Origin of the sequence: Acinetobacter sp. YH12043 (assembly GCF_013419915.1) — a bacterium.
In the GTDB taxonomy this organism is placed as follows: Bacteria; Pseudomonadota; Gammaproteobacteria; order Pseudomonadales; family Moraxellaceae; genus Acinetobacter.
The window spans coordinates 1-57,671 of record NZ_VOZD01000006.1 but is presented as its reverse complement, the minus strand read 5'-3'; the positions used below and the strand labels follow the sequence as shown (position 1 = coordinate 57,671).

The following is a 57,671-nucleotide window of genomic DNA, read 5'->3' as shown; positions in this document are numbered from 1 at the left end:
TACATCTTCGCGGCGGTGCATATAGCTCTTTACAAGGCTATGATGCAAACATGAAGAAAGATGGTGAATTAGGTTGGATTGCTGGTTTAGCATTCCAAATTCCTGATATTGCCCTAAAAGCTTCTTTAACTTATCGTTCAGAAGTTGAACATGAGCTTAGTACAACAGAAAATGCTAGTACCGTTGTACCAGGTTTCCCAGGAATTGCCCCAGTTGGTGTACCTCCTCAAGCATTTGCTTATGCGCCAGGTAAAACTAATGTTACCACCCCACAGTCTGTAAACTTAGATTTCCAATCAGGGATTATGGCTGATACAGTGGCTTTCCTAAATGTGCGCTGGGTTAATTGGGATGGTTTCGCAATTCGTCCTACTCAATTTGGACAAGCTCTAGACCAACTTGCAGATGTAGGTAATACAATTCCAGATGTTCCAGTTCCAGAAGTTGCTGCAACTAAAGCACTCTTAACTTCATTACAGGGTGGAAACCTAGTTGAATATAATAAAGATCAATGGTCAGCTACAGCAGGTGTTGGTCGTAAATTCAATGAAAAGTGGGCAGGTAATGTCTCTGTAGGTTGGGATTCTGGTGCAGGTAATCCTATAACAACTTTAGGCCCAACTGAAGGCTACTGGAATGTTGGCCTAGGTCTACAATTCTCACCTGCTCCAAATTACTTTATTGCCGGTGGTGTGAAGTACTTCTGGTTAGGCGATGCTCAAGCATTAACTGTTGCTAATCCAAATGTTGGTAACTTTGAAGATAACCATGCTCTAGGTTATGGCTTAAAAATGGGCTATCGCTTCTAATTCCTGATAGTTAATAAAGACCACCTTCGGGTGGTTTTTATTATCCCAATTATATTTTTATACACCTGTATACTATTCGATGCTTTTATCACCAATCAAATTTTGCCTAAATTTTGTTTTTAATATATTTTAATAAAAATTATTATTTGTTTATTTTCATTAAGTTAATCAAAAAAATATAGTATAAATACTCTAAGCAATCATTTTTTATAACCGCCATAGTTCATTTCTTGGACGAAGTGGAGCATTTACTCTTTTTAAATTTGTGTTACTTTTCCACAACTTTTATTAATATTTATGCAACATTATCAAGGATGAGCCATGAAGCTTAAGCCAATCTCTATCGCTATTCTTCTTTCTAGCCTGCCTACTTCTCTCGTGTTCGCTGCCGGTTTAGACCGTTCAGGCCAGTCTATTCAGGCTTTTTTACAACCTGGTAACTATGCGGAAGCGGGTATTTCTGTTTTAGATCCAGAAGTTCAAGGTAAAGACAATGCCGGCAATAAAGTCAGCGATATGGCTGAAGATTACTACTTCCCTACTGCTGCTATAAAAATTCAGGCAACTGATAAAATATCTATGGGTTTACTTTATGACCAGCCATTTGGAGCTGACGCTCAATATGCGCCTGAATCTAATGCTTTTGCTACAGTAAATACCAATACTGGTGTATTGGAGGGCACTTCTGTTGAAGTAAAAACCAATAGCATTACAGCACTTATAGGGTATCAGCCAAATGAGAACTGGAATGTTTATGCCGGACCTGTCTATCAAAGCGTAAAGGCGAAAGTCTCCCTACGTGGTACAGCTTATAGAGGCCCGCAAGTTCTTGGCGGTTATGATATTGACCTTAAAGAAAGTGAAGCTTACGGTTGGTTAGCTGGTTTTGCATATTCTATTCCTGAAATTGCCTTAAAAGCTGCTGTGACTTATCGCTCTGAAATTAAACATGAATTAGATACCACAGAAACCTTCGGTTTTGGTACAGATGGGGCTTTATATATTCCTGGATTAACTGGCACATTATTGGGTAAACCAGTAATTCCAACTTACCATAAAGCGGAAATTACTACACCACAATCAGTCAACATTGACTTACAGTCAGGCATTGCAAAAAATACCTTAGCCTTTGCTAATATTCGCTGGGTACATTGGGATCAGTTTGCAGTAAAACCTGCTTATTTATCTCAGCTAACTGGCGCACTCACCGGAAAACAGCAGAATCTTGTCGATTATTCAGATGATCAATGGTCTGCAAATGTGGGTTTAGGTCATAAATTTAACGTTAAATGGTCAGGCTCTGCTGCTGTAGGTTATGACTCTGGTGCAGGAAACCCGGTAACCACCTTGGGTCCAACTGAAGGTTATTGGAGTGTCGGTCTAGGCGGCCAATACAGCCCTGCAGAAAACTATTTTATCCAGGCTGGGGTTAAATACTTCTGGCTAGGAGATGCACAAGCACAAACAGGTGGTGAAGTAAAAGGTAGCTTTGAAGACAACCATGCAATCGGCTATGGTATGAAAATCGGTTACCGCTTCTGATTTTTTGATAGATTCAATAAAAAAGGCGCTTATAGCGCCTTTTTTATTTACTTAAATTCTTTAAGCTGGGATATCACGCACTGATGCATTACGAATTGCTTCTTTCAATGCGTCATAACCATGAATTGGCGGGAATTGCGGGAATTCTGCAATCACATTCTCTGGTGCGTCGAACAGGAAGCCATGATCTGCTTCACCCAGCATTGTGGTATCGTTATATGAATCACCGGCTGCAATCACACGGAAATTCAGACCGTGTAATGCTTTCACTGCCTGACGCTTCTGATCTGGCTGGCGAAGTTTATAAGCAGTGATCATGCCCTCTTCATCAGTTTCCAGCTTATGACAGAAAATCGTTGGCCAGCCTAGTTGCTTCATTAGAGGATGAGCAAATTCATAGAAAGTGTCAGACAGAATAATCAGCTGAAAATGAGTACTTACCCATTCTACAAATTCCTTGGCGCCTTCAAATGGCCCCATATCCGCAATCACAGCCTGGATATCATTTAGACCCAAACCATGCTGTTTTAAAATATTCAAACGCTGGGTCATCAACACATCATAGTCAGGAATATCACGTGTCGTTGCTTCGAGCTCTTTAATACCTGTTTTTTTAGCAAAATTGATCCAGATTTCTGGAACCAAAACGCCCTCTAGATCTAGACATACGACTTCCATGAAGCATCCCCTCAGTTGTATTGAAAAAATTTTGCCCTATCATAGCTGAAGAAAAAGATTTTGCACTGTTCTTTTTTAAATCTGTTTTTTTCATAAGTATTTATTTTTTAGTGATAAGTAGCTTTGGGCATTTCTATTAAAATAGAATAAATCTGAAATAAATTCATATAGGCCACGTCATTTCCAAGCCTATGCCGCCAGGACTCATATGACCAAAATCCCCACTATTGCTATGGTAGATGCGCTTGCATCTGAATATGCAGATAAATCACCAAGTGAAATTTTAGCGCTTGCTCTCGAGCAGGAAGGCGAAATTGCCATTTCATTTTCTGGTGCAGAAGATGTTGTACTGATTGATATGGCATCTAATTTAGGTAAACCTTTCCGGGTATTTAGCCTGGATACAGGGCGTCTGCATGCTGAGACTTATCAATTTATTGAAAAAGTTCGCCAGCACTATAATATTGATATCGAAATCTGTTTCCCGGAAACAGATGCGATTCAACAACTGACGACTGAAAAAGGTTTGTTCAGTTTCTACCGTGACGGCCATCAGGAATGTTGCGGAATCCGCAAGGTGCAACCTTTACGCAAAAAACTGGCAACTTTAGATGGCTGGATTACCGGTCAGCGTAAAGACCAAAGCCCGGGAACACGTAATGACATTCCAGTGGTTCAATCTGATGAAGGTTTTTCTGGTCCAGGCAAACAGCTGATTAAATATAATCCCCTTGCCAACTGGTCTAGTGCAGATGTGTGGAATTATATCCGAATGATGGAAATTCCATACAACCCACTACATGAAAAAGGTTTTATCTCCATTGGCTGTGAACCTTGTACCCGTCCTGTGCTGCCAAATCAGCATGAACGTGAAGGACGCTGGTGGTGGGAAGAAGCCACCCATAAAGAATGTGGCTTGCATGCCGGGAACTTGAAAAAATAATCTTAAAAAACCATCCGTTCGTCGGGTGGTTTTTTTGTGAACCAATCGGCTACAGAAAAATCAGTACCTTTATGCGACAAAATCGCTATACTTTGTAATGTGATACCAATAATTCTAACAAGGTTGCTTATACATGAGCAGCTGAAGAAAATGCAGTGAGGCAATCTACGCTATGCGTCCATTACATCCGATTGACTTTATTTTTTTGTCTTTAGAGAAACGGCAGCAGCCTATGCATGTAGGCGGGTTATTTTTGTTTCAAATTCCTGACAATGCACCAGCCTCTTTTATCCGGGATCTGGTGACTGATATTCGCAATTCCAAATCCTCACCGATTCCTCCATTTAATAACTATTTAAACGGTTTATTTTGGGATGAAGATGAAGAGTTTGATTTAGATCATCATTTTCGTCATATTGCCTTACCGAAACCTGGGCGTATCCGCGAGCTGCTGACTTATATTTCCCAAGAACACAGCGCACTGATTGACCGCGCTAAACCTTTATGGACCTGTCATATTATTGAAGGCATTGAAGGCAACCGTTTTGCCATGTACTTCAAGATTCACCATGCGATGGTAGATGGTATTGCAGGCATGCGTCTGGTAGAAAAATCACTTTCCCATGATCCACATGCGAAAAGTATTGTGCCACCTTGGTGTGTAGAAGGTCCACGAGCAAAACGTCTGAAAGCACCGAAAGTCAGCCGCATGAAGAATGTGTTACAGGCGATTAAAGGCCAGCTGGAATGTACGCCACGAGTGGCTTATGAATTATCACAAACCGTACTGAAAGATATGGGGCGTAATCCGGATTATGTGTCCAGCTTTCAAGCACCAAGTTCTATTTTAAATCAGCGTGTCAGTGCCTCACGTCGTTTCGCAGCCCAATCTTTTGAATTCTCACGTTTACGTCATATTTCTAAAGCTTTAGGTGTAACGATTAATGATATCGTGTTAGCGATCTGTTCAGGTGCCTTACGCGAATATTTACTCACACAAAATGCCTTGCCGAAAAAACCATTAATTGCAATGGTGCCCGCTTCTGTACGTAGCGATGACTCCGATGTTTCCAACCGTATTACCATGATTCTGGCGAATCTGGGCACGCATAAGGATGATCCTTTGGAGCGTCTTAAAACGGTACGTCGCAGTGTACTCAGTGCTAAAGAACGCTTTAAGCGCATGAATGCCAATCAGATTCTGAACTATAGTGCTTTTGTCTACGGTCTTGCAGGATTCAATATTGCATCTGGCTTAATGCCAAAACGTCAGGCATTTAACGTGATCATTTCCAATGTCCCTGGTCCTCAGGAACCTCTGTACTGGAATGGCGCACGTTTGGAAGCCTTATATCCGGCTTCGATTGTACTGGATGGACAGGCACTGAATATCACCATGACCAGTTATATGGACAAGCTTGAAGTAGGTCTTACTGCTTGCCGTAATGCTCTACCCAAAATGCAGAATCTGTTGACTCATCTTGAAGAAGAAATTCAACGCTTCGAACGGATTGTGGATGGTGAACCCGTCCCAAAGTTGAAAGCGGTCAGTTAGCCGCGGACGAATAAAATCTGGCAATGGACTGCTAAAAAGTGTGTGAGCACTTTTGCCAATCATTTAGTAAAAAATAAAGGGGCAATTTAAGCCCCTTTATTTTATTCTTTTTACAGTTTGAATGAAATTCATACAACCGCAATCTATTTTGATTTAATTAATTTTTAATAGTACGACACTGTTTTAATAACTGATGGCAGACAGAGCGAATCATAGAAGCTGTAATCTGAACTTCATTCCCGCGTTCATCCACAATATATCCTGCATGCACAGCCTTTGGTTCTAATACGTGTTTCAAGCTTTTATTGATTACAACTTTACTCATACTCATCATAGACTCCTTTTGCTAAGCCTAGAACTGGGAGAAAGGCTTTGGCTAATTTGATGTTTCTAGTATTGTAAATATCAGTAGAGTTGTAAAATTTCAGATGTAACAAGTGTTTAACGATATTCTGTTACAATTTCAGCTGAGAATGATATCGTATTGCTCTTGCGTGTATAAATTTTCGACCTGGAATTTAATTACACGATTAATAAAGTGTTCCAGATCCGCTACAGCTGGGGCTTCTGCAGTCAACAGCCGATCAATCACTGCCGGATGGGCAACAACAGTAAAGCCACTTTGTGATTCATAAGCGCGAGCATAGCGCAGGATTTCCCGAAAGATTTCGTAACACACTGATTCTGCTGTTTTCACATATCCACGTCCCTGACAGGTCGGACAGGACTCGCATAACAAGTGTTCCAAAGACTCACGGGTACGCTTACGCGTCATCTCCACCAGGCCCAGTTCTGACACCTGAGTAATCTTGGTTTTGGCATGATCACGTTCCAGCATTTTCACAAACTGGTTCATCACCTCTTCACGGTGCTGGGCTTCCTGCATGTCAATGAAGTCGATGATGATAATACCGCCCAGATTACGCAGACGCAGCTGACGTGCAATGACCTGTGTGGCTTCCATATTGGTTTTAAACACCGTATCTTCTAGCGAGCGACCACCGACATAGGAACCGGTATTGACGTCAATCGTAGTCATGGCTTCGGTCTGATCAATCATCAGATAACCACCGGACTTCAGTGCGACACGGGTTTGTAAAGCCTTTTGCAGATCTTCTTCGACATTGTACAAATCGAAAATTGGTCGCTCGCCCGGATAATGCAGTAAACGGTCTTTCATATTCGGCACGAACTCATCCACAAACTCTTTCAACTTGCCGTGAATTTCGCGTGAATCGATATAGATCTTTTCGGTTTCTTCATTAGCCAGGTCACGAATGACACGCTGTGGCAAAGGCAGTTCTTCAAAGATCAATGAAGGCACTGCGATTACTTTTTGTTTGCGCTGGATGTATTCCCACAGTTTGGCTAAGTAAGCCATATCCTGTGCAATCGCCTCTTCTTCAATGCCATCCGCAGCAGTACGGACAATCACGGAGCCAGGCAACTTGTGTTCTGCCTGAATACGCTCAATGATCGAGCGTAAACGATTGCGTTCATCTTCGGATTCAATCCGCTGCGATACGCCAATATGATTGCCATATGGCATCAGGACCAAATAACGTGAAGGAATAGAAAGATCAGTAGATAGACGAGCGCCCTTGGTGCCAAGCATATCTTTCATCACCTGAACGGTAAGAATCAGACCCGGCTGCAGCAGTTCGAATACATTCGGCGTTGGCTGGTTACGTGGCCAGACCATGTCATTGATATGCAAAAATGCCGTTCTGGACAGGCCAATATCAACAAAAGCGGCCTGCATGCCCGGCAAGACCCGGACCACTTTTCCTTTATAGATATTCCCGACCAATCCGCGCTTGGCCGTACGCTCGACAAACAGTTCATTCACCGTGCCGTTTTCAATCAACGCCACCCGACATTCCATCGGTGTGACGTTAATCAACAACTCGTCAGACATAACAACACTCAAAACATTATAAGAATTCTTTTTCAGCAGTTAATTTAGTGCCTTAACCGTCTGCAATAACTGTACTGTTTCATATAGTGGCAATCCCACTACATTAGAATAACTACCTTCTATTCTTGGAATATAACGCGCTGCAATTCCCTGTATTGCATAGGCGCCTGCTTTCCCAAGCGGCTCACCTGTTGCCCAGTAACTTTCCATATCATGGCTATTTAGTGGCTGAAATTCAACCTGTGTACGGACTACTATACTGTATTTTTCTTCTTTTGTGCGGACGCACACTCCAGTATACACATCATGCCATCTCCCTGAAATTTTTTCCCACATTTCAAAGGCATGCTGTTTGGATTCAGGTTTCCCCAAAATCTCATTATTCACACCTAAACTGGTATCCGCAGCAATAATAATGGCATCCGGAAACAGCTTGGCCACCGCTTCCGCTTTGACTTGCGCCAAACGTTCGACATAGGCTGCAATGGACTCATTTTCCAGTACAGATTCGTCTACATCTGGGCTACAGATCTCAAAGTTCAGCCCGAGTTGCTGCAAAAGTTCACGGCGTCGGGGTGAGCTGGAAGCGAGGATTAAATGCGCCATTTTCTCAAAAAGTAATAAAGCACTGGCCATATGATGACACTAGTCAGCATGGGAATCCAATGTCGTGCAAATGAGAATTGTACGCCGGTCGAAATCTGGGCAAAGAAGATAATCATCAAATGTGCCAGAATCGCAATTGCCGTAATGACCCATAAATTAGCAAAGGTCAGAATACGGCGCTCACGGGTCAGGAAACGTGCCACAAAAGCAATGATGATAAAGCTAAGTGCATTGAGACCTAAAGGCGCATCAAGCAGTAAATCAATGAAGATCCCGGTAGCAAATGCAAACCAGATTCCACACCAGGTCGGCTGACACAATACCCAGAACAGCATGACCATTAACATAAATAATGGACGCCATCCCGAGGTCTCGTAAGACAGTGGATAGACTGAGAGAACAGAAGCCACAATCACTGAAATAACAATGGCAAATAAAGGATCACGATGTGTTTTAGGTCGCATCTTAGCGATTGACATGCGGTTGCTCCATCGCTAATGAGTCAGAGAACAGCACGACGACATGATGACCACCGGCCAACTGTGCTGCTGGAGTGACATCAATCTGAGCAAATTCCCCTGAATTATGCCGTTTTACGTTAGATACCGTTCCCACCAGATAACCTGCCGGAAAATGCTGTCCCAGACCTGAACTGTAAACTTTTTCACCAACTTTGATATTGGCGCTGGTCGGTACATATTCCATTTTCAGGCGTCCCAGATCTCCGGTTCCTGACACAATGGCACGCATGCCAGTATGTTCCAGACGTACTGAAAGTGAATGTTCCTTGTCTGACAGCAGCATGACCCGGCTACTATGCGGATAGACATCAATAATCTGTCCCATAATCCCCATATCATCCAGTACGGTCTGACCGACTTTCAGCTTGTTATTGGAACCACGGTTGATCACGATGATATGGCGTAGCGGATCAGCATCGGTACCAATGACCTCAGCAATTTCCATACGTCCATCAAGAATCAGAGGGGTATCTAAAAGACCGCGCAAACGGGTATTTTCCGCAGAAAGCTCTGCAATTTTTTGTAAGCGAACTTGCGCCTGCAATAGCTCAGCCCGCATCGCGGTGTTCTCACGACGCAGTTGTGCTTCAGATTTGGTTTGTTGATTCAGCCATTCTCGCGACAGTACCGGATAGCTAGCCACGGCATAAATGGGATTATAGGCCGCGTACAAGACATCCCTTGCAGGTTGAACAACATGTGGCATGCGCCAGTCAAAGAATAGCACCACCAGACATGTTATCAGTGCAATGATAAAAGAGCGAAAAGATGGCGGTTGTCGAGAAAACAGATGTGCTTGCACCCGCCGAATCCTTGTCTTAGCCTACAAATAACATGTCATGATTTGGATTGTCGAAGAATTCGAGTACCTTACCACCACCACGAGTCACGCAAGACAGTGGATCTTCAGCAACCACAACAGGCAGACCTGTTTCTTTTGCAAGAAGCTTGTCCAGGTTACGCAGCAATGCACCACCACCGGTCAACACGATCCCGCGTTCAGCGATGTCAGAAGACAGTTCAGGAGGTGTTTGTTCCAATGCAGATTTCACCGCAGACACGATGTTTTGTAGTGGATCAGAGATCGCTTGAGTGACTTCATCCGAGTTCACCACAATCGCGCGAGGCACACCTTCAGCCAAGTTACGGCCACGAACTTCAATTTCCAGCGGTTTTGCACCTTCATCTGGAAGTGCCATGCCAACTTCTTTTTTGATCACTTCAGCTGTGGTTTCACCGATCACGCAACCATGTGCCTTACGTACGTAGTTGATGATCTGTTCATCAAATACATCACCGCCAATACGCAGCGAGTCTGCATATACACAGCCCTGTAATGAAATTACGGCAATCTCAGTTGTACCGCCGCCCACATCAACAACCATCGAACCACACGCCTGCTCAACCGGCATGCCTGCACCAATTGCAGCAGCCATCGGTTCTTCAATCAGACGTACTTCACGTGCACCCGCATTATAAACTGCTTCACGGATCGCACGGCGTTCAACCAGTGTCGATTTACATGGCACGCAAACCACCACGCGTGGCGCTGGCGGGAATAAACGTTTTTCGTGTACCTTACCAATGAACTGATTTAACATGGTTTCGGTCACTTCGAAATCCGCAATCACGCCGTCTTTCATCGGACGGATTGCAGAAATATTTGCTGGGGTACGACCAAGCATTTGTTTCGCGTCAAGACCTACGGCAGCAACAATTTTATGTGAACCACTGTGACGGATGGCTACAACCGTCGGTTCATTTAATATAATGCCTCGTCCTGGCGCATAAATAAGTGTATTTGCAGTACCTAAATCAATAGCGAGATCTGGCGAAAACAAGCCTATTAGTCGTTTTAGAATCACGGGGACGTTCTCAGTTAAACTTTATATGGACGCAAGGTGGCCACTTTAACTAAATGTGATGATTTGGACAAGTCAATCGCTTATCATAACGCATGATAATTTGAATTTTTTTAATACTGATTAGGTAATATTATGTCTACATCGGATGCACAGTCTTCTGCAGATTTAAATGCAGAAACAGTTTCAGCTATTGCCAACCTCGCAAGGTTATCTCTTAATGATACGCAATCTGCTGAATATGCTCAAAGTTTAAATAAAATTTTAGGCATGATGGAAACCCTGAAAGGCATCGATACTGACGGTGTTGAACCACTGAAAAGCCCTTTCGACCACCCACAGCCTTTACGTGAAGATGTCGTGTCGGAAAGCAATCATCGTGAGGAATACCAAGCAGTTGCACCTGCTGTACAGGACGGTTTGTATCTCGTCCCACGCGTGATTGAGTAATTACTACCCAGTTCATTCTTTTTATTAAATTAAACGTAAAGAATTATTTCTCATGACAGATTTACACCGCTTATCCATTCGTGAACTGACTGAAGGTTTGGCAAATGCTCAATTTTCATCCCGCGAATTGACTCAACACTATTTAAAACGCATCGAAAAAATTGATGCACAGGTCAAAGCTTATGTGACCGTGACTGCTGAACAGGCATTGGCTCAAGCTGATGCTGCTGATGCTGCAATCAAAGCCGGCAATGCGACTGCCCTGACTGGTGTGCCCATTGCACATAAAGATATTTTCTGTACCCAAGGCATTAAAACCACAGCTGGTTCTAAAATGCTGGACAATTTTATCTCTCCTTACGACGCGACCGTTGTAGCGAAAGGTAAAGCTGCGGGCTTAGTCACACTTGGTAAAGTGAACATGGACGAATTCGCCATGGGTTCTACTTCCGAGTCTTCTTACTTTGGTGCGACCAAAAACCCTTGGGCACTAGATCACGTTCCGGGCGGTTCTTCAGGTGGTTCTGCTGCGGTTGTCGCTGCGGATCTGGCACCATTTGCAACCGGTACGGATACTGGTGGTTCAATCCGTCAGCCAGCATCTTTCTGTGGTCTGACTGGTCTGAAACCGACTTATGGCCGTGTATCACGTTTCGGTATGATCGCTTACGCATCATCTTTGGATCAAGGTGGTCCAATGGCACGTTCAGCTGAAGACTGTGCTTACCTCATGAATGTCATGGCCGGTCATGATGCCAAAGATTCAACATCAATGGACAAAGATGTTGATGACTACGTTGCCAACCTGAACGGTACTTCTGTGAAAGGTCTGCGCATTGGTATTCCAAAACAGTACTTCAATGTTGAAGGTCTGGATGCAGACGTGAAAGCACGTGTTGAAGAATCACTGAAAAAACTGGAAGAAATGGGTGCAACTCTGGTTGAGATTGATCTCAACATGACAGAAGCTTATGTTCCAACTTACTATCTGATCGCACCGGCTGAAGCATCTTCTAACCTGTCTCGTTATGACGGCGTACGTTATGGCTACCGTTGTGAAGAGCCAAAAGATCTTCTCGACCTTTACAAACGTTCCCGTTCAGAAGGGTTCGGTGCTGAAGTTCAGCGTCGTATCCTGATCGGTACTTATGCTCTGTCTGCTGGTTATTACGATGCTTATTATGTGAAAGCACAAAAAGTACGTCGTTTAATCCAGCAAGATTTCTTAAAAGCATTTGAATCTGTAGATGTCATCGCTGCGCCTTCTGCACCGACTACTGCATACCGTATCGGTGCAAACCTGTCTCCGGTTGAAATGTACCTAGGTGACATCTATACCATCGCGGTAAACCTTGCAGGTCTTCCTGCGATTAACGCGCCTGTTGGTTTTGACAAAGACAACTTACCAGTTGGCTTACAGTTGATTGGTAATTACTGGTCAGAATCTCAATTGTTGTCTGTGGTACATCAGTATCAACAAGCAACGGATTGGCATACTAAACGCGCTGCAATTGCTGAGGAGAATGCATAATGGCTAAAAACGCTGCTAAACCAAAATCTAACCTGATTGACGGTTGGGAAGTCGTTATTGGTATCGAGATTCACACTCAGCTTGCGACTAAATCTAAAATCTTCTCTGGTTCATCCACTGAATTTGGTAATGATCCAAATACTCAGGCGAGCCTTGTAGACCTTGCGATGCCGGGTGTATTGCCAGTGCTGAACAAAGAAGTCGTTGATCTTGCGATTCGTTTTGGTCTGGGGATCGATGCATATATCGATCAGGCTTCTGTATTTGCACGTAAAAACTACTTCTATCCGGATTCTCCTAAAGGCTATCAGATCAGCCAGATGGACAATCCGATTGTGGGATTGGGTCATATCGACATCCAGCTTGAAGATGGCACGGTAAAACGCATTGGCGTGACTCGTGCGCACCTTGAGGAAGATGCAGGTAAATCAATCCATGACCAGTTTGAAGGCATGTCAGGCATCGACTTGAACCGTGCCGGTACGCCGCTTCTTGAAATTGTATCTGAACCAGATATGCGTTCTGTTGAAGAAGCTGTTGCTTATATTAAAGCGATTCACACGCTGGTACGCTGGTTAGGCATTTCTGACGGTAACATGGCAGAAGGTTCGTTCCGTGCGGACTGTAACGTGTCTTTACGTCGTCCGGGTCAACCGTTCGGTACACGTTGTGAATTGAAAAACTTGAACTCATTCCGTTTCATTGAACAGGCGATCAATGTTGAAATTGAACGTCAAATGGAAATTCTGGAATGGGACGGCACCATCGACCAAGAAACTCGTCTGTTTGACCCTGTGAAGATGGAAACCCGTTCAATGCGTTCTAAGGAAGAAGCGAACGATTACCGCTACTTCCCTGATCCAGACTTATTGCCTGTGGTGATTCCAGATGCGCAAATCGAAGCGATTAAAGCGCAAATGCCTGAGCTGCCTGCTGCACGTCGTGCGCGTTTCGTGGCTGACTTCGGTGTGACTGAGTATGATGCTCACGTACTGACACTGACTCGTGAAATGTCAGAGTTTTACGAAGATGTGGTGAAAGCTGCTGGCGGTGCTGCACAAGGTAAGATTGCGGCAAACTGGGTAATGGGTGAATTCTCAGGTGCTTTAAACAAAGCTGGCCTAGACCTTGCGGATTCCCCCGTTTCTGCTGAAAAACTGGGTGGCATGATCGCACGTATTGTGGACAATACCATCAGCGGTAAGATCGCGAAACAAGTGTTCGGCTTTATGTGGGAAGAAGACAAAACTGCGGACGAGATTATTGCGGAAAAAGGCTTGAAACAGGAAACTGATACAGGCGCGATTGAAGCGATTATTAAGGAAGTTCTTGCTGCCAACGAGAAGATGGTTGAAGAGTATAAATCTGGTAAAGAGAAAGCTTTCAACGGTCTGGTTGGTCAAGTGATGAAAGCGTCACGTGGTAAAGCCAACCCTGCTCAAGTAAATGAATTGATGAAAAAATTGATTGGTTGATTTGATTAGTTTTGGAATAAAAAAACCCGCTTTAGAGCGGGTTTTTTCTTAGCTCATTAGGTCTTAAATCTGGTATCTCAACTTTAATCTCAGTTGGTTTCATATCTATTAATTTCTGAGTTTTGATAAATTCTTTATTTATTAAAATTTCAATAGTGCGGAATGATAACTGCATGATAGATTCTAACAGCTCAGGTAATATTAAATTAATTTTAATATCCCTAGAATAAAATAGTGTTCTACCCTTATATTTATCTAATTGTCCATCACTGTAATCAGGCATAAGAATAAATCGTTCTTTTAATTTACCTTTTTCTTTATTCTCATAAATACTAGCTTCCATATCCAAAAAACCATTATGTACAATATGATTACGTAATTTTTTAATTAGTAAAATATCTGATTGTTTATCTTCAAATACTGTTCCCGCTCTTTCTCCAACAGACCATTTTAATTTTTTATCCGCTTTAGTTTGACTAATCAAAGAATCACCATGTGAATAATTTACTGACTTCCTAGTAGGATAATCATCAAAACCTATTGGTAAATTTTCAACTTCAAAAGCCAATTTACTAAAATAATCTAACAGTGAAGAAGCCTTTATTATGATAGCTTCCAACAAAGAACTTATCACTACGCCTTCTCGTGAAAATATAGTTGTTAAGCCTTCTTTAGTTTTACGTCCTTCAAAGATATTTTCTTTGTTAAATTGATCATAAAAGAAGTACAAAGTATCCTGTATTTGTCGGCAAAGATTTTGAATGTTTTTTGTTAGATATAAAATTTCAAAAACATAGAAAAATTTGTAGATATCTTTTTTCATTTCCGATTTAACAACTATTTCTTCAATATATTTTTTAAATTCATCTCTTGATAATAAACTTTCTCCGCTCAAACCCGCATATATAAAAATTTTATTTTTAGCTAATTTTTCAAAATATTCTTTCTGAAGGTGAATATAAACATCTAATTCGTTCTTATATAAATTTTGAATAAGAAGTTCATAATAAAAAACACAGGCATTATCAATCTGCTCCATTAGAAGCTTTATGTCAGACGAATAGCTACCGTCACTTTTTTTTATAATGTAATATTTTTTCTTTGTGTCAATTTTTTTTGTTGATATACCATCTAAATTAAGTATTTTCTGTTTCATCATTAATTACAATTAAAAGAGTATAGTAATTTGATTATATTGGTTTTTAATGCGGGATAGGAAATTAAAATCTTCTAGAGAATCTTTAACAGTGAAATCTATTTACTTGATCAATTCAATAGACATGGTTTCCTCTCCTTGAGTAAGGAAGAAGGCTAGGTAAAAGAGTATTATTTAAATTTTATAATTTTAAACATACAATAAATCCAAATACTTCCTCTCCAAAAACAACATGACCATCAAAAAAGTATCCTCTATCGCCAAACTCGAAGACTTAGGGCGTATCCAACTTTCAAAGTCTTTCTTTATGCGTGACTAGAGCCCTCACCCCGACCCTCTCCCACAGGGAGAGGGAGAAATCATTACTGATTAAATGACACTATAAATTTAATATTGGAAGTTCCCTCACCTTCTAGGAGAGGGCTAGGGAGAGGATTTAAAACATGCTATAAAATCAAAAACAAACCGAAGAAAAATAAAAACATGTCAAATCACATTATCTTACTCAGCATTATCCTGATCATTCTTGTGTTCATCATTGGCGCATATCAGTCAAGAAGACGTAAATCTATCAAACCACGTACACTCACAGCCAGACAAAGCAAAATTGCCAACCTTGCCGATGGTATCGAGCTAATTTTCATGCCCATTTTCTGGATCATTAAACTCATGATCGGGATATTCAAATCATAAAGCGGTTGTTAACGATTTTTTTGAATTTGATCATAAAATCGTGTCTGTCCCATATTGAAAATCACTCAACAGGAATACAATCTGCACATTCTCCCATCCCGCCCTTACCATGTCGAAAAACCTCGCTACGCTGATTGGCTTAAGTGCCATTTTACAGTGGTCATCTATCGTGGGATTACTCAAAAAAATCAGTTTTAGTATTGGACCTGATCTGGCTGTACTTATGATGTATAGCTTAAGCACCCTGCTCTTACTGGCTGTTTTTGGCGTTCCCAAACTCAAAACCATACCCAAGTTCTATCTGCTCAGTGCAGCTGCATTATTTCTGGTATATGAAATCTGCTTTGCCTATGCCGTAGCACTCGCACAAACTGCACAGCAAGCCATTGAAATTAGTCTGGTGAATTATCTGTGGCCCAGTATGACCATCGCCATGCTCATTCTATTTCATGAACTAAAATTTCACAGCTTGGTGGTGGTAGGGCTCAGTATTAGTCTGGCAGGTATTTTTTATATCCAGACGGGCAACGGCGATATTCATTTAGCAACCGTCATTCACAACATGCAGGCCAATCCAACCAGTTACATATTGGCATTCATTGGGGCGAGTTTATGGTCGTTATATTGTGTATTTACCAAAAAATACAGCCAAGGACATAACCCAATCGTGTTCTTTTTCGCGATGGTAAGTGTGGTTCTCTGGAGCAAGACGCTGCTGTTAGATCACGAACAACTGCCGCAACTTCTTAATATTGACTTGAATATTATGCTGTATATGTTGCTGGTTTCGGTCGTAACTGGATTGGGCTATGCAGCCTGGAATATCGGGATTAATCAGGGTAATATCGCAATGCTGGTCGCGTTATCTTATTTTAGCCCGATCTTTTCGTCTATCATTTCGATGTGGGTACTGAATACCAGTCTATCGCATACCTTTTGGATCGGTACGATGATGGTCACCTTAGGTTCATTTATTTGCTGGCTATCGACCAACTGGAATGAAATTCGAGACCGCCTGTTTCCAGGCAAGCTCTATAAAACTTAAACTACATTTTTGCGGTTTAAGTTTACTGCATCTGCAATTCATTAACGGGTGATGCCTAATTTATTCCACACCTCAGGGGTCAAAAAAGTTGTAACCAGTTTGCTCATATCGATATATTTAAGTACGCCACTTAGCTGACTTTTAATTTCCGGATTTTTCAGTATTTCCTGACCTGTGACCTGCCCAAGCTCCTGGAAACTTTCGCCCACTGCTTGTACTCCTTCAGCCTGAATCACCGCTTTGGTTTGGGTTGGACATTGCTCAACCAGAATCCGCTGTAAAACCGTCACTAAATTTCTGTCGAGTGTTTCCTTTTGAGTTGCAGTTACATTGCTAAAAGCTTTCAGATCGGGATGATTACCCAATGCCACAAAGGTCCATTGCAAGACTGTGGTTTTATCAGTGGCCGTCGTGGATTTCATTAAACAGTCACTAAGCTGATCAACTGTTGGACCGGCTGTCGCAATCTGAGTTGCACCCAGCAATGCTGTAGTCATAAAGACTGCCCGAAGACCCGATAAAGCTTTGAATCCCATATTCCTTTCCTTTTTCACCCGTTCAAACTGCTTGAACAATGCAGTTTCTTTGTAGCATGTAAAAGATTAGAAAACCTGTAGAACTCTGTAACCTGAGAGATAAAAAAAAGTCCCGACATCAGTCAGGACTTTTGGAATCGAATGAGGAAATCAGACTTACCAGATTTTTACCCGTTTATCTTCTTCCAGATACATTGGATCTTCTTGCTTGACGCTAAAGGCTTCATAGAAAGGTTTCTGGTTAAGTAAGGTCGCACGACCACGAATGGCTGCTGGTGAATGCGGATCTGTTTTTAACAGCTGTAATGCCAGTTCTGGACGAACTTTGGCACGCCATGCCTGCGTCCAGCCAATATAGAAACGCTGATCTCCGGTATATCCATCAATCACCGGAGCAGGCTTGCCATTTAGTGACAATTTATAAGCTTCATAGGCAATCGCCAGACCTGAGTTATCGGCAATATTTTCACCTAAGGTCAGCTCACCGTTGACGTGATAGCCCGGTATCGCTTCATAAGCATTATATTGCTCGACCAGAGCTTTGGTTTTTTCCTTGAACTTTTTATCGTCTTCTTCGGTCCACCAGTTTTTCATGTTGCCATCTGCATCAAAGCGGCTACCCTGATCATCAAAACCATGACTGATTTCATGCCCGATCACTGCCCCGATTGCGCCATAGTTCACGGCATCATCAGCATTCATATCGAAGAATGGCGGCTGTAAAATAGCAGCAGGGAAAACAATTTCATTGCCCATTGGGTTGTAGTAAGCATTTACCGTTTGCGGCAGCATATGCCATTCTTCACGATCAACCGGTTTCCCCAACTTATCCAGCGCAATGTCATAATTGAAACTGTTGGTACGACGCAGATTACCAATCAGGTCGCCATCTTTAATTTCCAGCTTGCTATAGTCACGCCATTTATTTGGATAGCCAATTTTTACTCTAAAGCTTTTCAGCTTACGGTGTGCCTGTGCTTTGGTTTCTGCACCCATCCAGTCCAGTTTTTCTAGATTCTGTTCAAATGCCAGCAACAGGTTTTCTACCAGTTTTTCCATACGCTGTTTCTGTTCAGGCTGGAAATGTTTTGCGACATAGACTTGTGCCAGACTTTCACCGAGTACGGCATTGGTCATATCAACCCCACGTTTCCAGCGTGCCCGTTGCTCGGTCACACCGCGTAAGGTTTTGCTGTACATTTCAAAGTTTGCATCAGCAAATTCCTGGCTTAAGTAAGGTGCAGCGCCATCAATCAGATGGAATTTGAAATAGGTTTGCCATACATCGAGGGGTGTGCTGCTTAAAATCTTGTTTAAATCTTCAAAATAACTTTTTTGCGCCACAATCACGGTTTTGGTTTTTTTATCTAAACCCGTCGCTTTAAAATAGGTTTTCCAGTCAAATTCTGGCACCAGGCTTTTGACGTCTTTTAATGTATAGACGTTATACATTTTTTCGAGATTACGGTTCTGCACATTATCCCACTGAATTTTGGCAATTTCAGTTTCTAAGTTCAGAATAGATTGTGCATGCGCAGCCGCATCTGCTTCTGTTTCACCCGATAGCGTCAACAGCTTAGCAATATGTTTAACATAAGTTTCACGGGCACTTTTCAGCTTTTCATCATCTTTCAAATAGTAATCGCGATCCGGTAAACCCAAACCACTTTGACCCAAAAACACCGCCATTTGGTCAGACTTTTTCAAGTCAGGAATCACGCCAAATTCAAAAGGTGTACTGACACGGTTTTTTGCATAGTCTGCAAGCAACAAAGTGAAATCTTTTTTGCTTTTCATGGCCTCAATTTTGGCGATATCTGCTTTTAACGGCTGGATACCTTTTGCATTTAAAGTTTCCGTGTCCATAAAGCTGGCATATAAGCTCCCCACTTTCTGCTCATTGCTGCCATAATCCGATTTGGTTTTCGCCAGCTCTTCTACAATGTCATGTAATTGCTGGGTCGAGTTTTCACGCAAAATCGTGAATGCGCCCCAGTTTGGCATATCAGCCGGGATTTCCTCATGCTCTAACCAGTGCCCATTTACATGCTGATAGAAGTCCTGTTGTGGTGCGATTTTTTTATCAAAATGTTGAAGATGAATCCCCGAGCCAAGTGCTGCAATAGCGGTTTGATCTGAAGCATAATTTGCAGAGGAAACGGCTAATAAAGCACTTACCAATGCGGTTTTTAGAAAAATTTTCAAAGCTTGCTATCCTCGCGCTTCACTGCGCAGTTGAATTTATCAATACGTGTTGACCTGATAATCAAACACTTAAATCTTTATAAGCAGCATATATGCCAATTTTTAAACTGGTCTTGGCTCTGCCTGCTGGTCGTTTAGATAAAAAAATAGGCCTGTCTCTTTTCAGATAAACAGACCTGTTTTTTAAAACCTGTTACCAGATGGAGATTCGTTTTTTAGGTGATAAATACATCTTGTCCCCTTCTTTAATCTCAAAAGCTTCATAGAAACTTTGCTGATTACGGACAGCGCCATTGCCACGTACATGACCTGGTGCATGGCTGGCAAGGTTTAGGCTATTTAACAGATATTCAGGATTACTTTTGCTACGCCAGACTTGTGCCCAACCCATATAAAAACGCTGATCTCCACTAAAGCCATCAATGACGGGTGCTGACTGACCCTTGAGTGATAACTTGTAGGCCATATGAGCGATCCCTAAGCCCAGGTTGTCAGAGATATTTTCACTTTTATTTAATTCCGCATTCACCTTATGCCCTGGCAGAGCTTCATATTGTTTATATTGCTCGACTAAGGCTTTGGTGCGTTCATTGAACTTCTTACGGTCGCGCTCGTTCCAGGTTTCTTCACCCTTGCCTTTGGCATCAAAGCGGCTTCCTCTATCGTCAAAACCGTGGCTAATTTCATGTGCGATAACAGCCCCGATGGCACCATAATTCACTGCAGGATCATGACTATCATCATAATAAAATGGTGCCTGCCAGATGGCCGCAGGTAATACGATTTCATTCAGCTTGACATTATAGTAAGCATTGGCTGTTTGTGGCGACATGTGCCAGGCTTCTGGATCGATCGGTTCTCCCACCTTGTCCAGTTCACGCTGGTAATTGAATAGCCGGGTCCGCTGGATATTCCCAATCAGATCATCCTTACGAATCTCTAGGGCTGAATAATCCCGCCATGCTTTCGGATAGCCGATTTTGATATTGATGCTATCTAGCTTATGCCGTACTTGTTTTTTAGTGTCCGAACCCATCCAGTCAGCTTGGTCCAGTTTCAGATGAAAGGCTTTACGGACGTTTTCTACCATTTCCAGCATCGCTGGGCGCTGGCTTTCATTAAAGTGCTTTTCTACATAGAGCTTGCCAAGCACATTGCCTAAAATACCGTTAGTTAGCTTCAAGGCAGACTCATTCCGTGGAGAACGTGCTTGTACACCCTCTAGCGTTTTGTCATAAAATTCAAAATGATGATTTTGAAAAACTTCTGTTAAAAATGGCGAATAACTATTGATCAAATTGAATTTCAAATAGGTTTGCCAGGTTTCAATTGGAACAACCTTCCATAACTGATCCAGCTGACGCAAATAATTAATCTGCGAGATCGCAACCTCTTTTCTTGCACCTTTTAAGCCCAGTTCTGAGAAATAATTCATCCAGTCAAAAGAAGGCATATAGTTAATAATATTTTTAGTTTCAACGAGATAGGTTCTCACCTCATCATTGCGCAGCTCCACAGCGGACCAGCTAATTTTTGCCAGTGCCTTTTCCAAAGCCAGGATAGTGCGAGCATCTTCAATCGGCTTAGGCTGACCGGCAAAATTCAGGGTATTGGCGATATAAAGCATATAAGTATTGCGAATTTCCTGTTGTCGAGGCTGCTCACTCAGGTAAAAATCACGATCAGGCATTCCCAAACCACCTTGCCCTACATACATCATCGCCTTGGAAGAAGCTTTACGGTCCTGATAAAAACGGGTAGAGAATGGCAAATTCAGATTGATTTTTTCCGCATAGGCAAAAAATTCTGCCAGATCTTTTTTGGTCTTGATACTTTCAATCCGCTGCAGGTCTTGTTGCAATGCCTCAAGTCCGAGCTGTTCTAGCCGATCGGTATCCATATAACTGGCATAAAGATCCGCGACCTTTTGTTCATTGCTACCTTGCGGATGCTGTTTTTTGGCCAGCTCATTAAAAATGCCAAATAACTGCTGGGTTGATCTCATACTCACTTCAGCAAATGCACCCGACAATGCCTGATCTTCTGGAATCTTTGCGGTTTTCAGCCAGTTTCCATTCACGAATTGATAAAAGTCCTGCTTTGGATCAACCGTCCGATCAATCGCATTCAGATCAATTGCCGATTTTAATGAAGTTGTACTCACTGCATAACTCACAGGTGAATGTAGAAATGCACCCACAAGAATCAAATGACTTAAAATATGTTTTCTCAAGCGATAAATCTCATTATTGTGTATGTTAAAAATCAATTAGTTTTTCTTGCTCTGTCCATAAGCACAAAACTGATAATTTTTAAGCAAGAGATATACCAATAATTTTTAGAATATGCCGTTGAATGGGCTTACATTTAATAAGAGAGATAGAGAAGAAAATCTGAGATGGCGGCGGGAAATTTACTCTGAAATGAGGTTTGATTTGCGACCCAATAATAATTAATTTTTATTCCTATCAACAGAATAACTATTTATCTTTTATCATTGATCTTCAAAAGAAAAATATTATTTTTAAGTTCTGCTATGCTTAAGAAATACTTTTTTAAATATCACCAATACTTAAAGTAGATGACTTTTCATGTGCATCTACTTTGCCAAATAAATGATCAAACTGAATGTGAAAATAATAGACTTATTTTAACTGTCTCAACTGATTCTTTGCCCCAGTATGGTTATAGTTGGTGGCCAGATTCTGCAGTACTCGTTTGGCTTGAACCTTGGAATTTGGAATACGGTTGGCATAGGCTGGAATACTGCTTAAACAGCGTGCCACTAGCATGCCGGATTCGGTATAGACACGTGTTCCTTCTGTACCCTGTAATTTGCCATAGTTATAGGCACGCTGGGCATTATTGCAGGCATTGTTCAGGTTTTTACCGCTATTGATATCACGGCGTGCAGCTACATACAGTTTCATCTGCTGCTGTTGTGGTGTTTCGATACTAATTGAACGAGCAGCAGGAACAGCAACCACTGCCGGTTCAACAGCAGGTATTTTTATCTCTTTCTTATCGGCGTCTTTTTTATCTAATTCCTTTTTCTCATCTTTGACTGAGGTTTTGGCTGCATTCTTCTCGGCAATTTTATTAGACTTAGCCGTAGCTTTATGGCCCTGATAGAAATGACGCGCTTCAGCTGAGCTTTGAAGTTTACTCAAGATCCGGACTACACGGGTAGTATTATTCTTATCTAGCTGACGTTCAGAAATTGGTTCAATAGAAACAATCCAGTTTTGCCCTTGAGGCATCGTACATTGATAGGCACCAATGCCTTGGGTGACATAACGGTTTTTACTTAAACGGTTCTTCTGGGCAGAATCTTTTACTGAAGCCAACTGGCTTTTGTATAACAGAGAAAACTTGCCGCCCCGTTCATGACAGTACTGGCTTAAAGTAGTTCGTGGATAGAGGGATTGTGGCTCTAAATGCTGTTTGGATTTTTCCCATGAATAAACATATTCTTTTGCCGAACCGTCAGCCTGATTCAGGTTTCTTTTAATGATCAGTTCTTGAGGACTTGCATAAGGATGCTGCATATCTGATTTCATTTGCTGAATACTGTTACATCCAGCCAGACTTGCTACACATATTGTTGGAATTATTAATTTTAGCTTCACTGCTTATCTCCCCCAGGCCTCTATAACATATAGCAAATGTGCTAAAACAACAATCTCAACGGATTGATAAATATAAAAATATAGCGAGACCTATCACTAAAAATGAGGAATAAAATGCCTAATTCATCCGGCTTTAATCCAGATAAATTGATCAAATTAACATTCTTCAAGTCAACAAATACGCTGGATTATTCGCCAATTAGAAGATAGAGCAGTAGAAAAAAAGATATAAAAAAACCGAAGAAACAGATCAGTTCTCCGGTTACTCATTCAACAAAAATTAGAGATATTATTATCATGGATGATAACGGCAATTATGCTCTCTATCGCTGTCTGAATGAGATTATAATTTGAATAATTTCCTTTACGTACACTAATTATTTTTATACGTCATATTATTGGAAATTAAACAGCACCCTGGCTGGCCTTTAAAATTCTAGACAAGAAAAAATAGCTTGAATACCCTAATATTGGGATGTTTTAGTGCCATTCATCCTAATTTTTTAGCACCTCTCTAGATCGTAATTTTCAATTAGATTTTGAATAAAAATTAATCAATAAAAAAGCCAAACCTATGATGGTCTGGCTTTTAAAATTGTCTATGAATATAAGAAAAATTAATCGAGATGGGATTCAAATGCTTTCAAACGTTTATAGATGGAGAGCAATTCAATAATCGTAGGCCAGGATAAAATCAGATATTGGAAGGATTCACGAACTTTACCGAACACATTCAGGATCTGCATCATCAAACCGAGTGTAATCGCACCCGCGGCAATACTTGGAAACAAAATAAATAATCCGTAAATATTGTCCAGTTGTAGATACCAGATACGAACCATATTGAAATAGGCATAGTGGAAATACAAACGGAAATAATTCTTACGTACCCGGCTAAACAGTTCTTGCAAGGTAAGCGGGTGAGCACGATCAGCATAATCTTCACCATAAACCAGCTCTTTACGATAAGCCGCTTCAACTTTCTGATTATTGAATTCCAGTCCAGGGAGTTTCATTCCGACAATCATTAAAATCACAGTTCCCAGAACTGCCCATCCGATCGACGCCCACATTAATGCATGCGGTATTTCACCGACAATGGGCAGTACTTTTACATGACTCGATAACTCATACAGGATTGGCAGGAAAGCCATTAATAGCATCAGAGATTCAATGAGTGAGACACTCAGCTGTTCCGTAGTTTTGGCAAAACGCATGGTATCTTCCTGAATACGCTGTGACGCCCCTTCAATATGACGTAACTTTTCCCAATGTGCCGTATAATAGTCATTCATTGCCGTCCGCCAGCGGAATACATAATGACTGACAAAGAACAGGTTAAACACTGCCAGCGTGACATAGACCATGGCAATATAAATAAAGGTCAATGCACCTTGATATAGTAGGCTGACATCTCCGCCCCCTTGGGTGAGCATATTCTGGATCTGGTCATAGAACGGACTATACCATTCATTTAAGACCACATTAACCTGCACCCCAAACCAGATATTGAACAGGATAAAGGCCGAGCCCCACACGGACCAGCGCTGCCAGGGATGTTTCGCTTTAAAATACCAGAAGGTAGCAAATATCGCGGTACTCACAAAAAACCAGAGATAGAACCAGAGAAATTTTGGCGCCCAGAAACGGCTGATTCCTATCGGCATTTTAAGATCATGATAAACTTCAGTCATACCTAAATAGACACCCCAGCCTGATCCACCACTATGCCAAAGGCCAAGATTGATCAGAAACCACAGTACCAGACTACTAAAAAACCACACTGGTTGTGGAAAAAATGACTTAAACATTGGGGCTTAATTCTCCTTATAGATGTAGGGGTCATCCAAATGACGCACAGTTTATTCTTATTTTCAGACTTTCAACGAACTGCAGCATAAATTTGCAATTCAATGTAAAAAATTACATACAAACACAAAATCGCTAAAGCCAAATTAATATCAGATTATATGATTCTTGCTTTAATACTAGCGCATAACATACGCAATATAATGGAGGAGATCATGACTGGCCTGTCAAAAAGTGACAAGCAGATTTTGCGCTAGATTGACTATTTGGTACCGTTTGTCTTTTTCTCTTCTTTTCGTCGGTAAATAAACTGAAAATATTCGAGTTTAAGAAACACAAATCGTTTGAAAATTAAATCTTAATCTCTATCCCTTTAATTTACTGACTTAAGCGCTTTTTAAGAAAAATTGACCGACTTGTTGACTTATGTCTCGGTTTTTCAAAAATTAGTTAAATGTGCAAAAATCATGTTAAGATTAAAAAACAGCGAAGTATCAATATTTGGGAATAAAAATATGGAAAGTTCTGTGATTGAATTACTTAAGCCAGTGACCTTGGAAAAGGAAAACTGTCACCCGATTATTTTTGAAGCTGGTACTGTTTTAAAAGTTTTGATGCAAACCCCTACCAGTCTTTTAGTCAGTAATGATGATGACTTTAACTTTACTATTCCATTGAAAGATGAGAACGATGTCTGGAGAGAGCTATAAGCACTCTGCTCTCCTCTTTATGGGGTTATGTCTACCTAGTCTCTTCAATGATATAACCCTAACTCTTCTTTGTAGCACCAAGATTTTATAATTTATCCTTCCTTTCAAAACTGGCTTTAATAAAAAATTAATAGGCTGCACTATATTCTTATTTTATATTAAATGTGTTTTTTAATATTTCCAATTTAATACCTATTATTTAATAGAAAGCCAATGAATTAATTTTTAGAAATATAAATCAAAACCATTTTTTACATTAAATAATCAAAAGAATCTTATTTATAGCACTCAAACTTACTCAATCACTTAATATGCAATACCTTAAATATCATTATTAATATATTAAAAATCACTGAAAAATTATTTTACAAATATACAAAGAATATCAACTTTTTCTGCTGAATATTTCCAAATTTTACAAAGTAACTTTACATGTCAAAAGTGTTTCTTTTCTGCGCCTAAAGCCATTTTGAAAAATAGAATATGTTATAAAACTAATTAGATTAAAAATCACACAGTTTAACTCTAAATTTTAATCTATTTTATATCAAGTACTTAGGTGGATTTATGTCAGGCATATATAGGGAACAAGATTTAGAAGATTCATCTAGCTCATCTTTTTATATATCGCCAAAGATGATTTTAAATGATTGCAACCTGAATATGGACTCAGACCAGGTTGTTTTATTTCTTGATATTGACGGAACAATCTCTGAATTTCACCCAGATCCAGATAAAAGTATAATTCAACCTGAAATTATAAATATATTGGAAAATTTACAACAATATATTCAGCTGATATTAGTTACTGGTCGTTCTATTTTACAAGCACAAAAACTTATTCACCCTCTGCAATGGAATATCGCTGGATCACATGGTCTGGAATTAATCTATCAAGCTAATTTAAAGACATTAATCTCTTTAAATAAGTCGCAGCTACAAGCCCTAAAACAATATATTCAGGAACAGGCAGTTCAAATCCCTGATTTGCGGATCGAGGTTAAAGATTATTCTGTTGCACTACATTTTCGTGAACATCCTCAACTAGAAGATCGCGTACATGCTTTTGCGCTGGAATGTCTCAACCAGTTTTCCGACTTTGAGTTAAAAGCTGGCAAGTATGTTTTTGAACTGGTGCCCAAAGGCGCCAATAAAGGTTCAGCGATTCAACAGATTATTCAGCAATACCATCTCAATGATCATTATCCCATGTTTATTGGTGATGACCTGACCGATGAAGCCGGATTCAAAGTCATCAATGCCCTTCACGGCTGCTCAATCAAAGTAGGCCCTGGCCAGACCCTAGCACGGTACAGACTGGAAAACGTCTCTCAAGTTCAGGCCTTCCTGAAAGAATTTTTAAAGGTAATTGAAGTACAAGAACAACAACGATTGGAGAAATCACATGTCTAAACTCATTGTGTTATCAAACCGTGTGAATCTACCTAACCCAGAAAGTATGAAGGCTGGTGGATTGGCTGTTGCATTGCAGGATGCATTGCTAGATATAGGCGGTATCTGGGTTGGATGGAATGGCTCCAGAGTTGACCAGAACAAGGAACAGAAATTTCAGATTCTGAAACATCAGAATGTGGAATATCATACCAGTGCACTGAGCGAAGCCCAGTACCAGGGTTATTATTGTGGTTTTTCTAATAATGCCTTATGGCCGTTAATGCATGACCAGCATCAACGTGTTGAATATCAGCCGCAGGATTTTAAAACCTATAAAGATGTCAATTTGCGTTTTGCCAAACACCTGAAACAGGTGGCTTCACCACATGACATCATCTGGATTCATGATTATCATTTTCTGAGTGTTGCGCATTACTGTCGTAAATTAGGTATGCGCAACCGGATTGGGTTCTTCCTGCATATTCCTTTCCCCGAACTAAAACTTTGGCAAACGCTGCCTCCTTATCAGGAACTGGCCCGACATCTGGGAGATTTTGATGTCATCGGTCTGCAAACTCCACGCGATCAGGCCAACTGTATTGATTTCCTGGAACAGGTATTAAATATCCAGCATTGCAATGATGAAATCCTGAGTTATCAGTCTAAACGGATTTATGTGAAAGCTTATCCAATCGGTGTACACCCGGCGCAGATTCAGAAGCAGGCTGCTGAAAGCCAAGTCACTGACCTGCCCTTTGATCTGGATAAAGCACATGCCCATAAGACCATTATTTCGGTTGACCGGATTGATTACAGTAAAGGGCTGCTGGAGAAAATTCATGCATTCCAGGAGTTGCTGGATGAACAGCCTGAATTTAAAAATCAGTTCCAGCAATTACAGATTGCCTGCCCATGTCGACTAGATGTGAACAGCTATAAAAAACTTTATGAACAGTTCCAGGCTGCGGTGCAGAATTTAAACCATCAGCATGGCAATGCAGACTGGCTGCCTTTTGACTGTAGCTATGACACTTTGGGTCATGAAGCCCTGATGCAGCTCTATCGTAAGGCGGATATTTGCTGGGTGAATTCAATCCGTGACGGGATGAATCTGGTCGCCAAAGAATATATTGCTGCGCAAGATCCATTAGATCCAGGCGTATTGATTCTGTCTAAATATGCCGGGGCTGCCGAGCAAATGAAGGAAGCCTTACTGGTCGATCCTTATGATCAGGACAGTATGGCCAAAGCCTTGAAAAGAGCCTTGCGTATGCCTAAGTCAGAACGTTTGGAACGTTACCGCTATTTACAGCAAGGCTTAAAGAATTTCGATATCATTCGCTGGCGTGATCAGTTCCTGTCGGACCTGAAAAAATCACAAAGCTTGCGAATTTATCGACCAGTGGCCAAAGGCATCTCGACCCAGTTCAATATGCATGCATAAGTCTGAAAAGCCCATAAAAAACAATAGCTTTATGCTGGTGTTTTATGGTCTAGGCCGGCAATAAGACCTTCTGCTTTTTCTGATTCTTTGTGACCGGCAGTCAGATGGTTCAGGATTACAATGCTCATTAAAGCAACTGCGATGACCGTAAATACTAAACGCAAGCCAATAATTTCACTACCGAAACCTACCAGCGCTGGTCCGATCAATGAACCGGTATAAGCAAATACCGATACATAAGATAATGCTACATGAGAAGCCATAGTTTTTTGACGGCCTGCACGAGAGAACATCAATGGAACAATGTTAGCACTACCTAGACCCAAGATCGCATAACCGGTTAAAACGACTTGCCATACTGGTGCAAAGATCACCATGAATAAGCCTGCTGCAGCCAGTAAAGCACTTAGTAAAATAGTGATTTTTTCACCCAAGCTTTGAATGATGAGATGACCGCTAAAACGTCCAAGAACCATTAAGCCAGCAAAGAAACTATAAGCCAAACCGGTATGCGCTGCAGGTACATTAAACTGGGTTGCCAGATAAATACCGCTCCAGTCCATTGCTGCACCTTCAGACAGGAAAGATACAAAACAGATCAGGCCAATACCTAAAATTGCGAATGTTGGTAGCGCTTTTTTCGCAGGTTTTGCTGTAGCTGTATTAGTTTCTTCTGTAGTTGATGACTGACCACCTAAGCAGAATGGAATTGCCAGCATCGCAATCGCAAGCAACATCACACTTACGACCAGTGTGCCAGTTAAAGGTGCCAGACCAAATCCCATTAACGTGGTCATGCCCAATACACCGACCAGACCACCCAAGCTACATACGCCATGGAAACCAGACATCAAGCTTTTATCCATGAGTTTTTCAATCTGGGCAGCCTGAATATTTACGGTTACCCCCAAGGCACCAGCACTGGCACCAAAGAAAAACAAGGTAATTGCCATCATCAAGCTGGTAGGACTAATCGCTAGCGCTGGCAAGATGAACAGAAATGCAGCCAGAATAACAGCCAGTACTGTACGGCAACCAAACTTACTTGCCATACGACCTGCCAATGGCATTGCCAGCATTGAGCCAACTCCGGCACATAGCAAAAGCAAACCAAAGTCAGCATGATTCAGTAATAAGCGCTGCTGCGCATAAGGAATTAATGGCGCCCAGGCAGCTGTACTAAAACCTAGACTAAAAAAACACAGTGCAGTGGCGATTTTCTGCCAGAGATACGGTGATGGAGACTGAAGACGAGAAATTAACTGTGAATTTAACATTGTCATTCCAAAAGAAAGAGCTCAGGCATCCATTACCGATCATCCATAGAAAAACCCCGCGGACTTATAGCTGAAAAATATAAGTAGCAGGGCTTAATTTGTGTGAATTATAAACAGAATTTTTCTAAATGAAATAGCTTTTAGAGATGAATTTTTAAATTTTTTACAAGTAATTGATTGTATAAAATTTATAATTTTATAGTTTTATTTGTATACGCTGATCGGTTTTTTCATTGCTTCCTGTAACTCAAGCTTTTGTAAAAAACAGGCGAAACCTTCAGCAACTTTTGACCGTAGACGGCTACTGGTTGTTACCCTTAATTGATTGGACCAGGTAATGTTGACTCCTGCCTGTTGTAAACGGCGAACAAAGTCGACATCTTCATGACAATCTAGCTGGCTAAATCCGTTAGAATTATTATATACACTTGTTTTAAAACATAAATTTGCACCATGAATATTCCGATGATCCATTTTGTCCTGATAGTGGCCTAAATATTTTAGTCGGGCTTCCAAGCTTAAATTTTTCCATTCGTCCACTTCAACGACCCCACAAATTGCGTCAGTGGGTTGGTGCTTCCACATGGCTTTGAACCAGTCTTCCTGTACACTTGAATCCGCATCAGTACAACAGATCCAGTCGCATCCTTGTTCAATTACTTTTTGAATTCCTAAATGACGGGTCTTACCCACCGAACGAAAATTACAACTAATGACTTCTATGCCCAGTTGCACCGCTTTGATCGCGGTTTGATCGGTACAACTGTCTAAGACAACTAAAATCTTAATCTCGGGAATATTTTCTGATGAACCAAGGTATTGATAAAATTCAAATTGTGCTTTTTTTAAGGCCAGCAGGCAGCGTTCTATATAGGCTTCTTCATTACAGGCAGGAATAACCACGCCAATTTTATTCATTTAAGGCCCTCTTGCTCTGCCACAGACTGTGGGCTATTCATCCAGACATCAATCAGAAAATCAGGTTCCTGTAGTTGTGAACACTTTCTATAAGGTAAGTGTGCATTTAGATGGTCATGAATATCATCACCAGTAAAGCTAAAACCTGAAATTGATGCCCGCCAGTGACAAGCCAGAATACAGCCTTCTGCATCAAGGGCGTGCTGCAGCCAGTGGGTCAATTTCTCTAAAGCGGCCTGATCCAGATAATATAAAACCTCACTCAGTACAATTAGCTGGAACTTACGCTCTGGCAAGTCTTCCGGAACAACGCCTTGGACAAAACTGACATGAGAATAATCTTGCAGACGTTGTTGCGCCAGCCGGATCGCTGTCGTATTGGCATCCAGACAGATGAGTTCTCCGGTATGAGGAGCTAGTTCCTGACTTAACATGCCATTACTACAACCGATTTCTATGGCAGATTCAAAATGCAGTTTGGGCAAGAGTGCTTTACAAATTTGACGTTTACGCTGTTCATACCAGCGCTGTTCATAATGCCATGGATCTCCCTGATTCAACGCATATAAAGCATCAAAATAGGCATGATCATAAGTTGATTTACTGTTCATACAGATAAACCTCCCATGGCTGTAAAACACGCTCTAATGCATGCTCAGGGACAATCGGTGCCTGTTCTGTCGTCGGATCATTCTCAATCTGACTTTTGAAACATCGTGCAGCTCGGGCTTTACATTTTAATTCTTCATCTGTCAGCCTGAGTTTGTGCGCAACCGTCCAAGGAATTCGGGTATCTCCTGGTGTGGCCCAGTGCCACGCCCAGATTAAAACTTGAATATATGGTAACTGTAGCTCAGTGGCGAGTTGCTGGACGACCTGCCCAGTTATTTCATGATCTGGATGTCCATCATGAACAAAAGTCGTGACCAATACATCATTAGGCTGTAAATATGAATACAATTGCTGTTTGAGCAAGTCTCGCTGCTCAGCCACTTTTCCATCCTGAATATCCAAAGCAATCCGAAGAACTGGCTGTTCTAAGGACAATTCTTCGAGAGCCTGACGCGTTTCTGCTGGACGAATCTGGTTCAGTTCTTCTGGCGTATACAGACTCGAACCGGGATGGCTGGCCGTTCCATTAGTCACTGCAAACAGTACAATCTTATAGCCGAGTTTATCCAGACGTTGCATCAGTCCGCCACATCCCAGAATTTCATCATCCGGATGCGGTGCCACAATACAGACTCTGGCATCTGCAGGAATTACACTGGAAATATCAAATTCTGACATCTGTTGCAGTATTTCGCAGTTACGCCATTCTTCCACCCGTGTCCCCTCCCCATGGATCACACGATCTTCGACAACCTCATGTTTTAAAGTGCCCATAGTTCTTCCTCCTGTGCGCTTAGTTCTCCAATACGCTCAAGATCAAAAGCAGCATGGCTTTGACGGATAAATACCGGCAGATCTGCTGCGAGCTGGGCAAAATAAGAATTGGTACAATAAGGCGCTGCGCCAAGCGCTTTTCCAACCTGGTTGAGTACATTTAATGCAGTAGCTTCAACCTGCGCGCGCAAAGCCTGAATCTGAAGTTGATGAGGAAATTTAGGTTGCTGGTCTATCAATTCTGCAACCCGATAGAACAAAGCCTGGGTAGCTAAAAGATCACGGCTGATTTCACCCAGATACATAGCTTTATACATATGTGGTTTTCTTAACTGTTCTTGCTGCAGATATTCAGCAAGAGCTACTGTCGCACCATACCAGCAAGTGGCAACGCCTGCTGCTCCATGCCAGAATCCTACCCGATCCAGATAAGCATGTGGATCGGCAACTTTTTTGACAGGGACCTGATTAAATTCAAGCTGAGCCGTGGACGTATGCTGCATTCCCACAGCTTGCCAGACAGTATGGTCATGCTGAATACCGGGCTGCCGCATATCTACAATTAATAACTGAGAGCGATTTTTTTCATCCCGATACGTCAGTAAGCCTGACTCTACCCAGCTAGAAGCGGAACACCAGGTCTTGATGCCAGTCAGCTTGCCTTCATCCAGCTGCAATGGCTGAGGCCCACCTTCTGCTGCCCAGACTGCCCAGAGCTGATGAGGATTTGCCGGAATATTTAATTCATGCAGAATTGCGAGTGCATCCAGATGCGACTCAAATATTTTACCCAGACTTAAATTGGTTGCCGAGATCTGGCTTAAAATTTGCCAGCGTTTTAAAGTTTCCCCTGATGCAGGAAAAGGAACCTGATCCGAAAGTTGCACCAGTTCCTTCAAAGTCATTTGAATATTTTCTTTAGGTTCTAATGATGAATTTTTAAATCTTTCTAATATTGAACTGAGGTCCATAAAAGTGCTTCCTCAAAAATATCGATATTGTGGTCATTTGATGAAAGCCAGCTAAGGAAAAAGTCTTTTCATCTGTTTTAAACGGGTCATTAGTCCTAGTACCTTACGGCGCGCCATAATTTCTTCTTCACTAAAAGGCAACTCTTCTCTGAGTTGACTCATAGGTAGATGGTTATGTTCGATCAGATAAATATCCTGCTCCCTGCTCCATTGCGCATTTTGCATCTGTGCCAGTAATTTTTTAGGATCTGGTCTCGCCATAAAAGTTTTATCCCTTGAAATAGAGAATAGAAGCCGAAGCTTCTATTCTCATGGTATTTATGCAGGAATAGTTTCTGCAATCAATTCACGCGCCCAAACACGGTGATTCATGATCAAGGTCTTGAAGCTATCTTGCACAGTATCGAATTGAGAATTTGCTAAAGTACCTTCATCACTAATCAGTTTTAGATCTTCAATCAGCTGACCTTTATCTCCCAAGAAGACAATCGGTTTCAGATGCTTATAAGCCTCAAGCAGATAGTGAGTCGCGATACCATCTTTCAGCACCATGTCATAGTTATCGCCATCGACAATAACCACAGCATCATAGGCAATTGACGGTTCAGCTTTCTGCATACCATCAGATGGGATCACTGTACCTTGCTGGCTCAGAACTGGTCCTGGACGAGGTGTTAACACATCAGCCACAGCACTCTCTGATTCAGCCCAAGCCTGTACAGCTTTAATACTGGCTTCATTGGCTTTGTCATGTGCCAGAATTGCGATTTTACGTGCCTTAATATCGGCAGGTTTAAACGCTTCAAAAGACAGGCGCTTAGAAATCAGAACATCAGGCAGTTTTGCGGCTTTTTTCTCAGCTGGGATTTCAATACCTAATTGATCCGCGACCTGTTGAGCCAGCGTCAAGTCAATATTGCACAGCACTTCGAGAACTTCACGTTCACGGATATTTTGGCGTTGCACTTTACTCAGTTCGAAGACATAGGCATCAATAATATGCTTCTGCTCATGCGGTGCCTGGCTTTGATAGAATAAACGAGCATGAGTGAAGTGATCGTTAAAGGACTCACTACGCTGGCGGATTTTATGACCGTCAATACGCTCCTGATAGCTTTCAAAACCACCTGCCTGAGTCGCACCTGGCGCTTCAGCTGGCCAGTTATCATCAATCGAGTTTGGTTCGTAGTTGGCCTGTCCGGTGTGAATAAGACGTTGATGCAGACCATCACGCTGATTGTTATGGAATGGGCACACCGGCTTATTAATTGGAATCTGATGGAAGTTTGGACCACCCAAGCGGCTCAGCTGAGTATCAGTATAAGAGAACAGTCGGGCCTGTAGTAGCGGGTCGTTGGTAAAGTCAATACCAGGAACCACGTGACCTGGACAGAAAGCAACCTGCTCAGTTTCACCGAAGAAATAATCAACATTACGGTTCAACACCATACGGCCAATTGGAGTCACTGGAACCAGTTCTTCCGGAATGATTTTGGTTGCATCCAGCAAGTCAAAATCAAATTTCATCTCATCTTCTTCAGGAACGATCTGTACGCCTAATTCCCATTCCGGGTAATTACCGGAAGCAATCGCTTCATACAGGTCACGACGATGGAAATCCGGATCCTTACCTGCCAGTTTTTGCGCTTCATCCCATACCAGCTGTGTCAAACCTTGTTTAGGCGTCCAGTGGAACTTCACAAAGACAGCTTTATTTTCGGCATTGATGAAACGGAAGGTATGCACCCCAAAACCTTGAATCGAGCGTAAATTACGTGGAATAGCACGATCCGACATTGCCCACATCACCGCATGTGCAGATTCAGGTACAAGAGAGACAAAGTCCCAGAAAGTATCATGTGCTGACGCACCTGATGGAATCTCGGTTTGTGGTTCAGGTTTCAGCGCATGGACAAAATCAGGGAACTTGATGCCATCCTGAATAAAGAATACTGGCGCATCGTTGGCCACCAGGTCAAAGTTACCTTCATCCGTATAAAACTTAGTCGCAAAACCACGAATATCACGTACCGTATCTGCTGAACCGCGAGGACCTTGTACTGTAGAGAATCGAACAAAGACTGGAGTCTGGGCACCGGTATTGGTTAGAAACCCGGCTTTAGTCCATTTTTCATTGCCTGGATAAGCTTCAAAAAAACCATGTGCCCCAACACCACGTGCATGCACAATTCGCTCTGGAATACGCTCATGATCAAAATGGGTAATCTTTTCACGGAGAATAAAATCCTCCATTAAAGTTGCCCCACGAACACCCGCTTTTAGACTGTTCTGGTTATCCGAAATTTTGACACCTTGGTTAGTAGTCAGTGTCTGTTCGGTGGAGTCACTACGATATGCATCAAGCTGCTCACTTTTTTTATTGGTATTCTGCTTATCTAAACCATTTTTACCTGCGGCTGGACTGTTCGCCTTAATTTTCATGACATTTTCCTTGCTGATCTTGAGTTTAGTGAAGTCTTTTTTTGCCTATCTCAAATTCGCTTGAGTTTTATTCAACATCTTGGCGTTTTTACAGAAAAATAAAGTTCCACTTTTATCTGCATGCGGTGAGCTGTTGCTGAGTATGAAAATCTTTTTATTGATTTCGTCTGTATCCCTAACATAACGAGATTTGACGAATACATTGCTGAGTCTTTGTAGTGGCTTGTTTAATAAAGGCACAGTTCTGTTATTTTTCTTAACCACACAGTTTTCTTGCCGAGTAACGATCACAAAGTTCGAAAAATTTAAAGCTGATAGTTTTTACTAAAAGATAAAATCATGAAATAAAGGCTTAATCATCTAAAAATGAAAACAAGTTTTTAAAAAACTGATCCAGACATTTGAGTTTTATAAGGCAAAATTAATTTCTTTATACAGTTACAATCCTGTCACCAGGCTATACAGAACGCCTATACTTATATCTTTGCCCGTCCTATAAACTATATAACTCAGAAGTACTTAAAATTATTTCCACATATAAATAGTGGCAAAAATCTATTTCATATAAAAGGTCATGCTGCCAAGATTTCCTATCTTTTCAGCCATGACTGGCAAACTTCTATTTTAAAAGATATCTCTCTACAAAATTGTTAAGGAGTAAAACATGGGCTCTTCAGAAAAAAATGCTAAAGCTATGAAAATTGATATTGGTATTTCTTACGAAGACCGTGCCAAAATCGTCGAAGGTCTATCTAAATTATTGGCAGACAGCTATACCCTCTATTTAATGACCCACAACTTTCACTGGAATGTCACCGGACCACAGTTCAATAGTCTGCACAGCATGTTTATGACCCAATATACCGAACAGTGGAATGCTCTTGATCTGATTGCAGAACGTATCCGGGCCTTAGGCTTTGCCGCACCCGGCACTTACCAGCAATTTGTTAAGCTGACTGCTATTAAAGAAGTAGAAGGTGTACCAGATGCCCAAGAAATGTTGCGTTTATTGGTAAATGCTCATGAAACGGTAGCTCGTACCGCACGCAATCTTTTTGAAGTTGTTGATGAAGTCAACGATCAACCGACTGCAGATTTAATCACGCAACGTCTTGATGTGCATGAAAAAACAGCCTGGATGTTAAGAAGTACTTTAGAGTAATTAACTTTTCTCATTGAGAAAATAACTGTAAAATCAGAAAATTAGCTTTTTCTAGAACAAATAAGTGCTCAAATTTAAGTCATATCCTTTTGAGCACTTATTTATCTCACCTTCCACCCTATAGTGAAGGCTTTGAAAAATAAATATTTACCTTTTAAGAAATTATTTTTTAATCAATAAATCTTTATTTATTATCTATTTAATTATATTAGCTTAGATAGGGAATTTGGCTTTTAAATAAAAATTTCTTATATTATAAAAATATAATTTTTACTAAATCAGCATTTAATCACTTTTTTTGATCTCAGTCTTTTTCCATATCTTTTAAATATATTGAACAAATGGACCAAACCATTTCTGCTTACAAAATAAGCAACAGATTAAGCTTCAAAAATGCTTACAAACTGAATATTATTCATCTAAAATAGAGAACCACATCACATAATATAATTATTGAAATATATTGTATACATTTTGTATTTCTGAAAGATTCAGGGGATTAAGTTATGAGTGTTCAAAAGCTGCTCATTTCACTCAAACTTAATTTACGTAAATTGATTTTAATCCTTTTACTTGTGAGTCTGGTGATTCTTTTTTCAATTACATTGATTGTGAGCAATGTAATTCACCGACAGCAACTGATTAATAATTCTCTTGCAACTAATTATGAGTATGCAGCTAAAGTTGCTTCTATTTCTGATTTATATTTTAAAAATATATTTAATGATTTAAGCCTCAGTGCCAATATTATTAAGAATGGCTTTCATAATGAGCAGTTATTAAAAACTGAATTAAACAGATTGATTCAACAATCTAATTCTTTTAGCAGTGTTTTGATCAGCGATGCAGATGGTCATGTCATCGAATATGCGCCTGAAATCTTGAAATTAGATAAAGTTGCGATTATCCGGTCTTTGGGCTTTAGCAAATCACTCGAATCAAAGAAGCCTTATATTTCCTCACCCTATTATTCATTAAAAGGTAATCTGGTCGTCCTGGTTAGTTTTCCCATCTTTGATCAGAATAATAAATACCAAGGCTTTATTGCAGGGTTTATCTATTTACATGAAGAATCCTTATTAAAGACACTTTTAAGCGAAAATTATGGTTATAAAAATAGCTACTTATATGTTTTTGATAAAGAACATAAAATTATTTATCATCCAGAAAGAGAGAGAATTGGAAAAACATTCCAACACAATACCGGTTTAGCTTATATGGAGTCTCATAGCTCAGGTAAAATAAAATTAAACAACGATATGGGAGTTAGCGAACTAGCAAGTTTTGCAAAAATTCCTACGACTAACTGGACCGTGGTGTTTCAGCAGCCTACAGAAGATTTATTCGCCCAAGCCCGTCTTCTTGCCTACAAAGTAATTGGCACAATTTTTGTTATCTATATTATTATCTTTTTAATCATCTGGCGTATTTCAAAATCTATTACCTCTCCATTAAATGATCTTGCCAAAATGGCAAGTCATTTGAATGATCCAGGTATCACTGAAAAGATTAATCATATTACGCCTTGGTATTTTGAAGTTTTTAAATTCAAGAGATCCCTATTATCTAGTGTAAACGTTTTTAATCAGGAGATTGAAGAACTTAAACAGGATACTTTAACCGATCCTTTAACCGGCTTTTATAATCGTCGTGGCTTTGAACTATTTTTAAATGATTTAATTAGCAATAAAACTTATTTTGCTGTGGTGGTTTTGGATATTGACTATTTCAAGAAAATTAATGATCGTCATGGGCATGATATGGGTGATGTGGTATTAACCAAAGTTGCCGGATTTATTCGGGAAAGTTTTCGTGAACAGGATATTTGCTGTCGCGTTGGTGGTGAAGAATTTATTATTCTTGCGCCAGTCAAAGAGATTTCACATGCAACTAAAATCGCTGAAAGATTAAGACATAAACTGGCATCGACTTATTTACTTGAAGTAGGAATAGTCACTGCTTCACTCGGTATTGCACACTGGCCTTTAACTTCGTCTGATATCAAAGAAGTTTTAAAACAAGCAGATACGAATTTATATCAAGCCAAACATTTAGGGAGAAATCGTGTGGTGACAGGTGAAAAAAGTGCTCAGTTATAATATTTTTATACAGTTATTAAGTAGATAATTTAAATATATTATTTTGTTATTGTGTTATGGGGTTTAGATCTTTTATTCAAAAAAACAGTATAATTTCTCTAATACTTCTAGGTTTATATAGAGGTTTATACTTAAGGATACAATATGACTTCTTTTTATAATGGAGGCACCAGCCAAGAGATTTTTAATCTGATTGGTCAAGCTGCTGCCTTAGAGGATATCATAGATGCGATTACCGCATGGTTAGGGGACAAAATCCCGGATGCACTGGTATCTGTCATGTTGTATTCGGAACAGGAACAAACGCTTAATTTAATAAAAGAACCAGCCTATTTTTCCAGAGAATATGTAGAAGCTTCAAAAGATCTAAAAATCGGCCCGAATGTTGGCGCTTGTGGTGCAGCTGCATATCATCGTCGTTTAGTGGTCTGTGAGGATTTACTCAATGATCCGAACTGGGTCGCATATAAAGATCTGGTTAAACAAAATGGTTTAAGAGCCTGCTGGTCGGTACCAATTGCCAACGGGAGTGGCAAACTTTTTGGCTCTTTTGGTACTTATTATCGTTCGATCAAGTCTCCTACTCCCAATGAAATTGACCTGCTGCAATATGCAGCTTCGCTGATCGCCTTAACCTTTGAGCTGTATGAAGAACGCAAAAAACGAAATCAGCTCAAAGATAAATATCAGTCATTTTTCTCTTTTCATCCCGATGCAATTTTTGAGCACAATCTGGATGGCAATATTGTAGATGCCAATCTGGCCACCAAATTTTTTAACGAAGTTGGTGTTAAATCGCATATCGGAACTAAAATTGATCATTTTATTGAACCTGAACATCGCCCTCTTGCCTTAGAAGCCTTTGAGCAGGCCAAGCATGGCTTGACTGGACATCTTGAAGTTCAGGCACATAACTCGGCAGGACAGAAATACTGGCTCGATTTAACTTTTTTGCCAATTAAAGTGAATGAGGAAATTGTCGGTATTTTTAGCGTGGCACGCGACATTACTGAACGTTATCAAAACAATGAAATGCTGCGCTTAATGAAACGTAGTGTCGATGCAAATCCGCATGGCATTATTTTAACCTCGGCAGAAAATGACCAGCCTATTGAATATGTTAATCCGGCCTTTGAGCAGATTACCGGTTATAGCCTGGAAGAACTCAAAGGAAAAAATTGCCGCATCTTGCAGGGACCTGATACTTCCGCGGAAAGCGTCCAGCAAATCAGCGAAGCCATTCAGAATAAATCTGAAATCAAGATTGTCCTGAAAAATTATCGTAAGGATGGACACTGGTTCTGGAACAAGCTGAATCTCGGCCCGGTCTTTGATGATAATCATAAATGCACTCATTTTATTGCCATTCAACAGGATGTGAGTCAGCATGTTGCCCAGCAAGAACTAATCGCTTATCAGGAATCACATGACCATTTAACCGGCTTTATCAACAATAAGCTGTTTGAAGAAGTGGTTCAGGAAAAACTGCATCTAGCGCAGAGTGGTTCTGCAAATCTAGTGCTTTTATATCTGGATCTGGATGATTTTGAACCTTTGAATCAAAGCCTCGGTCATGATATTGGCGATAAAATTTTAAAACTAGTGGGCAATCGTCTGAGCCAAAACCTGGAGCCGGAAGATGTAATTTCCAGATTTTCAGGAGATGAGTTTGCAATTTTATTAACTCAAATGAATGATCTCAAGCAAGTTGCTGTACGTGCCGAAGAAATCATCGCCGGATTATCTCAGCCTTTCCATGTGGATGGCTATGATATTCACCTGAGTGCAAGTATCGGTGTCGCTGATGCTGATCCCGACATCAAATGCGTTAAGCAGTTTATCAATGCAGCCAAGGATGCCATGCGTGATGCTAATGCCGAAGGGGGTAATACTTGGCACTGGTATAATTTCACGAAAGAGCCTTTACCGAAGGTAGATTATGTACAGCTTCGTCATGAACTGATGGTCGCTCTGCATGAACAGCAGTTTAAACTGTTTTATCAGCCGATTCTGGACAGTGAAACGGGCAAGGTCAAATGTCTGGAAGCTTTGATCCGCTGGCAACATCCAGAAAAAGGCTTTATTTCTCCTGCCGATTTCATTCCTTTTGCAGAAAGGACCGGGCAAATCGTCTCAATTGGCGAATGGGTACTTAGACAGGCCTGTGAGGAAGTTAAAGCCTGGAATATGCAGCATGAGACTCAAATTTCGGTTGCCGTCAATCTATCTCCTTTACAGTTTAAAAGAAGTGGATTCCTGAGTGATCTCCAGCAATTATTAGCGGAAATTGAATTCCCGCATGAGTTACTAAAACTCGAAGTGACTGAAAGCATGCTGATTGCCAGCGGTGATAAGTCCATTGAGATCTTAAAAAATGTCCGGGCTTTGGGCATTAAAGTTTCGGTGGATGACTTTGGCACTGGTTATTCGAGTTTAAGTTATTTACGTAGTCTTCCGATCGATGAAATCAAACTGGATCGTAGCTTTGTTCAGCATTTACCTGGCAATCCACGAGATGAGGCCATTATTGAAGCCATAATTACCCTAGCGCATAAGCTGGATCTGGAAGTCGTTGCGGAAGGAATTGAGAATCCTGAACAGGCTGAGTGTTTAAAATCACATCATTGTGATTATCTGCAAGGTTTTTACTATGCAAAACCTGCCCGGCTCAATCAGCTAGAGTTAATCAGTTTCTGATTAATGTTCCCTGTTTGAGCAGTACAGTTTCAGCTTCTAAGTAAGCTAACTCTTCTAAATGATGGGTCACATAAATCATCGGTAAATTCAGCTCATCTTTGATCCGTTTTAGAAAAGGTAAAATCTGCTGTTTTAACTGTTGATCCAGTCCCGTTAAAGGTTCATCTAGTAGCAACAAATTTGGTGAAGACAATAATGCCCGACCAATAGAAACGCGCTGCGCTTCTCCACCTGATAGCTGATGGGCTTTGCGATAAATTAGAGGCTTTAATTCTAATAATTCCACGATGTCTTCAAACTGGAATTTTCGATCTGCTTTAGATATCAGTTTTTCTGCATAACATAGGTTCTGCTGCACATTCATATGTGGAAACAGCAAAGCATTCTGGAAAACTAATGCAATCTTGCGCTGATGCATTGGAATATTAATTTTCTTTTCTATATTGGTTAAATCCTGCTGATTAAACTGAATATATCCTTGGTCAGGTTTTAATAGTCCAACAATATTTTTGAGTAAAGTACTTTTTCCGCTTCCAGATGCACCCACGATCCCTAACAGTTGCTGCGACATTTCCAGTTTAATATTCAATCTGAAATCGGCTTGTTGATATTGAAAATCACATTTCAACATTTCAGCCTCCCAATTTCCGTTGATAGTTTTGCAAAATAAAATAATTGGCAATTAAGGCTGTAAATGCCAAGAAAATAGATAAAGTTACCAAACGCATCGCCATTTCTTCACCATTCGGTTGTTGCAATAAGGAATAAATTGCGATGGGAATAGTGCGGGTTTCATCCGGTATATTGCCTACAAAAGTAATGGTGGCGCCAAATTCACCCAGACTGCGGCTAAAACATAAGATGCTGCCAATCAGCATACCGGGAATCGCCAGAGGTAAATTGATACTCCAAAACACTTTCCACGGTGCTGCTCCCAATGAACCTGCGATATGTTCGAGTTGCTGATTCATGAGCTGAAATGACAAACGGATCGGTTGCACCATCAGCGGAAATGCCACAATCATCGAGGCCAATACCGCCCCTTTCCAGTTAAATGACAGTTGTAGCCCGAGTGTATTGAGATATTGGCCAATCATGCCTTGATTACCAAACAGTATCAGAAGCAGATAACCCAAAACCACAGGTGGCAGCACCATCGGCAATTGCAAACATGCTTCGACCAGAAACTTAAGCCGAAATTCATATCTGGCCAAAACCCAAGCCAATGCTACTGCAAAAGGTAAACAGAATAAGGTCGCAAAGCTGGCCACCTTGGCAGACAGGTAGAGCGCACTGAGTTCTTCTGGACTTAACATCTTGCAGTTATTTCTCCAGCCATTGTCTAGGGGTTCAGCCTAAATCCATATTTTTGAAAGATGGCTTTAGCCTGCGCACTTTTTTGTATAAATTGTTCAAATTGCACTGCTTCTTTATTCTGTGCGCCTTGCCATGTCAAAGCTAAAGGATAAATAATCGGACTATGTAAATTTGCTGGGAAAGTACCGATGATTTTTACTTTTCGGCTGATCAAGGCATCAGTTTTATAGACAATCCCAACTTCACACTCGCCACGTTCGACAAAAGCCAAAGCCGAGCGCACATCATCCGTTCCAACAATTCGTCCTTTTAAGCCATTTAACCAGTTCAGTTTGGTCAGACTTTGCTTGGTATATTTTCCGGCAGGCACTGATTCCATTTGCCCGGTACATACATAACCTTTAAAGGACTGGGCAAAATTAAAACTGGACTGGGGTTTAAAATGAATATTCAGATGTTTCGGGCTGATCGCCACTAACTGATTTAACAGGATGGGATGAACTGAACTGGAATTTATAAGTTTCTTGTGTACCAGATAATTCATCCAATCCTGATCAGCTGAAAAGTATAGATCACTACTAGCTCCTGCTTCGATCTGTTTGGCTAAAGCAGAAGATGCACCAAATACGGAAATAATCTTAGTTTGTGGATGTTGGGCTTGGTAAATCCTGGAAATTTCGGTCACAGCATTATTTAGACTCGCTGCGGCGTAAACCTTCACTGTTCCTGCATGGACTGAGGAAAACATCATGGCAATGCACATGGATAAAAACAGAGATTTTTTCATGTGCATCTACCCTTATCAATGAATAAATAAGCCTTGAACAAGATCCCCTTCTTTCAGGCTTTTTCCTGCCGGAATGCGAACCAGACAATTGGCCTGCATGAGATTGCTCAGCATATGTGATTGCTGCTTAGACAGACTTTTAACTCGTAAAACCGACTGCTCAAAGCTGGCAGACATTCTTAAAAAGCGCTCTCTGGCATTCATTTTCAGATCATGGGTGAGTACAGCATTAAACCAGTTCGGCTGAGATTTGTGTCCTTGTAAGGCATTTAATAAAGTTGCGGTGTAGATCTGCATGCCCACATACACTGCTGCGGGATTGCCCGGCAAACCCAGCAGATAACAATGTGAACTATCATTGCGCTGTAGCTGGGCAAAGAACATCGGCTTGCCCGGCTTCTGTTTTACTTTCCAGAATATCTGGTCGAAACCTAAATTTAGTGCTACAGGCCGAATGAAATCATAATCTCCGACAGATACACCGCCCGTGGTTAAAATCAGGTCATGGCTTGCTGATAATTCTTGAATGAGATCCCATACTGCCGCTTCAGTATCTGCAACATGAAAAATCTCAACCTGCTGCCCAGCTTGCTGAAACCAGGCTTCAATCAGGGGACCGTTGGCATCAAAAATTTTACCCGCTGCAAAATCCTCGATACTTTCAGCAACTTCATCACCTGTAATGACCACAGCCACTTTAGGATATTGAAAAACCTTAACAGTATTGATCCCCGCCATGCTTAAAGAGGCAATTGCACCGACTGACAGCTGCTGACCTTTATTGGCCAATAATTGCCCGACTGAAATTTCTTCGCCCACATCCCGAATATCGGCATGAATTTTAAGCTGTTCCGTAATTTTGATTCTGGATAAATCAATTGCTTGAACGATTTCCTGACGTGCGACCGTAGTAGTCCCAAGCGGAATTTTAGCGCCGGTAAAAATCCTGACTGCCTGACCATCCTGAAGTTGCAGCTCATCCTGTTGCCCTGCCCGAATTTCACCGATAAGCTGAAACTCACTTTCTGGTTCAATTGCAGCTTGGGTACACAGTGCATAACCATCTACGGCACTTTGCGAAAATAACGGTAAATTAATCCCAGAATAAATATCTTCTGCCAGATAACGATTCAGGGCCTGATTCAACTTCAGTCGTTCAGTTGCTAACACTTGAGTATGCTGCAAAATCAATTCTAAAGCCTGATCTACTGTAATCAGACCATGGTCTGCTCCGCATCCAGACATTATTGATAACCACCTTGATGTGGAATATTTTTCTGCACATCAAATAAATGTACCAACGCTGGTAGTACAGCAATTAAAGATTCTTTAGCCCCTTGTCGGCTGCCCGGTAAAGTCATTACCAAACTGTTATCAATATAGCCCGCAACGCCACGACTTAAAGCTGCATACGGCGTGCGTTTCTGGCCGAAACTGCGTGAAGCTTCCATGAGTCCAGGAATTTCCCGTTTCAGTAAAGGCTGTAAAGTTTCAACTGTTAGATCTTTAGGACCTAAGCCTGTTCCACCTACAGTCAGGATCAATGGATAGTCATTTTTCTGTTGATGAACCAATGCCAATAACTGTTCAGGATCATCTGGAATTACCTGATAGGCAATATTTTCAAAATTGGCTTCTTGTAATATTTCCAGGACATTTTGCCCTGCTGTATCCGGTTTTTTACCGGCAGCGACTGTATCTGAAAGCACAATGATGGATGCTGGCAAGGCTTCTTTTAAGACACGGGTAAAATGCGATTTACCGCCTTTTTTCTTTTGCAATTTACATTGATCCAGACATAAGTCTTCCGGTTCACAATGTGGTTTGAGCATGTCATAGAGGGTTAATCCAGCCAGACTAACGGCAGTCAAGGCTTCCATTTCCACACCAGTTGGACCAATAGTCTCTACTGTGGCAATAATTTCGACATGTGCATCAAACAGTTCATATTCCACATCTGCACGATAAATTGGTAAGGGATGACAAAGTGGAATCAGTTCATCGGTTCGTTTAGCCCCTAAGATTCCGGCGATGCGAGCTGTCTTTAGAGCATCACCTTTTTCCGTATTGCCATTTCGTAATAACTCAATGCAATGTGGCGGTGCATGCAGAATCCCTGTAGCTACTGCAGTCCGATAACTTTCTGCTTTCATCCCGACATTTTTCATTGCATGTTCCTATAGTTCATTTCTTCTTAAAACGTGTGTCTGTTCTGACTTATATCGGCCATTGATAGATGAATGGTGTATTCTCTTTGGCATGATGACAATGTTGATGCGTCTCATCTGAATGTTTTGGATGATGATGCATGTGAGCAGTTTCTACATCTTTACGGATACAACATCCCTCAACATATTGACTGCTGCCATCCATATAAAACTCTTCTTTCCAGACTGGCACCTCATGTTTGACCCGCTCTACTGCTTCCTCACAAGCAGCAAAAGCCTCATGTCGATGTGCAGCATAAGCAATTGCAATAATGGCTTTTTCACCAATATCTAATGCCCCAATTCGATGAATCACCCGCACATAGGACACGCCGTATTTGGCCTGGATTTCCTGTTCAATCTGGCGAATCATTTTTTCTGCAACAGGTGCATAGGCCGTATATTTCAGTGCCTTGACTGCTTTACCTTCATGGTGATTGCGTACCGTTCCAATAAATACTCCAACTCCACCACATTCAGGAAAAGACTGGATCGGATCAAAACTTTCCAGATCTAAAGTAGTATCTTGAATCCTAGAAAATTGCTTGAATTCGCTCATTTCAGCCTCCTGCGACAGGTGACAACAGCACCAAAGTACTGTCAGCATTAAGAGGTGTCTGACATGAAATGATGTCTTCACCAATGGCACAGGCACAGCGTTCAATCATGCCAAATGCATCAGGATAATCTTGTCCCACCTGATTCAAAACTTCAGATACGGTACTTTGAGATTTGCAGATAATTTCGAGATCTTGCGGTAACTGTCGCTCTACCGCACCGAAGGCTTCAATTCTGATTCTGATCTGTGACATCTTAGCCTCCTATCATGTGCATACTAATTTTGCGGCTGTTTTGATTCATACTTTGATTTTTTAAACGCTGCTCTATGGCATGAAAGCCCTGTTCTTTGTTCCAGATATATCGGGATAAAGCACCATACAAATTCAACTCACTTAGAGCGACAGATGAATTTAGTGATTTGATTTCCTTTTTAAGATTCAAGCCTTGAGGTGCAAACAGGCAGTTATAAAATTCACCTTGTGCAGTCAATCGCAAGCGGTCACAGCTGCCACAAAATGAATTGGTAATGGTTGAAATAATTCCAATCGGATGGCCATCAATCAGATACTGGCGTGCGGGTTCCGAAGCTGATTGGGCAGAATTATTAGTTTTTTGAGTGAGCGTAAATTCAGTCGCCAAAGTTTCTAAAATGTATTGTTCACTGACTACATGCTCAGTAGACCAATTGTGATCACCATCAAGTGGCATAAATTCGATAAAGCGCAGGACAATGTTTTGCTGAACTGACCAGCGCGCCAATGGCAGGATCTGATCATCATTGATACCCTGCATCAATACGGTATTGATCTTAATCGGTAATCCAGCGACTTGTGCTGCCTGAATTCCTTCCAGCACAGGTGCCAAATCTTTTTGAGTCAGCTGTTTAAACTGATCAGCATCCAGACTGTCCAAACTAATATTCAGGTCATCCAGTCCCGCCTGCTTTAAGGCCTGTGCATATTGTTTTAAGTAATGCGCATTCGTAGTCATGGAAATGCGTTGTAGTCCCAGCTTTTTCAGCGCTTGCAGTTGTTCAACAAAATGCACTACGCCCTGACGCATTAACGGCTCACCACCAGTAATGCGGATATACTGGATGCCATGACGCACCATAAAATCGCAAAATTGATACAGCTCTTCAAAACTGAGCAGATCGTGTTTTTTCATCCATTCAGGATGTTCAGGCATACAATAAACACATTTGAAATTGCAGCGATCGGTCACTGAAATCCTTAGCTTGCGCTTGCCACGACCGAATTGATCGACAAACAAGGCATCATTTTTAAGCTGTGTCATCATATTCATGTTGAACATCCATCTTCAGGCATTGGGTGGGTTGTTGCACACATGCGGTGCGCGAAACTCAAATCGCCCAATCTTGTAATAATTAGAATTGCAATAAGTGTTCCAACTTTGTGCCAAAAGCAAAATATTCAGTTTTTAGTGCAGAAATTTGAGCTGTTGATACTGTTGCAGTTCATCCAGCGAGTTAATACTGTGAAAAAATAGCGCACGATTTTTAAAACGTGCCACTTGTGCGTGCAAATCAGCAAAACAGTGTTTAAGACTGCGCTGTTCCTGTTCAAGATGTAAGTTCAGGGTTGCCAGACTGCTGCGTTTGACCAGACAAAATGGATAAAGTGGCTTGCCGTTAATTTCCACATAGGCCACTTCAGCCAGACTATTTTTGGCTAGAGCCTGGTGTAACTTGAGCAATACTTTGGAAGGAATATAAGTTAGGTCACAAGGGACAAACAGTACATAATCCGACTGCACATGCGACCAGGCACTTTTCATGCCCATTAACGGCCCCTGAAAGCCCGGCTCATCATCTTGATAATAATGAACACTGGGAATAAGTTTCTGGTAAATGGAATAGTCGCGATGGCTGTTAATCCAGACCTGTGCAACATTCGATTTCAGCTGTTGGTGAATCTTGATCAGCTGAATCTGGTCATCGAATTTCTGCAACAGTTTGTTGATGCCATTCATGCGTCTTGCCTGTCCACCCGCCAGAATCACCAGATCAGTACGCGGATAGGCTGTTTTATTATTTTCTCTCTCGGCTCCTTTTTTCATTCTACCGTCTCCAATTGACATGTTTTAATCAGGCCACGGATTTCAGGTAAACACGAACCACAATTCCCTCCCGCTTTTAAACATGCGGTCACCTGTTTTTCATCCGTAATATTTTTAGTTTTAATAGTTTCAATGATGCGGTTTTTACCGACTTTAAAACAGCTACATACTAATGAACCCTCATTATTTGCCATCGACATCGGCTGTCCGGCAAGTAGAGCCTTACGGTGCATAGCACTTAAACGTTCACGTTTAAACAGACTTGCCACCCAGTCGCGGTCCGGCAATAAGGCCTTCGGTGCAATATATAGGCTGGCAATCACATGACCACCCTGAAGTATCACGCTATGACTGATGTGGGCGGTCTGATCTTCAAGATTCAGCCATTCAAAACTTTCATCCTGAAATGGTAATAATTCTTTTAAATGCTCAGTGGTATAGCTAAATTTCTTCCGGTCTGCCAGTTCATAACGTATTGCCTTGCTGGTAGTGATTTTAGTCCACCACACGGTAGCTTCAATCGACGGCTGTACGATTTTTTCAAAGCCTTGACGCACATAAAATACGCCTTGCCACTGACTATAAAATGGATGGATGATAACCGGAGTATGCTTGAATTCTGGCTCACCCGAAATAGCATCCACTACCGGATTCACCAGTTTGCCAATACGCGCATCGGATGCGACCTGATCATTCCAGTGAATGGGTGCAAAGACCTGTCCACGGCGGATATTGTCACTAATAGTCGCACGCAAGACACAATTGCCCCACTGCGATTTCACCTCAACCAATTCACCATCCTGAATCCCATATTTCAAGGCATCATGTGGATGAATTTCACAATACGACTCAGCACGATGGGTACTTAAATTGGCAGAGAGACCGGTACGGCTCATGGTGTGCCACTGATCCCGGATCCGGCCGGTATTGAGAATTAAAGGATACTCACTGGAAACCTGATTTACCGGATCAATCGCTGTGGTGGCAATAAACTTGGCTTTGCCATCCGCATGACTGAACTGGCCTTGAGCAAATAACCGGGCGACAGATTTCGCATCTTGCTGCTTATCCCAAACTGGCCATTGCACCGGATCCAGTTCATCATATTCTTCTGCAGTTAAATTGCTTAAACCTTGCAGGTTGAAATAACGGAAATATGAGGTGTCTGTACGTTTATGCAGTTCGGCATTCTGATAGGCAGAAAGCCCTGCATGCTCCTTAAAGATTTCATAACTATTCTGGAAATCGAAGCCATTAAAGCCCATGTGTTTTGCCACTTGAGCAATGGCCCACCAGTCCGCTTTGGCTTCACCCGGTGCATCCAAAAATGCATGCTGACGTGAAATACGACGTTCCGAATTGGTCACGGTGCCATCTTTTTCACCCCAACCTAAAGCGGGTAACAAGACATCAGCATATTGTGTGGTATCCGTGTCCTGACAGATATCAGACACCACCACGAATTCACATTTTTCCAGGGCACGTTTGACCTGATCTGCATCTGGCAAGCTGACCACTGGATTGGTGGCTATAATCCAGATTGCCTTAATCTTGCCGCTTTCAACCGCCTGGAATAAATCGACTGCTTTCAGTCCTGCTTGTTTAGCAATATACGGGCTTTGCCAGAAATTTTGTACCAGCTGCTGATGTCCCGGATTTTCTAAATCCAGATGTGCAGCCAGCATATTGGCTAGACCACCGACTTCACGCCCGCCCATCGCATTTGGCTGACCGGTCATGGAAAATGGCGCTGCACCGAGTTTGCCGATTTTACCGGTGAGCAAATGACAGTTAATAATACTGTTGGCTTTATCGACGCCACGTGATGACTGGTTTACGCCCATGGAGAACAACGTTATTACTTTGTCTGTCTGGGCAAACTTTTCAAAGAATTGAGTGAGTTTAACTGCTGAAATACCGGTACGTGCAGCCACATCCTCAATCAAAGCTTCAGTAGAACTGCTCGCTAAAGCCTGTTCCAGCCCTTGGGTATGTGCCGCAACAAATGCGTGATCAACGTAACCATGCTGATGTAAGTACTGTAATAAACCATTAAACAGTGCCACATCCTGACCCGGCAGAATTGGCAAATGCAAATCTGCTGCTTCACAGGTGCTGGTAAAGCGTGGATCAACCACGATCACAAGCAGGTCACGCTGTTCTTTGGCTTTCATAATGCGTTGGTACAATACTGGATGGCACCAAGCGGTATTGGAACCGACCAGTACCACCATGTCAGTATGTTCGAAATCTTCGTAGCTGGCTGGAACCAAATCTTCGCCAAAAGCTCGTTTATGTGCAGCAACAGCTGAAGACATACACAGGCGTGAATTGGTATCAATATTCGCGGTACCGAGATAGCCTTTGACGAATTTGTTCACCACATAATAATCTTCGGTCAGCAGCTGACCAGAAACATAAAATGCAATGCTATCACGGCCATATTGATCGATGCATTGCTGGAATTTATTGGCAATGGTCGAAACTGCCGTATCCCAACTGGTAACTTCACGCTGATCTTTACGACCCAACATTGGCTGCAGTAAGCGGGTTTCCAGACCTAAAGTATCTGCCAGATTACTGCCTTTGATGCATAACTTGCCGAAATTGGAAGGATGGTTGGCATCACCTTCAACAGTCACTTTTGGACCTGATGTGGTCGGCGTTACATGTGCAGTCACACCACAACCCACGCCACAATATGGGCACGTGGTCTGTGTGGTTTTAGTTTTTAATTCTGTGGAGCTTTCAATTTCCACAACGGGAATACTGTTCATGGATGCTCCTTAGGAGTTGAAACACAATTTAATTCTTTTCAAAAAAGGTTCATTACAACGGTGTCTTTTCAATGCAACTCATTTATTTGGATCAACCTTCGGTTCGACCTACTTTTCTTTCGGGAAAAGTAGGCAAAACCTGAGCCACACTGTGGCGTAAGATCCGCAAAACTCGCCCTCATCCGGCATGTATCAAAAAGGTCGCAGAAACATTCATTTTCATATTTTGTCTTGGCTCAAACAGTTGCGGATGACGTTTCCGCGGATCTTGGTTTCACCATGACAAATTGATTTTTTACCCTGCTTTCTTTAATGCAAAATCCCGACCAAAAAGCAGCTTGTTACGAATCGTTGCAATTGGGGTTTGATCTGCAATCAGTTCGGCATACCAGGTACCGTCTTCCGTATCACCAAACAGCACCGCACCAATGACTTTATCCTTTTGAATAATAATGCGTTTATAGATCTGACGTTTCTCGTCATTCAGTATGATATCTTCAAAATCATCTTTTGGTTCGAAGTCACCTGCAGAGAACACATCACAACCACTCACTTTCAGCTGAGTCGGAACCGTTGGCGATTTAAAGGTCAGGCTGCCATGCTCGGCCAGATGTGATGCACAAATGAACGCCTGGCCCCAAAGTGGTTCAACCAGACCAAAGGTTTGACCACGGTGCTCGATACATTCACCCACCGCATAAATACTTGGGTCAAAAGTCTGCATGGTGTCATTTACCAGCACACCGCGATTACAACGCAGACCAGCACTTTGCGCCAATGCGATATTTGGACGAATACCAACTGCAAAGACCACCAAATCAGCTTCCAGTACAGTCCCATCTTTGAGTTTCACTTGGGTCACATGACCTTCTTCACCAATTAAGCATTCGGTATTGGCTTCAGTCAGGATGGTGATACCTTTCTGCTCAATCGCTGTTTTCAGCATCTGGCTGGCTTTGCTGTCCAGCTGACGATCCATAATGCGATCCATCAGGTGAAACACAGTGACATTCATGCCTTGCTGTTGCAGGCCATAAGCAGCTTCCAGACCTAGTAGACCGCCACCAATCACCACCGCATTTTTCTTGGTTTTGCAGTAGTCCAGCATGTTGTTCACATCATAAATGTCGCGGAAGCTGAGTACGCCTTTTAAGTCACTACCTGGAATTGGCGGAACGAATGGCTTGGAACCCGTCGCCAGAATCAAACGGTCATAACTGATCACTTCGCCTTTTTCGGTATAAACCTGCTTACGCGGACGGTCGATACGAATCGCAGGATCACCTGCAATCAGACGAATACCTTTGTCGGCATACCATGCATGCGGATGCAGCATGATGTCATCAATGGTTTTCTCGCCAGAAAGCACTGGCGACAGCATGATGCGGTTGTAGTTACCCCACGGCTCTTCACCAATCACAGTAATTTCATAACAGTCTGGTGCCATATCCAGCAGGTCTTCCAGACAACGCATGCCTGCCAGACCATTACCGACCAGTACCAGTTTCATTTTTTCCGGTGAAACACCGTTGTTGGTGATATAGGTTTTTTGTGGCACGGGGCTAATGAACACCTTGCCATTTTCAATTTTGTTTGGAAAAACCAGCAGTTTTTGATCTTTATCTTCCAGGCAGCGGCCAGTCGCCAAACTAAAATGCTGCTTGTAAATTGGTGAAGCGACTACACGTTCACCTTGCAGATCACCAATGATGCCGCGTGACATCACAAATGCTTTACTAAATGGATCCTGGTTACTGAGTGCATAAACACGTTTTTCTGAACCTACACGAAAGATCGCAATTTGCTGATCTTCCACCAAAGCTGCAACGCCAGTATTAGGCGTGATGTCATCCAGTGCACACACTTCAACCCAATTCAGTTCATTCATATCTTTAAACATTGTCATATTCTTGCTCCTTTATTCTTTGAATCAGGCTTCAACTACCGGAATACGGCTGGCATTGCGTTCAGCTTCAGTTTTTGGACGGATCTGACCGCGCACTTCAGTAAATTGAACGTGCGGATCGTTTTGCTGTTCAGCCTTGGCATTAATAAAGGTTTTGAAACGTTTACGGACTTCTGGATCTTCAACTGCAGTACGCCATTCATCCTGATAAGTGCCCACCACATGCTCCATACGACGCTCGAGTTCTGCTGCCAGACCCAGTGAGTCATTCACAACGACATCTTTCAGATAATCCAGGCCACCTTCGAGATTGTCGCGCCATACTGAAGTACGTTGCAGACGGTCTGCAGTCTGGATATAGAACATGAAGAAACGGTCGATATAGCGGACTAGAGTTTGTGTATCCAGATCTGATGCCAGCAGTTCCGCGTGGCGTGGTTTCATACCGCCGTTACCGCAGACATACAGGTTCCAGCCTTTTTCAGTGGCAATCACACCAACGTCTTTGCTTTGTGCTTCGGCACATTCACGGGTACAGCCAGACACGGCCATTTTCAGTTTGTGTGGAGAACGTAAGCCCTTATAGCGGTTTTCCAGATAGATCGCCAAGCCCACAGAATCATCCACACCATAGCGGCACCAGGTGCTACCCACACAAGATTTCACGGTACGCAGCGATTTACCGTAAGCATGCCCCGATTCAAAACCGGCATTGATCAGTTTTTCCCAGATTTCTGGTAATTGATGCAGTTGCGCACCAAACATATCGACACGCTGGCCGCCAGTCAATTTGGTGTACAGACCATATTCTTTAGCAATTTGACCAATGACGATCAGACCATCTGGAGTGACTTCACCACCTGCCATACGAGGAACGACAGAGTAAGTACCATCTTTTTGAATGTTACCGAGGTAGTAGTCGTTACTGTCTTGCAGGCCGGCATGGCTTGGTTTCAGGACAAAGTCGTTCCAGCAAGATGCAAGAATATTGGCCACTGTTGGCTTACAGATATCACAGCCCAGACCATGACCATGTTGCTGGATCAGGTCATCAAAGGTCTTGATTTCATTCACACGAACCAGGTGATACAGCTCTTGGCGTGAATAAGCAAAGTGTTCGCAGAGATGGTTGTTTACGGTAACGCCTTGACGTTGTAACTCAGATTTTAGAACTTGCGTCACCAGCGGTGCACAGCCACCACAGGCAGTTGCGGCTTTGGTGCATTTTTTCAGAGCGCCTAGTGAAGTTGAACCATCGGCAATCGCTGAACAGATATCCGCTTTAGATACGTTATTACATGAACAGATCGTTGCGCTGTCTGGGAGCAGGTCTACACCGCTGCCACCCGTTTTCGCTGCTGCCTGATCAAAGCCCGGCATGATCAGGCTTTCCGGATTTTCCGGGATTTCCAGACCATTTAGCATCATTTGCAGCAGGTCGTTATATTCTTTGGCACAACCGACCAGCACTGCACCGAGCAGTTTGGTTTTTTCAGCATTAACCACAATTTTCTTGTAGATCTGTGCCGCTTCATCGGCATAGAAATAGCTCAGTGAACCTGGTGTCATGGCATGTGCATCGCCAACTGATGCAACATCCACACCCATCAGTTTCAGCTTGGTGCTCATGTCTGCGCCAGCAAATGCTGCACATTCTTCTTGTAGGACATGTTTCGCAGCAATACGTGCCATGTCGTAGCCTGGCGCAACCAGACCAAAAATCTTGTTATTCCACAGCGCACATTCACCAATCGCGTAAATGTCTGGATTGGAAGTTTGGCAATAATCATTGATCATGATCCCGCCACGCTCACCGATTGCCAGTCCGCTTTGACGTGCCAGCTCATCACGTGGACGGATCCCTGCAGAGAACAGAATGATGTCGGTTTCCAGCTCAGCACCATCACCAAACTTCATCACGTGCTTGGCATTGACACCATCTTCAATAGACGAGGTGGCTTTTTGGGTATGGACTTTAACGCCCAGATCTTCGATTTTGCTGCGTAATACTTTACCGCCAAGATCATCAATCTGTACTGCCATTAAGCGTGGTGCGAATTCGACCACATGCGTTTCCAGATTCAGATCACGCAGCGCTTTTGCCGCTTCCAGCCCCAGCAAACCACCACCAATCACGACACCGTTTTTGGCATTCAAGCTCGCTGCACGAATGGCATCCAGATCTTCAATAGTACGGTAAACAAAGCAATTTTCACGGTCATTACCAGGAATTGGCGGCACAAAAGCGTAGGAGCCGGTAGCTAAAACCAGTTTGTCATAAGCAATCACATCGCCATGATTAGTGGTGACTGTTTTATTAACAGTATCGATTGCAGTCGCTTTGGTACTCAAACGCAGATCAATTCCATACGCATCTGCAAAGTCATTACGGCAAAGGGTTAAATCCTTGGCTGATTTTCCAGTGAAATATTCAGTTAAATGTACACGGTCATAAGCCAGACGCGGCTCTTCTGCCAGAATAGTGATTTCAACCTCATCACCCGCATGCTCAAGCAAAGATTCAATAAATTTGTGTCCTACCATGCCATGGCCAATCATTACCAGTTTCATATTCCCTCTCCTAAATTTTCTAAATCTTGTATCTTGTGTTTTAAGCCAGGTTGTTTCGTTCAAGAACAGCTTCTTCATATAGCTTTTGCTCTTTGGCCTTATGCTCAACCGAGAAGCGAATCATCAGAACAAAACTTGCTGCAATCACGACCAGGCCGCCAAGTGCCATCAGACAGGTTTGAATATCCAGCATGCCTTTAAGTAAGAATCCTGCGGCGACCGCACCCACGTTACCGCCTGCACCGATAATGCCGGCCACACCACCTAAGGCATCACGGTCAATAAATGGCACCAGCGCATACGTTGCACCACATGCCATGTGGGTAAATAATGCGAAGACAGTCATTGTGATGATGGCCAGCATGGCACTGTTCATTTGCGAGAATAAAATCAGGAATAAGCCTTCCATCAAGATCATGGCAAACAGCACTTTGGTACGTCCGTCCAGGCCTTTTTTGATGGCAACTTTGTCTGAAACGATGCCACCCAGTGCACGGGCAAATAGTGCTAGCAGACCGAAGATCCCGGCCGTCATACCTGCTTCTTTTAAACCAAAGCTGAAGTTTTCTACGTAGTACATGGCTACGATGTTATGAATGAAGATTTCGATACCGAAACAGGCCGCATAAGCGCCAAATAGAATCCAGACACGGTAGTTACGTGCAGCATGCATCAGAATTGCCATGCCACCTTTTTTCTCGCTACCTACCTGGATTCCTGCTGCACGCAGTTCTTTAAAGTTGCCTTGTGGACAGTCCTGAGTGAATTTCCAGTACAATGCACCGACGATCACCATCATTAGGCCTGGAACGATCAGTGCAATTCTCCAGCCCATCGCCTGTTCAACACCGAACATCACCAGCGCAGCCAGAAGTAAGGGCATCAAGGCTTGAGTTGCACCACCACCGGCATTTCCCCAACCTGCAGATGCCGCATTGGCTGTACCGACCACATTCGGCGCAAACATGATGCTGGTGTGATATTGGGTAATGACGAAACTGGCACCAATGGCGCCAATCAGTAAGCGGAAAAACAGAAAGGATTCATAGCTATTCGCAGAGGCCACACCAAAGACCGGGATACTGCCGAGTACGAGTAAGGCGGTATAGGTTTTCCGTGGACCATATTTGTCACATAGCGGACCGACAATCAGTCGAACCAGAATAGTGATTGCGACTGCTGCAATATTGATATTGGCGATTTGATCTTTGGTTAAGCTGAATTCACCTGCGATCACAGGCATCAGCGGTGCACAGGCGAACCAGGCAAAGAAGCAGACAAAAAACGCGAGCCAACTCATATGGAAGGCTCTCATTGCTGCGCTGCTGAAATTCAAAAGACTTATTTTTGTTGCTTTCTTTTCATATAAATTTGAAGACATCACCATCTCCTTCCAGAACTGAACGTATAGGCTTATCTGCTATGCGAATCGCTGCACACCAGATGCGATCAGAACGGACGTCATTGGCCGTCTTACAAATTTCTTTAGAGTCGTCTTTGACTCAAATTCTATTAAGCACAAAGCGTGCCAATAAAATAATTCTATAAATAAGTATTTGTATTTATATTATTTATCGAAAGGTACTTTTATATTTTTTCTAAATTATAGTGACTGAGAACCAAGCTCTTTCTTATTTTCCTGAGAATATTCATATCCAGATTTTAAAATTGCCACTTCACTGCGCCTTTTGGCACAGCTTTAGTGCAAGGAAGCATATAATCAAATTAGGTATTTTTAATTAAAGAAAAACTTGTAGTTAAAATTTAAATTTTTTAAATGAGTTAGCTAATTAGGGCGTGTTGACACTTTTAGCTTAAAAAAATAGCGAAGTAGTAAAATCAAATCACCAAACCCAATTTTACTATTCGCTATGCCTCGTACCATGCTGACAGATCAACACTGGCAAAAGTTGAAAGTTATTCTGCGTAATTTATCCATTCACCACAACTCAAATTTACGCAATTTTATTGAAGCTATTCTCTATAGAATTAGGACAGGTTG

The 57,671-nt window shown here is 41.9% G+C and carries 48 protein-coding genes and 1 pseudogene (1 of these 49 running past the window's edge); 16 read left to right on the top strand and 33 right to left on the bottom strand.

Annotated elements, in window-relative coordinates:
• Together FTU01_RS04780 and FTU01_RS04775 are read left to right on the top strand one after the other, a co-directional pair.
• Positions 1 to 809 carry the 3' portion of an OmpP1/FadL family transporter gene (locus FTU01_RS04780; protein WP_180053685.1) on the top strand. Its footprint begins 463 nt before the window's first position, so the window shows 809 of its 1,272 coding nt (coding positions 464–1,272); its start codon lies off the left edge, out of view; the stop codon is at positions 807 to 809.
• Between the two features lie 321 nt (positions 810 to 1,130).
• Positions 1,131 to 2,351 carry an OmpP1/FadL family transporter gene (locus tag FTU01_RS04775; protein WP_180138356.1) on the top strand — a complete coding sequence of 407 codons (1,221 nt, stop codon included), beginning with the start codon at positions 1,131 to 1,133 and terminating at the stop codon, positions 2,349 to 2,351.
• 60 nt (positions 2,352 to 2,411) lie between these two features.
• On the opposite strand, the gene thrH is transcribed toward FTU01_RS04775, so the two are convergent.
• Complete coding sequence (gene thrH / locus FTU01_RS04770) at positions 2,412 to 3,029, bottom strand: bifunctional phosphoserine phosphatase/homoserine phosphotransferase ThrH (protein WP_180053687.1); 618 nt, start codon at positions 3,027 to 3,029, stop codon at positions 2,412 to 2,414.
• Between the two features lie 208 nt (positions 3,030 to 3,237).
• Between thrH and FTU01_RS04765 the strand changes: the two genes are divergently transcribed.
• Both FTU01_RS04765 and FTU01_RS04760 read left to right on the top strand, forming a co-directional pair.
• Complete coding sequence (locus FTU01_RS04765; protein WP_034703384.1) at positions 3,238 to 3,972, top strand: phosphoadenylyl-sulfate reductase; 735 nt, start codon at positions 3,238 to 3,240, stop codon at positions 3,970 to 3,972.
• Between the two features lie 172 nt (positions 3,973 to 4,144).
• Complete coding sequence (locus tag FTU01_RS04760; RefSeq protein ID WP_004783088.1) at positions 4,145 to 5,527, top strand: wax ester/triacylglycerol synthase family O-acyltransferase; 1,383 nt, start codon at positions 4,145 to 4,147, stop codon at positions 5,525 to 5,527.
• A 157-nt stretch (positions 5,528 to 5,684) separates the two neighbouring features.
• Here FTU01_RS04760 and FTU01_RS04755 read toward each other — a convergent pair whose 3' ends face one another.
• From FTU01_RS04755 to FTU01_RS04730, 6 genes are all read right to left on the bottom strand, one after another.
• Positions 5,685 to 5,858: a PA1571 family protein gene (locus tag FTU01_RS04755; protein ID WP_284879800.1), complete on the bottom strand. Its 174-nt coding sequence runs from the start codon at positions 5,856 to 5,858 to the stop codon at positions 5,685 to 5,687.
• 132 nt (positions 5,859 to 5,990) lie between these two features.
• A complete protein-coding gene (gene rng / locus FTU01_RS04750; protein ID WP_005234484.1) occupies positions 5,991 to 7,445 on the bottom strand; it encodes a ribonuclease G in 1,455 nt (484 codons plus the stop codon).
• A 39-nt stretch (positions 7,446 to 7,484) separates the two neighbouring features.
• A complete protein-coding gene (locus tag FTU01_RS04745) occupies positions 7,485 to 8,051 on the bottom strand; it encodes a Maf-like protein (RefSeq protein ID WP_179993411.1) in 567 nt (188 codons plus the stop codon).
• Complete coding sequence (mreD, locus tag FTU01_RS04740; RefSeq protein WP_166139624.1) at positions 8,039 to 8,530, bottom strand: rod shape-determining protein MreD; 492 nt, start codon at positions 8,528 to 8,530, stop codon at positions 8,039 to 8,041. Before mreD ends, FTU01_RS04745 begins: the two co-directional genes overlap by 13 nt.
• The gene (gene mreC / locus FTU01_RS04735) at positions 8,517 to 9,374 is read right to left on the bottom strand and encodes a rod shape-determining protein MreC (RefSeq protein ID WP_004783097.1); all 858 of its coding nucleotides are present in this window, start codon (positions 9,372 to 9,374) and stop codon (positions 8,517 to 8,519) included. Before mreC ends, mreD begins: the two co-directional genes overlap by 14 nt.
• A 16-nt stretch (positions 9,375 to 9,390) precedes the next feature.
• A complete protein-coding gene (locus FTU01_RS04730) occupies positions 9,391 to 10,437 on the bottom strand; it encodes a rod shape-determining protein (RefSeq protein ID WP_005234480.1) in 1,047 nt (348 codons plus the stop codon).
• Positions 10,438 to 10,569: 132 nt separating this feature from the next.
• Here FTU01_RS04730 and gatC point away from each other — a divergent pair, with 132 nt between their 5' ends.
• Genes gatC through gatB form a run of 3 tightly spaced genes read left to right on the top strand, consistent with a single transcriptional unit; the run spans position 10,570 to position 13,890 of the window.
• Complete coding sequence (gene gatC / locus FTU01_RS04725) at positions 10,570 to 10,884, top strand: Asp-tRNA(Asn)/Glu-tRNA(Gln) amidotransferase subunit GatC (RefSeq protein ID WP_005234479.1); 315 nt, start codon at positions 10,570 to 10,572, stop codon at positions 10,882 to 10,884.
• A 52-nt stretch (positions 10,885 to 10,936) separates the two neighbouring features.
• Positions 10,937 to 12,415, top strand: coding sequence for an Asp-tRNA(Asn)/Glu-tRNA(Gln) amidotransferase subunit GatA (gene gatA / locus FTU01_RS04720; protein WP_004783101.1), 1,479 nt, complete (start codon positions 10,937 to 10,939; stop codon positions 12,413 to 12,415).
• On the top strand, positions 12,415 to 13,890 hold the full coding sequence (gatB, locus tag FTU01_RS04715) for an Asp-tRNA(Asn)/Glu-tRNA(Gln) amidotransferase subunit GatB (protein ID WP_180138354.1): 1,476 nt from the start codon (positions 12,415 to 12,417) through the stop codon (positions 13,888 to 13,890). Before gatA ends, gatB begins: the two co-directional genes overlap by 1 nt.
• A gap of 31 nt (positions 13,891 to 13,921) precedes the next feature.
• Here gatB and FTU01_RS04710 read toward each other — a convergent pair whose 3' ends face one another.
• Positions 13,922 to 15,046, bottom strand: coding sequence for a hypothetical protein (locus tag FTU01_RS04710; RefSeq protein ID WP_180138353.1), 1,125 nt, complete (start codon positions 15,044 to 15,046; stop codon positions 13,922 to 13,924).
• 483 nt (positions 15,047 to 15,529) lie between these two features.
• Here FTU01_RS04710 and FTU01_RS04705 point away from each other — a divergent pair, with 483 nt between their 5' ends.
• Positions 15,530 to 15,739 carry a hypothetical protein gene (locus FTU01_RS04705; protein WP_180070174.1) on the top strand — a complete coding sequence of 70 codons (210 nt, stop codon included), beginning with the start codon at positions 15,530 to 15,532 and terminating at the stop codon, positions 15,737 to 15,739.
• Positions 15,740 to 15,848: 109 nt separating this feature from the next.
• On the top strand, positions 15,849 to 16,784 hold the full coding sequence (yddG, locus tag FTU01_RS04700) for an aromatic amino acid DMT transporter YddG (RefSeq protein ID WP_180052673.1): 936 nt from the start codon (positions 15,849 to 15,851) through the stop codon (positions 16,782 to 16,784).
• 41 nt (positions 16,785 to 16,825) lie between these two features.
• Here the strand turns inward: yddG and FTU01_RS04695 are convergent, their stop codons facing one another.
• The 5 genes from FTU01_RS04695 to sbmA all read right to left on the bottom strand — a co-directional run bounded on the left by FTU01_RS04695 (position 16,826) and on the right by sbmA (position 24,965).
• On the bottom strand, positions 16,826 to 17,320 hold the full coding sequence (locus FTU01_RS04695) for a hypothetical protein (RefSeq protein ID WP_179993175.1): 495 nt from the start codon (positions 17,318 to 17,320) through the stop codon (positions 16,826 to 16,828).
• A 156-nt stretch (positions 17,321 to 17,476) separates the two neighbouring features.
• Complete coding sequence (locus FTU01_RS04690) at positions 17,477 to 19,525, bottom strand: M13 family metallopeptidase (protein WP_180138351.1); 2,049 nt, start codon at positions 19,523 to 19,525, stop codon at positions 17,477 to 17,479.
• Positions 19,526 to 19,718: 193 nt separating this feature from the next.
• Positions 19,719 to 21,758 (bottom strand): M13 family metallopeptidase, encoded by a 2,040-nt coding sequence (locus tag FTU01_RS04685; RefSeq protein ID WP_180138349.1) that lies wholly within the window; start codon positions 21,756 to 21,758, stop codon positions 19,719 to 19,721.
• Between the two features lie 412 nt (positions 21,759 to 22,170).
• Positions 22,171 to 23,154 (bottom strand): hypothetical protein, encoded by a 984-nt coding sequence (locus tag FTU01_RS04680; protein ID WP_180138347.1) that lies wholly within the window; start codon positions 23,152 to 23,154, stop codon positions 22,171 to 22,173.
• Between the two features lie 617 nt (positions 23,155 to 23,771).
• Positions 23,772 to 24,965 (bottom strand): peptide antibiotic transporter SbmA, encoded by a 1,194-nt coding sequence (gene sbmA, locus FTU01_RS04675; RefSeq protein WP_180138345.1) that lies wholly within the window; start codon positions 24,963 to 24,965, stop codon positions 23,772 to 23,774.
• Between the two features lie 513 nt (positions 24,966 to 25,478).
• Here sbmA and FTU01_RS04670 point away from each other — a divergent pair.
• The 3 genes from FTU01_RS04670 (at position 25,479) to FTU01_RS04660 (ending at position 28,512) form a co-directional block, all read left to right on the top strand.
• Positions 25,479 to 25,673 (top strand): hypothetical protein, encoded by a 195-nt coding sequence (locus FTU01_RS04670; protein WP_125279298.1) that lies wholly within the window; start codon positions 25,479 to 25,481, stop codon positions 25,671 to 25,673.
• 567 nt (positions 25,674 to 26,240) lie between these two features.
• Entirely contained in the window at positions 26,241 to 27,086 is an 846-nt protein-coding gene (gene otsB / locus FTU01_RS04665) for a trehalose-phosphatase (protein ID WP_179993170.1), read from the top strand.
• Positions 27,079 to 28,512 carry a trehalose-6-phosphate synthase gene (locus tag FTU01_RS04660; protein ID WP_179993169.1) on the top strand — a complete coding sequence of 478 codons (1,434 nt, stop codon included), beginning with the start codon at positions 27,079 to 27,081 and terminating at the stop codon, positions 28,510 to 28,512. The genes otsB and FTU01_RS04660 overlap by 8 nt, the downstream gene beginning before the upstream one ends.
• A 29-nt stretch (positions 28,513 to 28,541) precedes the next feature.
• Here FTU01_RS04660 and FTU01_RS04655 read toward each other — a convergent pair whose 3' ends face one another.
• The 7 genes from FTU01_RS04655 to katE form a co-directional block, all read right to left on the bottom strand.
• Entirely contained in the window at positions 28,542 to 29,789 is a 1,248-nt protein-coding gene (locus FTU01_RS04655) for an MFS transporter (RefSeq protein ID WP_179993168.1), read from the bottom strand.
• 204 nt (positions 29,790 to 29,993) lie between these two features.
• On the bottom strand, positions 29,994 to 30,707 hold the full coding sequence (locus FTU01_RS04650; protein ID WP_180138343.1) for a glycosyltransferase family 2 protein: 714 nt from the start codon (positions 30,705 to 30,707) through the stop codon (positions 29,994 to 29,996).
• Entirely contained in the window at positions 30,704 to 31,318 is a 615-nt protein-coding gene (locus FTU01_RS04645; protein WP_179993166.1) for a class I SAM-dependent methyltransferase, read from the bottom strand. Before FTU01_RS04645 ends, FTU01_RS04650 begins: the two co-directional genes overlap by 4 nt.
• Positions 31,308 to 32,093, bottom strand: coding sequence for a PIG-L deacetylase family protein (locus FTU01_RS04640; RefSeq protein ID WP_179993165.1), 786 nt, complete (start codon positions 32,091 to 32,093; stop codon positions 31,308 to 31,310). Before FTU01_RS04640 ends, FTU01_RS04645 begins: the two co-directional genes overlap by 11 nt.
• Positions 32,081 to 33,064 (bottom strand): acyl-CoA dehydrogenase, encoded by a 984-nt coding sequence (locus tag FTU01_RS04635; RefSeq protein ID WP_180011447.1) that lies wholly within the window; start codon positions 33,062 to 33,064, stop codon positions 32,081 to 32,083. Before FTU01_RS04635 ends, FTU01_RS04640 begins: the two co-directional genes overlap by 13 nt.
• Positions 33,065 to 33,115: 51 nt before the next feature.
• Entirely contained in the window at positions 33,116 to 33,325 is a 210-nt protein-coding gene (locus FTU01_RS04630; protein WP_166135421.1) for a hypothetical protein, read from the bottom strand.
• A gap of 57 nt (positions 33,326 to 33,382) precedes the next feature.
• Complete coding sequence (gene katE / locus FTU01_RS04625; RefSeq protein WP_180011445.1) at positions 33,383 to 35,506, bottom strand: catalase HPII; 2,124 nt, start codon at positions 35,504 to 35,506, stop codon at positions 33,383 to 33,385.
• Between the two features lie 664 nt (positions 35,507 to 36,170).
• Between katE and FTU01_RS04620 the strand changes: the two genes are divergently transcribed.
• The 3 genes from FTU01_RS04620 (at position 36,171) to FTU01_RS04610 (ending at position 41,464) form a co-directional block, all read left to right on the top strand.
• A complete protein-coding gene (locus FTU01_RS04620; RefSeq protein WP_004783133.1) occupies positions 36,171 to 36,668 on the top strand; it encodes a Dps family protein in 498 nt (165 codons plus the stop codon).
• Positions 36,669 to 37,174: 506 nt separating this feature from the next.
• Positions 37,175 to 38,767, top strand: coding sequence for a sensor domain-containing diguanylate cyclase (locus tag FTU01_RS04615; RefSeq protein WP_179993162.1), 1,593 nt, complete (start codon positions 37,175 to 37,177; stop codon positions 38,765 to 38,767).
• Positions 38,768 to 38,911: 144 nt separating this feature from the next.
• Complete coding sequence (locus tag FTU01_RS04610) at positions 38,912 to 41,464, top strand: EAL domain-containing protein (RefSeq protein ID WP_179993161.1); 2,553 nt, start codon at positions 38,912 to 38,914, stop codon at positions 41,462 to 41,464.
• Here FTU01_RS04610 and FTU01_RS04605 read toward each other — a convergent pair.
• The 13 genes from FTU01_RS04605 to FTU01_RS04545 all read right to left on the bottom strand — a co-directional run bounded on the left by FTU01_RS04605 (position 41,454) and on the right by FTU01_RS04545 (position 57,050).
• Positions 41,454 to 42,095: an ATP-binding cassette domain-containing protein gene (locus FTU01_RS04605; protein WP_179993160.1), complete on the bottom strand. Its 642-nt coding sequence runs from the start codon at positions 42,093 to 42,095 to the stop codon at positions 41,454 to 41,456. The two genes, FTU01_RS04610 and FTU01_RS04605, sit on opposite strands and share 11 nt — an antisense overlap.
• A 1-nt stretch (position 42,096) precedes the next feature.
• Positions 42,097 to 42,780, bottom strand: a complete 684-nt coding sequence (gene modB, locus FTU01_RS04600; RefSeq protein WP_179993159.1) for a molybdate ABC transporter permease subunit — start codon at positions 42,778 to 42,780, stop codon at positions 42,097 to 42,099.
• Positions 42,781 to 42,806: 26 nt separating this feature from the next.
• Positions 42,807 to 43,568 (bottom strand): molybdate ABC transporter substrate-binding protein, encoded by a 762-nt coding sequence (gene modA, locus FTU01_RS04595; protein ID WP_179993158.1) that lies wholly within the window; start codon positions 43,566 to 43,568, stop codon positions 42,807 to 42,809.
• Between the two features lie 15 nt (positions 43,569 to 43,583).
• Positions 43,584 to 44,813 (bottom strand): molybdopterin molybdotransferase MoeA, encoded by a 1,230-nt coding sequence (locus FTU01_RS04590; RefSeq protein ID WP_179993157.1) that lies wholly within the window; start codon positions 44,811 to 44,813, stop codon positions 43,584 to 43,586.
• The gene (gene moaCB / locus FTU01_RS04585) at positions 44,813 to 45,736 is read right to left on the bottom strand and encodes a bifunctional molybdenum cofactor biosynthesis protein MoaC/MoaB (protein WP_179993156.1); all 924 of its coding nucleotides are present in this window, start codon (positions 45,734 to 45,736) and stop codon (positions 44,813 to 44,815) included. The genes FTU01_RS04590 and moaCB overlap by 1 nt, the downstream gene beginning before the upstream one ends.
• Before the next feature lie 49 nt (positions 45,737 to 45,785).
• Entirely contained in the window at positions 45,786 to 46,334 is a 549-nt protein-coding gene (locus FTU01_RS04580; protein WP_179993155.1) for a molybdenum cofactor biosynthesis protein MoaE, read from the bottom strand.
• Between the two features lies 1 nt (position 46,335).
• A complete protein-coding gene (locus FTU01_RS04575) occupies positions 46,336 to 46,587 on the bottom strand; it encodes a MoaD/ThiS family protein (protein ID WP_180138340.1) in 252 nt (83 codons plus the stop codon).
• A 1-nt stretch (position 46,588) separates the two neighbouring features.
• Entirely contained in the window at positions 46,589 to 47,641 is a 1,053-nt protein-coding gene (moaA, locus tag FTU01_RS04570) for a GTP 3',8-cyclase MoaA (RefSeq protein WP_179993154.1), read from the bottom strand.
• 135 nt (positions 47,642 to 47,776) lie between these two features.
• Positions 47,777 to 48,415: a molybdenum cofactor guanylyltransferase gene (locus FTU01_RS04565; RefSeq protein ID WP_179993153.1), complete on the bottom strand. Its 639-nt coding sequence runs from the start codon at positions 48,413 to 48,415 to the stop codon at positions 47,777 to 47,779.
• Complete coding sequence (locus tag FTU01_RS04560; protein WP_180025570.1) at positions 48,412 to 51,192, bottom strand: nitrate reductase; 2,781 nt, start codon at positions 51,190 to 51,192, stop codon at positions 48,412 to 48,414. Before FTU01_RS04560 ends, FTU01_RS04565 begins: the two co-directional genes overlap by 4 nt.
• Positions 51,193 to 51,487: 295 nt before the next feature.
• A complete protein-coding gene (gene nirD / locus FTU01_RS04555) occupies positions 51,488 to 53,098 on the bottom strand; it encodes a nitrite reductase small subunit NirD (RefSeq protein WP_180025571.1) in 1,611 nt (536 codons plus the stop codon).
• Between the two features lie 24 nt (positions 53,099 to 53,122).
• Positions 53,123 to 55,669, bottom strand: a complete 2,547-nt coding sequence (gene nirB / locus FTU01_RS04550; RefSeq protein WP_218952481.1) for a nitrite reductase large subunit NirB — start codon at positions 55,667 to 55,669, stop codon at positions 53,123 to 53,125.
• A gap of 40 nt (positions 55,670 to 55,709) precedes the next feature.
• Positions 55,710 to 57,050, bottom strand: coding sequence for an MFS transporter (locus tag FTU01_RS04545; RefSeq protein WP_004783163.1), 1,341 nt, complete (start codon positions 57,048 to 57,050; stop codon positions 55,710 to 55,712).
• Between the two features lie 490 nt (positions 57,051 to 57,540).
• On the opposite strand from FTU01_RS04545, the pseudogene FTU01_RS04540 reads away from it, so the two are divergent.
• Positions 57,541 to 57,671: pseudogene (locus FTU01_RS04540) on the top strand (IS5/IS1182 family transposase); the annotation flags it as partial.

Bases quoted from the DNA above. Each gene is read 5' to 3' on its own strand.
- FTU01_RS04775 (WP_180138356.1), top strand. From the start codon at position 1,131: ATGAAGCTTAAGCCAATCTCTATCGCTATTCTTCTTTCTAGCCTGCCT.
- thrH (WP_180053687.1), bottom strand. From the start codon at position 3,029: ATGGAAGTCGTATGTCTAGATCTAGAGGGCGTTTTGGTTCCAGAAATC.
- FTU01_RS04765 (WP_034703384.1), top strand. From the start codon at position 3,238: ATGACCAAAATCCCCACTATTGCTATGGTAGATGCGCTTGCATCTGAA.
- FTU01_RS04760 (WP_004783088.1), top strand. From the start codon at position 4,145: ATGCGTCCATTACATCCGATTGACTTTATTTTTTTGTCTTTAGAGAAA.
- FTU01_RS04755 (WP_284879800.1), bottom strand. From the start codon at position 5,858: ATGAGTATGAGTAAAGTTGTAATCAATAAAAGCTTGAAACACGTATTA.
- rng (WP_005234484.1), bottom strand. From the start codon at position 7,445: ATGTCTGACGAGTTGTTGATTAACGTCACACCGATGGAATGTCGGGTG.
- FTU01_RS04745 (WP_179993411.1), bottom strand. From the start codon at position 8,051: ATGGCGCATTTAATCCTCGCTTCCAGCTCACCCCGACGCCGTGAACTT.
- mreD (WP_166139624.1), bottom strand. From the start codon at position 8,530: ATGTCAATCGCTAAGATGCGACCTAAAACACATCGTGATCCTTTATTT.
- gatC (WP_005234479.1), top strand. From the start codon at position 10,570: ATGTCTACATCGGATGCACAGTCTTCTGCAGATTTAAATGCAGAAACA.
- gatA (WP_004783101.1), top strand. From the start codon at position 10,937: ATGACAGATTTACACCGCTTATCCATTCGTGAACTGACTGAAGGTTTG.
- gatB (WP_180138354.1), top strand. From the start codon at position 12,415: ATGGCTAAAAACGCTGCTAAACCAAAATCTAACCTGATTGACGGTTGG.
- FTU01_RS04710 (WP_180138353.1), bottom strand. From the start codon at position 15,046: ATGAAACAGAAAATACTTAATTTAGATGGTATATCAACAAAAAAAATT.
- FTU01_RS04705 (WP_180070174.1), top strand. From the start codon at position 15,530: ATGTCAAATCACATTATCTTACTCAGCATTATCCTGATCATTCTTGTG.
- yddG (WP_180052673.1), top strand. From the start codon at position 15,849: ATGTCGAAAAACCTCGCTACGCTGATTGGCTTAAGTGCCATTTTACAG.
- FTU01_RS04695 (WP_179993175.1), bottom strand. From the start codon at position 17,320: ATGGGATTCAAAGCTTTATCGGGTCTTCGGGCAGTCTTTATGACTACA.
- sbmA (WP_180138345.1), bottom strand. From the start codon at position 24,965: ATGTTTAAGTCATTTTTTCCACAACCAGTGTGGTTTTTTAGTAGTCTG.
- FTU01_RS04670 (WP_125279298.1), top strand. From the start codon at position 25,479: ATGGAAAGTTCTGTGATTGAATTACTTAAGCCAGTGACCTTGGAAAAG.
- otsB (WP_179993170.1), top strand. From the start codon at position 26,241: ATGTCAGGCATATATAGGGAACAAGATTTAGAAGATTCATCTAGCTCA.
- FTU01_RS04660 (WP_179993169.1), top strand. From the start codon at position 27,079: ATGTCTAAACTCATTGTGTTATCAAACCGTGTGAATCTACCTAACCCA.
- FTU01_RS04655 (WP_179993168.1), bottom strand. From the start codon at position 29,789: ATGTTAAATTCACAGTTAATTTCTCGTCTTCAGTCTCCATCACCGTAT.
- FTU01_RS04650 (WP_180138343.1), bottom strand. From the start codon at position 30,707: ATGAATAAAATTGGCGTGGTTATTCCTGCCTGTAATGAAGAAGCCTAT.
- FTU01_RS04645 (WP_179993166.1), bottom strand. From the start codon at position 31,318: ATGAACAGTAAATCAACTTATGATCATGCCTATTTTGATGCTTTATAT.
- FTU01_RS04640 (WP_179993165.1), bottom strand. From the start codon at position 32,093: ATGGGCACTTTAAAACATGAGGTTGTCGAAGATCGTGTGATCCATGGG.
- FTU01_RS04635 (WP_180011447.1), bottom strand. From the start codon at position 33,064: ATGGACCTCAGTTCAATATTAGAAAGATTTAAAAATTCATCATTAGAA.
- FTU01_RS04630 (WP_166135421.1), bottom strand. From the start codon at position 33,325: ATGGCGAGACCAGATCCTAAAAAATTACTGGCACAGATGCAAAATGCG.
- katE (WP_180011445.1), bottom strand. From the start codon at position 35,506: ATGAAAATTAAGGCGAACAGTCCAGCCGCAGGTAAAAATGGTTTAGAT.
- FTU01_RS04620 (WP_004783133.1), top strand. From the start codon at position 36,171: ATGGGCTCTTCAGAAAAAAATGCTAAAGCTATGAAAATTGATATTGGT.
- FTU01_RS04615 (WP_179993162.1), top strand. From the start codon at position 37,175: ATGAGTGTTCAAAAGCTGCTCATTTCACTCAAACTTAATTTACGTAAA.
- FTU01_RS04610 (WP_179993161.1), top strand. From the start codon at position 38,912: ATGACTTCTTTTTATAATGGAGGCACCAGCCAAGAGATTTTTAATCTG.
- FTU01_RS04605 (WP_179993160.1), bottom strand. From the start codon at position 42,095: ATGTTGAAATGTGATTTTCAATATCAACAAGCCGATTTCAGATTGAAT.
- modB (WP_179993159.1), bottom strand. From the start codon at position 42,780: ATGTTAAGTCCAGAAGAACTCAGTGCGCTCTACCTGTCTGCCAAGGTG.
- modA (WP_179993158.1), bottom strand. From the start codon at position 43,568: ATGAAAAAATCTCTGTTTTTATCCATGTGCATTGCCATGATGTTTTCC.
- FTU01_RS04590 (WP_179993157.1), bottom strand. From the start codon at position 44,813: ATGTCTGGATGCGGAGCAGACCATGGTCTGATTACAGTAGATCAGGCT.
- moaCB (WP_179993156.1), bottom strand. From the start codon at position 45,736: ATGAAAAATGTCGGGATGAAAGCAGAAAGTTATCGGACTGCAGTAGCT.
- FTU01_RS04580 (WP_179993155.1), bottom strand. From the start codon at position 46,334: ATGAGCGAATTCAAGCAATTTTCTAGGATTCAAGATACTACTTTAGAT.
- FTU01_RS04575 (WP_180138340.1), bottom strand. From the start codon at position 46,587: ATGTCACAGATCAGAATCAGAATTGAAGCCTTCGGTGCGGTAGAGCGA.
- moaA (WP_179993154.1), bottom strand. From the start codon at position 47,641: ATGAATATGATGACACAGCTTAAAAATGATGCCTTGTTTGTCGATCAA.
- FTU01_RS04565 (WP_179993153.1), bottom strand. From the start codon at position 48,415: ATGAAAAAAGGAGCCGAGAGAGAAAATAATAAAACAGCCTATCCGCGT.
- FTU01_RS04560 (WP_180025570.1), bottom strand. From the start codon at position 51,192: ATGAACAGTATTCCCGTTGTGGAAATTGAAAGCTCCACAGAATTAAAA.
- nirD (WP_180025571.1), bottom strand. From the start codon at position 53,098: ATGACAATGTTTAAAGATATGAATGAACTGAATTGGGTTGAAGTGTGT.
- nirB (WP_218952481.1), bottom strand. From the start codon at position 55,669: ATGAAACTGGTAATGATTGGCCATGGCATGGTAGGACACAAATTTATT.
- FTU01_RS04545 (WP_004783163.1), bottom strand. From the start codon at position 57,050: ATGTCTTCAAATTTATATGAAAAGAAAGCAACAAAAATAAGTCTTTTG.